Source organism: Methylotetracoccus oryzae (assembly GCF_006175985.1).
Lineage (GTDB): Bacteria > Pseudomonadota > Gammaproteobacteria > Methylococcales > Methylococcaceae > Methylotetracoccus > Methylotetracoccus oryzae.
Genome location: NZ_SRSH01000013.1, coordinates 1 through 56,988, shown reverse-complemented (window position 1 = coordinate 56,988; position 56,988 = coordinate 1). Strand labels below are relative to the sequence as shown.

Annotated in this window: 49 protein-coding genes and 1 pseudogene; 22 read left to right on the top strand and 28 right to left on the bottom strand. The window is 63.4% G+C overall.

What is annotated here, in order from left to right; genetic code table 11:
- Positions 1-224: 224 nt before the first annotated feature.
- Positions 225-1,499, top strand: coding sequence for an HlyD family secretion protein (locus tag BWR02_RS13860; RefSeq protein WP_139558513.1), 1,275 nt, complete (start codon positions 225-227; stop codon positions 1,497-1,499).
- A complete protein-coding gene (locus BWR02_RS13855) occupies positions 1,496-3,661 on the top strand; it encodes a peptidase domain-containing ABC transporter (protein ID WP_139558511.1) in 2,166 nt (721 codons plus the stop codon). Before BWR02_RS13860 ends, BWR02_RS13855 begins: the two co-directional genes overlap by 4 nt.
- A 241-nt stretch (positions 3,662-3,902) precedes the next feature.
- Here BWR02_RS13855 and BWR02_RS13850 read toward each other — a convergent pair whose 3' ends face one another.
- Entirely contained in the window at positions 3,903-4,397 is a 495-nt protein-coding gene (locus BWR02_RS13850) for a hypothetical protein (RefSeq protein ID WP_139558509.1), read from the bottom strand.
- Between the two features lie 759 nt (positions 4,398-5,156).
- Between BWR02_RS13850 and BWR02_RS13845 the strand changes: the two genes are divergently transcribed.
- A complete protein-coding gene (locus BWR02_RS13845; protein WP_162560161.1) occupies positions 5,157-5,642 on the top strand; it encodes a cyclic nucleotide-binding domain-containing protein in 486 nt (161 codons plus the stop codon).
- On the opposite strand, the gene BWR02_RS13840 is transcribed toward BWR02_RS13845, so the two are convergent.
- A complete protein-coding gene (locus tag BWR02_RS13840; protein WP_139558505.1) occupies positions 5,635-6,408 on the bottom strand; it encodes a metallophosphoesterase family protein in 774 nt (257 codons plus the stop codon). The genes BWR02_RS13845 and BWR02_RS13840 overlap by 8 nt on opposite strands.
- A gap of 414 nt (positions 6,409-6,822) precedes the next feature.
- Between BWR02_RS13840 and BWR02_RS13835 the strand changes: the two genes are divergently transcribed.
- The 3 genes from BWR02_RS13835 to BWR02_RS21540 all read left to right on the top strand — a co-directional run bounded on the left by BWR02_RS13835 (position 6,823) and on the right by BWR02_RS21540 (position 10,666).
- A complete protein-coding gene (locus tag BWR02_RS13835) occupies positions 6,823-8,379 on the top strand; it encodes an arylsulfatase (protein WP_139558503.1) in 1,557 nt (518 codons plus the stop codon).
- 64 nt (positions 8,380-8,443) lie between these two features.
- Complete coding sequence (locus BWR02_RS13830) at positions 8,444-8,848, top strand: hypothetical protein (RefSeq protein ID WP_139558501.1); 405 nt, start codon at positions 8,444-8,446, stop codon at positions 8,846-8,848.
- Positions 8,849-9,100: 252 nt separating this feature from the next.
- Positions 9,101-10,666: a patatin-like phospholipase family protein gene (locus BWR02_RS21540; RefSeq protein ID WP_139558499.1), complete on the top strand. Its 1,566-nt coding sequence runs from the start codon at positions 9,101-9,103 to the stop codon at positions 10,664-10,666.
- 64 nt (positions 10,667-10,730) lie between these two features.
- Here BWR02_RS21540 and BWR02_RS13820 read toward each other — a convergent pair whose 3' ends face one another.
- Positions 10,731-11,378, bottom strand: coding sequence for a hypothetical protein (locus tag BWR02_RS13820; RefSeq protein ID WP_139558497.1), 648 nt, complete (start codon positions 11,376-11,378; stop codon positions 10,731-10,733).
- Between the two features lie 401 nt (positions 11,379-11,779).
- On the opposite strand from BWR02_RS13820, the gene BWR02_RS13815 reads away from it, so the two are divergent.
- On the top strand, positions 11,780-13,027 hold the full coding sequence (locus BWR02_RS13815; protein ID WP_139558496.1) for a hypothetical protein: 1,248 nt from the start codon (positions 11,780-11,782) through the stop codon (positions 13,025-13,027).
- Positions 13,028-13,122: 95 nt separating this feature from the next.
- Here the strand turns inward: BWR02_RS13815 and BWR02_RS20930 are convergent, their stop codons facing one another.
- The 3 genes from BWR02_RS20930 to coaBC form a co-directional block, all read right to left on the bottom strand.
- Positions 13,123-13,266, bottom strand: a complete 144-nt coding sequence (locus BWR02_RS20930; RefSeq protein ID WP_162560160.1) for a hypothetical protein — start codon at positions 13,264-13,266, stop codon at positions 13,123-13,125.
- A gap of 139 nt (positions 13,267-13,405) precedes the next feature.
- Entirely contained in the window at positions 13,406-13,861 is a 456-nt protein-coding gene (gene dut / locus BWR02_RS13810) for a dUTP diphosphatase (RefSeq protein WP_139558494.1), read from the bottom strand.
- Positions 13,848-15,050 (bottom strand): bifunctional phosphopantothenoylcysteine decarboxylase/phosphopantothenate--cysteine ligase CoaBC, encoded by a 1,203-nt coding sequence (gene coaBC, locus BWR02_RS13805; RefSeq protein ID WP_139558492.1) that lies wholly within the window; start codon positions 15,048-15,050, stop codon positions 13,848-13,850. Before coaBC ends, dut begins: the two co-directional genes overlap by 14 nt.
- Positions 15,051-15,155: 105 nt before the next feature.
- Here coaBC and radC point away from each other — a divergent pair, with 105 nt between their 5' ends.
- Positions 15,156-15,830 (top strand): RadC family protein, encoded by a 675-nt coding sequence (gene radC / locus BWR02_RS13800; protein ID WP_139558490.1) that lies wholly within the window; start codon positions 15,156-15,158, stop codon positions 15,828-15,830.
- Between the two features lie 288 nt (positions 15,831-16,118).
- Here the strand turns inward: radC and BWR02_RS13795 are convergent, their stop codons facing one another.
- A complete protein-coding gene (locus tag BWR02_RS13795; RefSeq protein ID WP_139558488.1) occupies positions 16,119-17,516 on the bottom strand; it encodes an FG-GAP repeat domain-containing protein in 1,398 nt (465 codons plus the stop codon).
- A gap of 1,287 nt (positions 17,517-18,803) precedes the next feature.
- Between BWR02_RS13795 and BWR02_RS13790 the strand changes: the two genes are divergently transcribed.
- The 3 genes from BWR02_RS13790 to BWR02_RS13780 all read left to right on the top strand — a co-directional run bounded on the left by BWR02_RS13790 (position 18,804) and on the right by BWR02_RS13780 (position 21,017).
- Positions 18,804-19,442, top strand: coding sequence for a sulfotransferase domain-containing protein (locus tag BWR02_RS13790; RefSeq protein ID WP_162560159.1), 639 nt, complete (start codon positions 18,804-18,806; stop codon positions 19,440-19,442).
- 758 nt (positions 19,443-20,200) lie between these two features.
- Positions 20,201-20,671, top strand: a complete 471-nt coding sequence (locus tag BWR02_RS13785; protein ID WP_139558485.1) for an RrF2 family transcriptional regulator — start codon at positions 20,201-20,203, stop codon at positions 20,669-20,671.
- 151 nt (positions 20,672-20,822) lie between these two features.
- Positions 20,823-21,017: a hypothetical protein gene (locus BWR02_RS13780; RefSeq protein ID WP_139558483.1), complete on the top strand. Its 195-nt coding sequence runs from the start codon at positions 20,823-20,825 to the stop codon at positions 21,015-21,017.
- 601 nt (positions 21,018-21,618) lie between these two features.
- Here BWR02_RS13780 and BWR02_RS13775 read toward each other — a convergent pair.
- On the bottom strand, positions 21,619-22,881 hold the full coding sequence (locus tag BWR02_RS13775) for an ATP-binding protein (protein WP_162560158.1): 1,263 nt from the start codon (positions 22,879-22,881) through the stop codon (positions 21,619-21,621).
- A 94-nt stretch (positions 22,882-22,975) separates the two neighbouring features.
- On the bottom strand, positions 22,976-23,167 hold the full coding sequence (locus tag BWR02_RS20925; RefSeq protein ID WP_162560157.1) for a hypothetical protein: 192 nt from the start codon (positions 23,165-23,167) through the stop codon (positions 22,976-22,978).
- Positions 23,168-23,229: 62 nt separating this feature from the next.
- On the opposite strand from BWR02_RS20925, the gene BWR02_RS13770 reads away from it, so the two are divergent.
- Complete coding sequence (locus BWR02_RS13770) at positions 23,230-23,895, top strand: MlaD family protein (protein ID WP_139558479.1); 666 nt, start codon at positions 23,230-23,232, stop codon at positions 23,893-23,895.
- Between the two features lie 85 nt (positions 23,896-23,980).
- On the opposite strand, the gene rbp is transcribed toward BWR02_RS13770, so the two are convergent.
- From rbp to BWR02_RS13755, 3 genes are all read right to left on the bottom strand, one after another.
- Positions 23,981-24,274, bottom strand: coding sequence for an RNA-binding regulator (gene rbp, locus BWR02_RS13765; protein ID WP_139558477.1), 294 nt, complete (start codon positions 24,272-24,274; stop codon positions 23,981-23,983).
- A 393-nt stretch (positions 24,275-24,667) separates the two neighbouring features.
- Positions 24,668-25,990, bottom strand: a complete 1,323-nt coding sequence (locus BWR02_RS13760; RefSeq protein WP_139558476.1) for a YhjD/YihY/BrkB family envelope integrity protein — start codon at positions 25,988-25,990, stop codon at positions 24,668-24,670.
- A gap of 198 nt (positions 25,991-26,188) precedes the next feature.
- Complete coding sequence (locus BWR02_RS13755) at positions 26,189-26,542, bottom strand: RCC1 domain-containing protein (protein ID WP_139558474.1); 354 nt, start codon at positions 26,540-26,542, stop codon at positions 26,189-26,191.
- 365 nt (positions 26,543-26,907) lie between these two features.
- Between BWR02_RS13755 and BWR02_RS13750 the strand changes: the two genes are divergently transcribed.
- Positions 26,908-27,744, top strand: a complete 837-nt coding sequence (locus BWR02_RS13750; RefSeq protein ID WP_162560156.1) for a PIG-L deacetylase family protein — start codon at positions 26,908-26,910, stop codon at positions 27,742-27,744.
- Positions 27,745-27,871: 127 nt separating this feature from the next.
- Here BWR02_RS13750 and BWR02_RS13745 read toward each other — a convergent pair whose 3' ends face one another.
- Positions 27,872-28,477 carry a hypothetical protein gene (locus BWR02_RS13745; protein WP_139558470.1) on the bottom strand — a complete coding sequence of 202 codons (606 nt, stop codon included), beginning with the start codon at positions 28,475-28,477 and terminating at the stop codon, positions 27,872-27,874.
- Between the two features lie 332 nt (positions 28,478-28,809).
- Entirely contained in the window at positions 28,810-29,745 is a 936-nt protein-coding gene (locus tag BWR02_RS13740) for a glycosyltransferase family 2 protein (protein ID WP_162560155.1), read from the bottom strand.
- A 394-nt stretch (positions 29,746-30,139) separates the two neighbouring features.
- On the opposite strand from BWR02_RS13740, the gene BWR02_RS13735 reads away from it, so the two are divergent.
- Entirely contained in the window at positions 30,140-34,615 is a 4,476-nt protein-coding gene (locus BWR02_RS13735) for a DEAD/DEAH box helicase (RefSeq protein WP_139558466.1), read from the top strand.
- A 93-nt stretch (positions 34,616-34,708) separates the two neighbouring features.
- Entirely contained in the window at positions 34,709-35,035 is a 327-nt protein-coding gene (locus BWR02_RS13730) for a hypothetical protein (protein ID WP_162560154.1), read from the top strand.
- Positions 35,036-35,115: 80 nt separating this feature from the next.
- Here BWR02_RS13730 and BWR02_RS13725 read toward each other — a convergent pair whose 3' ends face one another.
- The 4 genes from BWR02_RS13725 to BWR02_RS13710 all read right to left on the bottom strand — a co-directional run bounded on the left by BWR02_RS13725 (position 35,116) and on the right by BWR02_RS13710 (position 39,212).
- Positions 35,116-35,580 (bottom strand): PepSY domain-containing protein, encoded by a 465-nt coding sequence (locus BWR02_RS13725; RefSeq protein ID WP_162560153.1) that lies wholly within the window; start codon positions 35,578-35,580, stop codon positions 35,116-35,118.
- 59 nt (positions 35,581-35,639) lie between these two features.
- Complete coding sequence (locus tag BWR02_RS13720) at positions 35,640-37,100, bottom strand: DegQ family serine endoprotease (protein WP_139558460.1); 1,461 nt, start codon at positions 37,098-37,100, stop codon at positions 35,640-35,642.
- 109 nt (positions 37,101-37,209) lie between these two features.
- Entirely contained in the window at positions 37,210-38,553 is a 1,344-nt protein-coding gene (locus BWR02_RS13715) for an ATP-binding protein (protein WP_139558458.1), read from the bottom strand.
- Complete coding sequence (locus tag BWR02_RS13710; RefSeq protein ID WP_139558457.1) at positions 38,550-39,212, bottom strand: response regulator; 663 nt, start codon at positions 39,210-39,212, stop codon at positions 38,550-38,552. Before BWR02_RS13710 ends, BWR02_RS13715 begins: the two co-directional genes overlap by 4 nt.
- 527 nt (positions 39,213-39,739) lie before the next feature.
- Between BWR02_RS13710 and BWR02_RS13705 the strand changes: the two genes are divergently transcribed.
- Positions 39,740-41,317, top strand: coding sequence for an MATE family efflux transporter (locus BWR02_RS13705; protein ID WP_139558455.1), 1,578 nt, complete (start codon positions 39,740-39,742; stop codon positions 41,315-41,317).
- 69 nt (positions 41,318-41,386) lie between these two features.
- Here BWR02_RS13705 and BWR02_RS13700 read toward each other — a convergent pair whose 3' ends face one another.
- The gene (locus tag BWR02_RS13700; protein ID WP_139558454.1) at positions 41,387-41,650 is read right to left on the bottom strand and encodes a hypothetical protein; all 264 of its coding nucleotides are present in this window, start codon (positions 41,648-41,650) and stop codon (positions 41,387-41,389) included.
- 427 nt (positions 41,651-42,077) lie between these two features.
- On the opposite strand from BWR02_RS13700, the gene BWR02_RS13695 reads away from it, so the two are divergent.
- Positions 42,078-43,280, top strand: a complete 1,203-nt coding sequence (locus tag BWR02_RS13695) for a PepSY-associated TM helix domain-containing protein (RefSeq protein WP_162560152.1) — start codon at positions 42,078-42,080, stop codon at positions 43,278-43,280.
- 42 nt (positions 43,281-43,322) lie between these two features.
- Here the strand turns inward: BWR02_RS13695 and BWR02_RS13690 are convergent, their stop codons facing one another.
- The 8 genes from BWR02_RS13690 to BWR02_RS13655 all read right to left on the bottom strand — a co-directional run bounded on the left by BWR02_RS13690 (position 43,323) and on the right by BWR02_RS13655 (position 50,858).
- Positions 43,323-44,060, bottom strand: coding sequence for an ion channel (locus BWR02_RS13690; RefSeq protein ID WP_139558450.1), 738 nt, complete (start codon positions 44,058-44,060; stop codon positions 43,323-43,325).
- A complete protein-coding gene (locus BWR02_RS13685; RefSeq protein WP_236102238.1) occupies positions 44,057-44,677 on the bottom strand; it encodes a PqiC family protein in 621 nt (206 codons plus the stop codon). Before BWR02_RS13685 ends, BWR02_RS13690 begins: the two co-directional genes overlap by 4 nt.
- A 14-nt stretch (positions 44,678-44,691) precedes the next feature.
- The gene (locus BWR02_RS13680; RefSeq protein ID WP_139558446.1) at positions 44,692-46,422 is read right to left on the bottom strand and encodes a PqiB family protein; all 1,731 of its coding nucleotides are present in this window, start codon (positions 46,420-46,422) and stop codon (positions 44,692-44,694) included.
- Entirely contained in the window at positions 46,415-47,053 is a 639-nt protein-coding gene (locus BWR02_RS13675; protein ID WP_236102236.1) for a paraquat-inducible protein A, read from the bottom strand. The genes BWR02_RS13680 and BWR02_RS13675 overlap by 8 nt, the downstream gene beginning before the upstream one ends.
- Positions 47,050-47,715, bottom strand: coding sequence for a paraquat-inducible protein A (locus tag BWR02_RS13670; RefSeq protein ID WP_139558442.1), 666 nt, complete (start codon positions 47,713-47,715; stop codon positions 47,050-47,052). The genes BWR02_RS13675 and BWR02_RS13670 overlap by 4 nt, the downstream gene beginning before the upstream one ends.
- A 6-nt stretch (positions 47,716-47,721) precedes the next feature.
- Positions 47,722-48,960, bottom strand: a complete 1,239-nt coding sequence (locus BWR02_RS13665) for a metal-dependent hydrolase family protein (RefSeq protein ID WP_139558441.1) — start codon at positions 48,958-48,960, stop codon at positions 47,722-47,724.
- Between the two features lie 77 nt (positions 48,961-49,037).
- Positions 49,038-49,826 (bottom strand): VOC family protein, encoded by a 789-nt coding sequence (locus tag BWR02_RS13660; protein WP_139558439.1) that lies wholly within the window; start codon positions 49,824-49,826, stop codon positions 49,038-49,040.
- A gap of 225 nt (positions 49,827-50,051) precedes the next feature.
- On the bottom strand, positions 50,052-50,858 hold the full coding sequence (locus BWR02_RS13655; protein ID WP_139558437.1) for a cyclase family protein: 807 nt from the start codon (positions 50,856-50,858) through the stop codon (positions 50,052-50,054).
- 172 nt (positions 50,859-51,030) lie between these two features.
- Here BWR02_RS13655 and glgC point away from each other — a divergent pair.
- From glgC to BWR02_RS13630, 5 genes and pseudogenes are all read left to right on the top strand, one after another.
- Positions 51,031-52,254: pseudogene (gene glgC, locus BWR02_RS13650) on the top strand (glucose-1-phosphate adenylyltransferase); the annotation flags it as partial.
- 73 nt (positions 52,255-52,327) lie between these two features.
- On the top strand, positions 52,328-53,008 hold the full coding sequence (locus tag BWR02_RS13645; RefSeq protein ID WP_139558433.1) for an inorganic pyrophosphatase: 681 nt from the start codon (positions 52,328-52,330) through the stop codon (positions 53,006-53,008).
- Between the two features lie 47 nt (positions 53,009-53,055).
- Complete coding sequence (locus BWR02_RS13640; protein WP_139558431.1) at positions 53,056-54,156, top strand: PdaC/RsiV family protein; 1,101 nt, start codon at positions 53,056-53,058, stop codon at positions 54,154-54,156.
- A gap of 67 nt (positions 54,157-54,223) precedes the next feature.
- Positions 54,224-55,153 (top strand): LysR family transcriptional regulator, encoded by a 930-nt coding sequence (locus BWR02_RS13635; RefSeq protein WP_129882784.1) that lies wholly within the window; start codon positions 54,224-54,226, stop codon positions 55,151-55,153.
- Between the two features lie 101 nt (positions 55,154-55,254).
- A complete protein-coding gene (locus BWR02_RS13630) occupies positions 55,255-55,473 on the top strand; it encodes a HigA family addiction module antitoxin (protein WP_139558609.1) in 219 nt (72 codons plus the stop codon).
- 464 nt (positions 55,474-55,937) lie between these two features.
- Here BWR02_RS13630 and BWR02_RS13625 read toward each other — a convergent pair whose 3' ends face one another.
- On the bottom strand, positions 55,938-56,228 hold the full coding sequence (locus tag BWR02_RS13625) for a DUF1640 domain-containing protein (RefSeq protein ID WP_139558429.1): 291 nt from the start codon (positions 56,226-56,228) through the stop codon (positions 55,938-55,940).
- Positions 56,229-56,988 lie beyond the last annotated feature (760 nt).

Below are 56,988 nucleotides of genomic sequence, written 5' to 3'. Positions count from 1 at the left end.
GGTGTATGTCGGCCGGGGTCGACACCGGATTAACCGGATGGAGACGTCGCAGAGCCCCGCCGAGGCGCCCGCTTCCAACGGCTCTGGCTAGGAACACTCGGCTGCCCGGGCAGACGGCCGTGCGGACTGGGTAGTGGTCGTAATGGTTGTCTTCCTGAGCCGGCTGAGCCGGGCCCTGGCTTTTGGTCGTGCTGCCCGATAGTCCCTTTTTCGGATGCGCTGCCATGAACCAATCGCTTTTTCGCCCTGAAGTGCTCGCGGAGAGTCAGGCGCAGTGGCTGGGAACGGTGCTGCTAGCCCCCCGGTTGTCCCATCGACTGTTTTTCGTCTTCGCCATCCTGGCGGGCGGAGCTGTGCTGAGTTTGCTGCTCTTTGGCCAGTACACCCGTAAGGCTCAGATCAATGGATGGCTCGTGCCGCAGCAGGGTATGGTCCGGGTTTTCGCGCCGCAGGCGGGTGTCGTGTCCGAGTTGCGGGTGCGTGAGGGCAGCCGGGTGCGGAAAGGGGCGCCTTTAGCCGTGGTCTCCACCGAATTGCTGAGTGTCACGCGTGGGGCTACCCAGCAGGAGGTTGCCCGCCAGTTGCTCGCGCGTCGGGACAGCCTGAAAGCGGAGTTGGAAGTCCAGAAAAAACTCCATGCCCAGCGCGCTTCCGCATTGTCGGAGCGCATCGCGGCGCTGGAACGTGAGCGCGAGCACCTGGAACGCGAGATCGAACTGCAGCAGGAACGGCTGGCTCTTGCGGAGCAGTCGTCGGCCCGGTTCCGGCAGTTGATCGAGCGAGGCTTCGTATCGGTGCAGCAACTGCAGGAGAGAGAGGAGGGACGGCTCGACCAGGCACTCAAGCTGCGAGACCTCGAGCGGAGCCTGACCAACACGAAACGGGATTTGGTCACGTTGCGGAGCGAACTGCAGCAGTTGCCGCTCAATGGCCACACGCAGCTCGCGCAGATCGATCGGAACATCGCCGAATTGGAGCAAAGCCTTGCCGAAGCCGAATCGCGCCGCCAGTTGGTGATTCAGGCGCCGCAGGACGGAACCGTGACGGCCATCCAGGCCGAGTTGGGGGGCGGCGCGAACGTAACCGCGCCACTGCTGAGCATTCTGCCTGAGGACTCGACCCTGGAAGCCCATCTGTTCAGTCCCAGCCGCTCCGTCGGTTTTCTGAGGGCCGGGCAGCGCGTGCTGCTGCGCTATCAGGCGTACCCGTACCAGAAGTTCGGTCAATACGAGGGGCATGTAGAGCACGTGTCCCGCTCGGCGCTGAGTCCGGGTGAACTGCCGCCGCAGTTGTCCGGCCTTGCCAGCGTCCTCGAAGCCAAGGAACCTGTGTATCGGGTGACGGTCAGGCTCGCGCGCCAGACGGTCAGTGCCTACGGCAAGCCAGTACCGCTGCAGCCGGGCATGCAGGTTGAAGCCAGCGTCGTGATCGAGCAGCGGCGACTGTTTGAATGGATGCTCGATCCGCTGTACACGTTGACGGGAAATCTGCACGGATGAAGGCCCTGGATGCGCTTGCCCTGGGGTGGCATAACGCCCGCGTCCCGATGGTGCTGCAGACCGAAGCGGCTGAGTGCGGGCTCGCCTGCCTCGTCATGCTGCTGCACCATCACGGCCATCGCACGGACCTGGCAGACTTGCGGCGCCGCTTCGGCGTATCGCTGAAGGGCTCGACGCTGCAGGATCTGATCCGGATCGCCGCCCAGATCGGCTTGGCGGCCCGGCCCGTCCGGGTGGAACTCGACGAGCTCTCGCTGCTGACTGCGCCATGCATCCTGCACTGGGACCTGAACCATTTCGTCCTGCTGACGGAGGTCGGCCGTGACGGCGTGGTGATACATGATCCTGCGATGGGGGTTCGCCGGCTCAAAATGCCGCAGGTTTCAAAGAGCTTCACCGGGGTGGCACTGGAGCTGGCTCCCACGGGCGGTTTCGCGCCATGTGAGGCCCCGGCGCGTGTCCGGGTTCGCGCGTTGCTCGGACGCGTGGTCGGCTTGAAGCGCTCGCTGGCCCAACTGCTGGGACTCGCACTGGCCATCGAAGTTTTTGCGATCGCCGGCCCGCTCTTCATGCAGTGGGTCGTCGATCATGCGCTGGTCACTGCCGATCGCGATCTGCTGATCACGCTGGCCCTGGGTTTTGCGATGCTGCTCGTGTTGCAGACGGCGGTCGGCGCCATGCGTGGCTGGATGGTGATGGTGCTGAGCGCATCGCTGAAGGTGCAGGGTCGCGCGAATCTCTTCTCCCATCTCGTCAACCTGCCGGCAGCGTACTTCCAGACCCGATACCTGGGGGACGTCATGTCGCGCTTCGGTTCACAGGAAGTCATTCTGGAGGCGATCACAACGGAACTGGTGGAAGCCGTGCTGGATGGTGTCATGGCCAGTCTGACCCTGGCCATCATGTTCGTCTTTTCGCCGCCACTGGCGGCCGTTGTGTTGCTGGGGGCCGTTCTCTATGGCCTCTTGCGGTGGGTATCGTTTCTGCCGCTGCGCGAAGCGTCGGCCGAAGCGATCGTCTGGGCCGCACGGCGCGACAGCCACTTTCTTGAGACCTTGCGCGGGATTACCGCGATCAAGTTGTTCAACGCTCAGGAGCTTCGCCAAACGCGCTGGCTCAATCTTCTGGTGGAGACGGTCAACCGCGAACTGACGATGCAGAAGCTTCAGTTTGTGTTTCGCACGGCCCATCAACTGTTGCTGGGCGGGCTGACGATTCTGGTGGTCTGGCTCGGGGCGGAACGCATTCTAGAGAACGCGCTCTCCGTGGGCATGTTGCTCGCGTTTATCGCGTACAAGGAGCAGTTTCTGAGCCGAGTCAGCGAACTGATCAACAAGGCGGTCGACCTGCGGATGCTCGGGTTGCACGCCGAGCGTCTCGCCGATATTGCCTTGACGCCCCCAGAGACACGGGGTTTGACGCCGGTCCGGCGTGACGATCAGGCGCCCGCGGCCGTCGAGGTGCGCGGCGTGCGGTTCAGGTACAGCGAGAATGACCGCTGGGTGTTGGACGGGGTGGACTTTCGCGTCGATCCGGGCGAATTCGTGGCGGTTGTCGGGGCGTCCGGATGCGGCAAGACGACCTTGCTGAAGATACTCGCGAGCCTGGTGCGGGCCGAGCGCGGTGAGGTCCTGATCAATGGCGAGACCCTGACCCGCCTTGGGGTCGAGAACTACCGCTCCATGATTGGTGTCGTGATGCAGGAAGATCAGCTGTTCGCCGGTTCCATCGCCGATAACATCAGCTTTTTCGCAGGCAACGCCGATTCCGATCGCATTGAGGAGTGCGCGAAGCTCGCGGCGATTTTCGAGGACATCCAGGCGATGCCCATGAAGTTCAACACCTTGATCGGCGACATGGGTACGGTTTTGTCGGGTGGGCAGAAGCAGCGGGTGCTGATCGCGCGCGCCTTATACCATCGGCCCGGCATCTTGCTGCTGGATGAAGCCACCAGCCATCTTGACCTGGGTTGCGAGCGGGCGGTCAATGCCGCCATCCGCGCGACGGATGTGACCCGCATCATCGTCGCGCACCGCCCGGAAACCATCCGTTCGGCGGATCGGCTCATCGTTCTCGAACAGGGTCGAGTGGTAAAGAACTTTCAGGTTCTGGTCGACGACAAGGAATTCAATCCAGGGCTTGGCGGTATCCTGCCGGGTTAGGGGCGCTGCCGGCGCCCCCTGCCCAACGCTCAAGTGTGGCACCGCCGCCTGGCGCTGTGTCGCAGAGGCCTGCTCGTCCCGGCGGGATGCCGCTCGCCTGTCTTCGGTCCCGTTGTAGGACCCTGTCTGGAGCCATCGGGTGTAGACGGCCGTTCCGCTCATCGGAAGGAAGCCTGTGTTCACGGTCCGGCCGAATGCCGCGGCCCTTTGCGGCCCGCGGCGCTCGCTGGGAACCGGCAGTTTAGATACGGGTGTCGAAGAACTGCACGACCAGTGTCGGATTGAACGCGGTAGCGCCGGTTTCCGTGTTCTGCAGGTAGCCCATGAAATAAACGTCCATGGTCTGTCCGGCGGTACAGGGAGCAATGCGTTGCGTTGCACCCGATTCAGACATTCCGTCGGTCCAGGCAGCCACGTAGTGGGCCGAGTTGCTATGCATCGCGGTCGGCGATGCGTCGTTGATTGCGATGCTGAACCCTATTCCGACGTAGGTCCAGCCGCCCACGGCGGGCCAGAACCCGAACTGAGAGGTCGCGTTCGCAACGATGTTCCCAGCCTTCGGACAGACAACGGTCACCCTGCGCAACTGGGTTGCGGCGTGGAAATCGTTGCTGGTAATGGCGACCGATGGCGTCGAACTCGAATCGAACCAGCTGATCGCGTGCGCCGAGTGAGCGGTTAGCAGACCGGCCATCGCGGCCGCAAACATAAGGGCCGGACGTATGCGTGGCGTCATGGAAATCACCTTCAGGTTGGGTTGTCGGAAGTCAAGGCGCTGTTTCGGCCTGGGCATGATAGCGAGCGATGACAACCCGGAAATACGTAAATATTTGCCGTAAAAGCAGTGATTTAGATACAGTCTTGTCCGGATTCGTCACGCTTGACGACGTGCTCCTGTCCGGCGCGACCTGCCGCATCTCTCGAACTGGGCGCGCGTAGGTGGACGGGGAGGAGGGGAGTGGGATTCCGCCGCCTTGCAGCTGGCTGCGTGGTCGGAAGACGGTGCCCTTGGCTCGGGCCGGGGCGGATCAAGGCAGTGCGAGCCGACCCGGGTCGGAGGTGTCGTCCGCCATGGCCCCGTCACGCTGCGGATGAAGCGTGGGCGTGCCATGGCGGGTCTTGATCAGTCGGCCCAGACTCCCGATGGACCGTTTGACAGTAGGCGATGCCGGACCTACGCTCTGATTCACAGCAGTGATTGGCTTGCGATGGTGGCAAGGCCAGCCGCGCAGCCGGCGCACCCCGCGTCGCGCGAACTCGCTACGGCTAGCGATGCCGTCGCCCGGGTGGGCGAAGCGCGACCCTGGGCCCGTCTGCTTGCGATTCAGCACAAACCTGGCACCTGCGTGCGCACCGCCGATTCTGTGCCCGGTCCGCTGCATTCGCGCCGCGGCTTTCGAGTGTGCTCGCCGCAAGTCTGGGCCGCCTGGGTGACGCAAACGGCGGCCAATGGGCGACACACCAAAGACAATTGATGGGGTTCGAGGTCGACGCGATGCAGTCTTTGCTGAAGTTTTGCGGTGGTCTGCCGGAACGGCGATTTGCTGCAGGGGAGATTTTGTTGGTGGAAGGAGGCGCCGACAAGGTCTTGTACGTGCTGATCGATGGCGAAATCGAGGTCCTGAAAGGCCCGACCCAGGTCAATACCCAGTCGGAGCCCGGTGCGATGTTCGGCGAGTTGGCCGTGTTGCTGGATGTCCCGCACACCGCTACGGTCCGGGCCACGGTGCCCACCCGGACGTATGTCGTCGAGAACGCCGAGGCTTTCCTGCAGGGTAATCCCGACCTGAGTTTTCAATTGGCCAAGCTGCTGGCGCGGAAACTGAACAGCATCACGACTTACCTGGTTGACCTGAAGAACCAGTTCGAGGACCGCGAGGATCACCTGGGCATGGTCAACGAGGTGCTCGAGAGCCTGCTGCATGAATCCGTCGAGGACGCCTCGCCCGGCTCCGATCGCTACCCCGACGCGACTATCTGAGCCAGTCGGGGAGTTCGGTCAGTTCCGGTATGGGACGCGTCAGTGGCCGGCTGAGTGGCACGATCTCGGCTCCGGCCAGAGAAAACCAAAGCGCCGTCTTTGCCTCGGTATCGATGACGATATGGGTAGGGCATGGGCCGATCTGCCGGCCGGGATTGAACACCCAGGTCAGTCCCAGACGGTCCACCCACGATCCGCCCTGGCGGAATGGTGACTGGTGGATATGGCCCGTGATGACCATGTCCGGTTGGTGACGCGCGATCCATTCGACGAGTTGTCGGTCGCCGAAATGTTTCTGTCCTCCCCAACTGGTCGGTGACTCATCGGGAGGGGCGTGGTAAACCCAGATCCAGCGGTCTTTCGGCTTTTCGGCATCGCGCTCGAGCTGTACCTCGACGCGGGCCCGGCTTTCGGGGCCGTCCCACCAGGGGCAGATGGTAAACAGCGCATCCTGCACGATCACACAGTCGTTGTCCGTCGGCACACCGCTGTGCCGCGCTCTCTGTATCCATTTGGCAAACTTTTCCCCATCGCCGTTGCGTGCGTCGAGGTCGTGATTTCCCGAGCATACGATCACCCGAGTCTTGGACTGCAGCCGCTTGAGGTAGGTCAGAATCACGGTGACCTGGGCGGGAAGCGCGACGGTGGACGAGATATCCAGATGGTCGCCGGCGATGACTACCAGGTCGAATTTCTCGGCCGCCTGCAACACCCAGTCGAACTGCTTCAGCGTGTAGTGCAGATCGGAAACGACCAGACACTTCATCAGCAGGAACGCCGTGCGTGCACCGACGCGGTATCGTCGAAACAGCCGAATCGCAGGGGTTTCATGCGGCAGGTAAGGGTTATGTCTCGGGCCGACATTCTACGCCGGCACAGCCGTCACTCACAGCGCGACGGCCCCATATGCCACAGATCGGTTCTCCGGTCGCTGGCGAAGCAGGGGTCAGGGACGGCTTGCCGATGAGGGGTGCGCGGTTCGCGACGGCCGCGCGGTTCTTGCAGTACATGGGCTTCCTGGTCACGCCGGACAACGTGAAGCGGAAGCTTGCACTCAGCGGTGTTCGTCTGTGTATGATGGGGCCCGGTGACTGCTTGGCGATGATCATCAGGACCCTGTGGGGTTCCTTGAGCGGCCTGGGATGTCTGGTTTCCTCCGGAAAGAATTGAGGGAGTTCGTATGGTTCCACGTTTCCTGTCCGTGGTGGCGATGTTCGCTACCGGTTCGTTGTTGGCTGCCTCGAGCTTCGCGGCGACGGATAAACCCAACATCGTGATCATCTGGGGTGATGACGTTGGGCAGTCGAACATCAGCACCTACACCAAGGGCATGATGGGTTATCGCACGCCCAACATCGACCGCATCGCCAACGAAGGCATCACCTTCACGGACTATTATGCGGAACAGAGCTGCACCGCCGGCCGCTCCGCTTTCATCACCGGTCAGAGCGTCTTTCGCACCGGTCTCAGCAAGGTCGGTATGCCAGGAGCTGACACCGGCCTGCGCAAGGAGGACGCCACCATTGCCGAACTGCTGAAGGCGCAGGGCTACGCAACGGGCCAGTTCGGCAAAAACCATCTCGGCGACAAGGACGAATTTCTGCCCACCAATCACGGTTTCGATGAGTTCTACGGCAACCTTTACCACCTGAATGCCGAGGAGGAGCCGGAACTGGCGGATTACCCGAAGGAATCGGATTTTCCCGATTTCCGCAAGCGATTCGGCCCGCGCGGCGTGATCCACAGCTTCGCCGACGGCAGGATCGAGGACACCGGGCCCCTGACCAGGAAGCGTATGGAGACCATCGACGACGACGTGGCCGCCCGGGCCGCCGAATTCATCGACAAGCAGGCCAAGGCCGGAAAACCGATGTTCGTCTGGGTCAACTTCACGCACATGCACTTTCGCACGCACGTGAAACCGGAGAGCCGCGGGCAATCCGGCCGCTGGCAGAGCGAATACCACGACGTCATGATCGATCATGACAAGAACGTCGGTACCGTGCTCTCGAAGATCGACGAATTGGGCTTGGGCGACAACACGATCGTCATGTACAGCACCGATAATGGGCCGCACGCCAACACCTGGCCGGACGGGGCGACCACTCCGTTCCGCAGCGAGAAGAACACCAACTGGGAAGGCGCGTACCGCGTGCCGGCGATGGTGCGCTGGCCGGGCAAGATCAAGCCGGGGACCGTTTCCAACGACGTCGTCTCGCATCTGGACTGGGCTCCGACGCTGCTGGCCGCTGCCGGAGTGCCTGACATCAAGGAAAAGCTGCTGAAGGGCTATAAGGCTGGCGCCAAGACCTATAAAGTGCACCTCGACGGTTACAACCTCGTGCCCTACCTGACCGGGCAGGTCCCAAAGAGTCCGCGGCAGGAGTTCTTCTATTTCTCCGACGACGGCGATCTGACGGGTCTTCGCTACGACAACTGGAAGGTTGTATTTGCCCAGCAGCGCGGTGCCGGCACACTCGCGGTTTGGGGCGAACCGTTCGTGAAGACACGTATTCCGTGGTTGTACAACCTGCGGACGGACCCCTACGAGCGAGCCACGGTTACGTCGAACACCTATTGGGACTGGTATCTGGACCACGCCTACCTGCTGCTGCCGGCCGCCGATTACGTGGGCCGGTTCCTGCAGACCTTCAAGGAGTACCCGCCCCGCCAGAAGGCGGCCAGCTTTACCATCGACCAGGTGCTGGAGCAGCTGAAGGCGCCGCCCGGCCAGTAACGCGCGGCGGGACCGGGCGGTCGGTAGCCGGGTCCCGCCTTTTGTTCGCATCCGGAGTTCGTCCATGCCTTTCCGTATGTCGCAATTCGTCTTCTGGTCCGGCGTCTACAACGCCGGCCTCGCCGGTATCCTGCTGTGCCCACCGGTCTATCGTGCGCTGGGCCTGAACATCTGCTCACCCGTTTGGGGCTGGTTGATTGCCGGCTTTCTGGCGTTCACCAGCGCGGTTCTGATCCTGAGCGCCCGCGACCTGCCGGCCCGTGCGTCGTTTGTCTACTGGGAGGCGCCGTTGCGTTATGTGGCGGCGCTCGTATTGATCCCGGCGGGCCTGTTGGGCGACATCGGGGTCCTTGCAGCGCTGCTCGGTCTCGGCGACCTGCTGATCGGCCTGGTGTACACGTTCGGCTTGTCCAATGAACTTGGGCGGTCACATGCCGACCTGGCTTTCGATCGGGGTCCCAAGTCGTAGGACGGGCGAAACTATACCCGTTGCCCGCCCACCGCCATAGGCCCCTTGCGTCACGCGCAAGCGGCAATCCGGAGAGCCTGCCGCATGCGCCGTGAGTGCGGTGGCTCGCAATGCGCGACCCGATGCCCCCCATCGACATGTTCGTGCAGCATTCGGGCGCTAGAGTGATCGCGCCCGCATGGCACTTGCGTCCGGCGGTTCAACCCCGCAGCACCCGGTAATTTCCCTCTCCAATTCGATCGGATTGACCCCATGACACCGACAAAGACACCGCGTCGGCTTGCGGTGCGCGTGCTGACTCTGGCGGCGCTGGTAGCGACGTTCGGCGGGTGCGGTGCACTGCGTCCGCGGCATGCGCCGCCGGCTGCAGTGGAACCCCAGGTGCAGGTGCCGGGCATGCCCGACGTTCGTGTTTGGGGCGATGCCTTCAGCTCCGTGTTCCAGGCCGATATCGTCGAATCGGTCCGACAGGAGCAGCGGAGCGGTTTGTTCAGGGAGGGCGATACCGTCAGCATTCTCGCCATTTCCGGCGGCGGAGGGGACGGGGCTTTCGGCGCCGGGCTGCTCTATGGCTGGACTCAGGCCGGCAACCGGCCGAGCTTCAAGATGGTGACCGGCGTCAGTACCGGTGCGCTGACGGCGCCCTTCGCGTTCCTGGGGCCAGCCTACGACGAGCAACTCAAGAAGGTCTACACGACGATATCGTCGCAGGACATCCTGAAATTAAAATCCTTCTTCAGCTGGCTGCGCGGTGATTCGATCAGCCTGAACGATCCGCTGGCGAAGCTGACCGCAGAGTACGTCAACGACGCGATGCTTAAAGATATCGCCGCCGAACATCGGAAGGGCCGTCGCCTCTACATCGGCACCACGGCGCTGGACGCGCAGCGGCCGGTGGTCTGGAACATGGGCGCGATTGCCGCATCGGGCCATCCGGATGCGGCGGCCTTGTTTCGCAAGATCATGATCGCCTCGGCGGCGGTTCCGGTGGCCTTTCCGCCGGCCTACATCGAGGCCGAAGCCAATGGCCGTCGCTACGACGAGATGCATGTCGACGGTGGCGTCGCCAATCAGGTATTTCTGTACGGTCCGATGCTGGACATGGCATCGGCCAGAAAGGAACTGGGCGTGTCACGACCGCGGCGGAGCTTTCGCGTCTTCGTGCTGCGCAACTCGCGTCTGAAGCCGAGTTGGGACGAGATCACACCGCTGATACGCGATATTGCGCCGCGTTCGGTGTCGTCACTGATCAAGGCGCAGGGTCTCGGGGACCTTTACCGGATCTATGCGACGGCGCTGACCGATGGTCTCGATTTCAATCTGGCCTTTATCCCGGACTCGCTGGACACGAATCGCTCCGACGAGTTCGACACTCGGGTCATGAACGTGCTGTTCGACACCGGTCACGATCTCGCCAGAATGGTTATCGTTGGTTCAAGATGCCGCCGGGGCTCAACGGCGCGGGTAACGGCGGTGGCGATCCGCCCCGTCAGCGGGTCGAGGGCGGGGCAAAGTACTAGCCTTTTGCCTCGATCTCCTGCCGAAGGCGCCACGCCGCATGGGTCGAGAAACGAAAAAGCCGCTCGGTCTCGAACTTCTCCACCGCCTGCTTCAGCCCGGGATTACCTTCTGATGGGCGTATGGGTCGGGCGGTGTACCCGAAGTATCGTTGCTCACACCGGAAACGACCACACGAGGTGCTGTTTGGTCCGAGTGTTGCCGTCGCCAAGACAGGTGTCAGCCGCGCCTGTTCGGCCGAGCGCGGCGGAGGTGGCAGCGAGGCTCCTCGCCGGGTCTGGGGAGCGGGGCCAGCGGTGAACGGCCGACCGCTAAGCCGAAGCGGTTCAGCGCCGGCCCCGCACGCGGTTCTGACGTGGTAAGCCTAGGGCTTGAAGGGAAGCTTCTGGAACTTGAGCGTGAAAGGTTTAGGTGACGGGCTGCCGCAGTTTGCTGCGTTGCAGCTGCCGCCTGCTGCTATCAGATATTGCCCTGCAGCCAGGGTAACGGCAAGGCGTGAAGCATTGCCATTGCGGCTGGAAATTCCCGAACTACCCCTCCCCACATGCGCACCGTCGCCATTGGTGAAATTGGTGCCCGCGTTGGCGTAGCCGATGAACGCGGTCGCCCCGTCTGTATTGGGCGGTGTCGGCTTCAGCCATTTGCTCGACTTGCTCAGCGAGACCTGATTATAGGCGTGGTTCAAATGGTTGTTGCCGTTGAAATTTCCGTTTGTCTGCCAGACGCTGAATGCGGGGTACATGTTGGCGTCCGCGGACGACATCGTGATCTGGACAGTGGTCCGCCCTTCCAGTGTGAAGGTGTACCACTGCGAGTTGTGGGCCCAGCCCAGATTCGCCGTGAGACCGTTCCAGCCGTCCCAGGCGTATTGTGGTACGGTCGCAGAGGTGGATATCTCACCCGACATCGTTCCTAGATCTGTGACGCTGATCGCGCTGGCGCTGGTCGCCGCCAGCGTCGCGGCAGAGCCGGTCAGCAGTACGGCCAAAGTGCGGCGAAGGGGGAAGTTCATACGGTGTCTCCTTGATGAATTTGGTACTCCAGGTAAATCCGAGGGCGCGATCGTGGCCGATGTGAGCCCTCGTATGCGCTAATGCAAATGTTGGGCCAGTCACGGACAGGCAGGGCCGGCGGCACGTTGAGGCGTCTGGTATCGGCGCGGCATGTGTACTATGCCGCAGCTTTCGCGGCAAAAGCCGCTCCCGTGTGCACTGCAAAGCGGTAGGTAGGGAACAGGGTGTCAAGCCATGTCGCGATTTCCCGTGCGCCCCCTCGATGATCCGCGCACACTCACGCGCGAGCGTCTGCGAGAAATTGGATATCATGGGCCGGCAAGGTGGCCGACAAGCGATCTTGGAAAATCTTGGCCGCTGCGCCTGCGGGGCTGACGGGACTGTATTGAGGAGAAGAAGAATGGGACATCGTTGGGGCAGCCGCCGGAGCATCGCGCTGGTCAGCATCATCTTGTCTGTCGGTGCGTCGGGGGTTTTTGCGGAGACTTACGAACTTCCGCCGACTTTCGATGCTGCGCGCATTCTTCCGGCTAACCTGGTCAAAGGGCCCTATCATCATCTGGCTGCCAAGGTCAGGAATGACGGCACCATGAATCACTACACGGTCGAATCGAAGTTCGGTCGGGTAACCGCCGATTCGACCGCGGAGCTCCGGATCCGCATCGACGAGATGAGGGCGCTTGCCGCCATGCAGAAGGTCGACACGACGGAACAGTTGGCGCGGCAGGCCAAGCAGGGAGGGAAGGATGCGCTGCAGGGAGCGAAAGGGCTGGTCACGAATCCGGTCGGAACCCTGAAGGGTGCCTTCACCGGTCTCGGCAAAGTCGCCGAGCGTGCGGGCGACGCGCTGATGGGCGACCCGCCAAGCGATGCCGAGGACAGCCGCTTCGAGAATGCGATCGGGTTTTCGTCGACCAAGCGCGCGTATGCGGCAGAGTTCCGGGTCGATCCTTATTCGACGAATCCGCTGTTGCAGAAGCGCCTCGAAGAGATCGCCTGGTGGGGCTACAGTGGCAAACTTGCTGCAAGTGCGGTTTCAGCCGCGATCCCCGGTGGTGTTGGCGCTTTCGTATCCGCCTCGAAGACCAGCAACTGGCTGGAAGGGATTCCGGTGCAGACCCCGCCGTCTGACCTCCGCAAGGCCAATCGCCAAAAGCTCCTCGAACTGGGCGTGTCCGCGGACGCGACCGATCTGTTCCTGGGCAATACCGTGTATTCGCCGGTCCAGCAGACAAAGCTGGTAGCGGCATTGGCCCGGATGGACGGCACCGCCGATCGTGGCCACTTCGTCAAGTTCGCAGTGCTTGCGCGGAGTGCCCAGGTGGCATTCTTTCGGGCTCGTCAAGCGGAGATGTACGCAAACTTCCACGCCAAGCAGGGACGCATTGAACGCTTCGTGCCGGTGGGTACGAACGCCGCGGCGCGTCTTGCGAATGGGGCGATTCTGTTTTGTTTCCCGACGGACTATTTGGTGTGGACGGATGCGAACGCGGCGCTCGCGTCCGCGCTCGACAGGCACATCGCCAGCCTCAGCGATATACGCGGCAAGGAAGTCCAACTGGCCGGCGGAGTAAGTCCGCGCGCGCGTGAGGCGCTGCAAGCGCTCGGATGGAAAGTGAGTGATGGCCAGGAAGCGTTGGCTGACTGATCCCTTGCGGGGGCCAGGCCCGCGGTCAGGAAGGGTCGCGGGTCATGAACGCGATGCGGCGTTGCCGAACGTTACTGGCCACTGGTCGGGCGCTGCTACCATTCGGACCGTCCGATCGTACGGTTGAAGGGTTTGGAGAACCGCAGTCCGCCTCGCGGATACGCGAACCAAACGATACCCGCCAGGGAAGCGACGATCAGGGCCGCGGTGACGATCAGCATAACGATCACGATGTTCATCGGAATGGACCCGGGGTAATGGGGTGACGTAAGTTTCGTCGACGATTGGCAGCGCCGTGCACGGCCGAGAGTGTCCGGCTACTCTGCGCTGCAAGTCACAGACAGCGGTGGGTCGCCAGAAGTTCCGCTGCGGGGGGGCTCAACGGCGACCGGTATGCCCGAAACCACCGTGAGCGCGCTCGGTCGGCTCGAAGTCTTCGACCTGTTCGAATGCAACCTGAGTGATTGGCACGAAGACCATCTGGGCGATGCGCTCGCCGATGCCGATCTCGAAGGCGTCGTTGCCGCGGTTCCAGCACGAAACGAAGATCTGCCCCTGGTAATCCGAGTCAATCAGCCCGACCAGATTGCCCAGCACAATGCCGTGACGGTGTCCCAGCCCCGATCGAGGCAGGATGACGGCGGCCAGATGTGAGTCGTCGATATGGATTGCAAAGCCGGTTGGGATTAGCTCTGCGGCGCCGGGTTCGATTATCAGCGGAGCATCGAGGCAGGCCCGAAGATCGAGTCCGGCGGACCCATCCGTGGCGTAGTGCGGCAGCGGTATCTCGCGGCCCAGACGTTGATCGAGCACTTTAATCTCAATTTTTTTCATCGTAGCGGTCGGCAATCAGGTCGATCAGTTGTTCGGCGATGCGTTGCTTCGGTGCCATGGGCAGATGATGCTCGCCGTCCGCCCAGAAGACATGGAGCGCGTTCTCGTCACGGTCGAAGCCGCCAGCGGTTCCGCCGACCCAATTCGCTGCAATCATGTCGAGGTGTTTGGCGGCAAGTTTGCTGCGCGCGTGCTCTTCGAGCCGATCGGTTTCAGCTGCGAAGCCGACCAGGAAGGGTCGGGAGCCGCTGCCCCCCAGGGTCGCGAGAACGTCCTGCGTGCGCGTCAGTTGCAAGCTCATCGCCTCCTGATCTTTCTTGATCTTTCCCGACTCGGTCACGACGGGGCGATAGTCGGCGATCGCCGCGGCGCCGATATAAATGTCATGGCTTGGTGCGCGTTCGAGAATTGCTGAGGCCATCTGCGCGGCGGTCTCGACCGGCACGTACTCGGCTACTGCCGGAACCGGCAGTACGGTCGGTCCGCTGACCAAGGTCACCGCAGCGCCCGCCCGCCCCGCTGCCTCAGCCAGGGCGTAGCCCATCTTGCCGGAACTGCGGTTGCTGATGAAGCGCACCGGATCGATGGGCTCCCGCGTCGGGCCCGCACTGATCAGGACCCGCCGGGCCGCGAGTCGGCCGCGAGCCAGCAGGCAGGATACCCCGGCAGTGATCTCGGCCGGTTCCAGCATGCGTCCCGGGCCGGTTTCGCCGCAGGCCTGGGCTCCGGACCCCGGGCCCAGCAAGACGACGCCCCGTGCCGCGAGCACCGACACATTATCGCGGGTCGCGGGATGATCCCACATCGCGCGGTTCATTGCGGGTGCCACCGCGATACGGCCCTCCGCCGCAAGGCACAGCGTCGTCAGCAGATCGTCCGCGAGCCCGATGCGCATCTTCGCGATGAAATCGGCGGTGGCCGGTGCGATCAGTATCAATTCGGGCCAGCGCGCCAGTTCGATATGGCCCATCGCCGATTCCGTTGCCGGATCTAGCAATTCGACGTGCACCGGATTGCCCGATAGCGCTTGAAACGTCAACGGCGCCACGAAGTCTGTCGCTGCGCTGGTCATCACGACGCGCACGGTCGCGCCCTGCTGCAACAACAAACGCGTCAATTCCGCCGCCTTGTAGGCGGCGATACCACCGGTCACGCCGAGGAGGATGCGTCGATTCTTGAGAGTGGTCACAATGGACGGTTTGCTTGGGACATCGGAGGTTGGGAGTCGTGGCAGGGTGCGTGGGCCCCGCCTATGCTTTTGGTTCCAATTCCCTGTGAGTGAGTCGAGGCGGTCATGCGCATCACTGAATGGCCTTCCGAGGAGCGGCCTCGTGAAAAGTTGCTGGCCAAGGGGCCGGGCGCCTTGTCCGATGCCGAGCTGCTGGCAATTTTCCTGCGCACCGGCGTGAAAGGAAAGACCGCCGTCGATCTCGCGCGCGATCTCCTCAGCGAGTACGGCTCGCTACGTGCCCTGATGGCGGCCGACTTGCCACGCTTCGCTTGCAGCCCGGGACTCGGGGCGGCGAAGTACGCGCAATTGCAGGCCGTGCTGGAAATGGGGCGCCGCCACCTGGAAGAGGTTCTGCGTCGCGAGGATGTCATGACCAGTCCGCAGGCGACCCGGCAGTATCTCGCGTCCCGATTGCGGGAATACGGCCATGAGGTGTTCGCGTGCCTGTTCCTGGACAATCAGCACCGCGTTCTGCTCTACGAAGAACTGTTTACCGGGACCATCGACGGCGCGAGTGTCTATCCGCGGGAAGTCGTCAAGCGAGCCCTGAACGTGAATTGCGCGGCAGTGATCTTCGCTCACAATCATCCGTCCGGTGTCGCCGAACCCAGCGAGGCCGACCGGCACATCACGCAGCGATTGAAACAGGCGCTTGGCCTTATCGACGTCCGGGTATTGGACCACTTCATCATCGGCGAGGGACAGGCCTATTCGTTTGCCGAAAATGGGCTGATCTGAGCGGCGAAACCGGGTTGTCGCTGCCTGCCTGCGGAAAGGCGCAACAGGTCGCGGCCGAGCCAAGCGCCGAAACCGAAGTCCGATGCGGTGAGAACAAAATCTCGACGGCGCGAGTCTGCCAACGAGTTCCCATTGATGGACGGCCAGCCCTTCTGCTGAAGCGCACTTTCCTGGATCTGGGAGAGCCCGTGGGCGACGCGATCAGCTCGACCAAAGGTCGCGGATCAGGGCCGCATGACCCGCGACCCGGACGGACCGACCGCATGTGAAGTGTGCTGGCGCTTCGCCTCAGGGAGCGGAGGGGCAGGTCACTGCCGAGCCCAGCGTGTTAAGCCCAATCGAGATATTGGCATTCCAGTAGTTTGCCGCCAGTAGATCGGGCGCATCGTCACAGTTCAGGTCTGCGGCGATGACCGACCAGGGAGACTGGCCCACGGGATAATCGTCCTTGGGTCTCAGCGTCCCGTTTCCTATGCCGTGGAAGACGCTGACGGCGTTGCCCGCACCGAGGTTGACCAACTCCGGATAGTTGTCGTTACCGTTCCCCACCAGGACATCCAGGTTACCGTCCATGTCGACATCGGACAGGAAAATGGACACGGGCAAAACACCCGCCGGGTAGATCACCGCTTTTGCGTAAGTACCCGGGGATTTAGCAAGCAGCACGCTGATGGTGTCTTTGGCGTGGTTGGCAGTTACGAGGTCGAGCAGTCCGTCGTGGTTGAGGTCTCCAGCCCGGACGGAATGAACGGGGCCACCTGCAGCATATTGGACTTGCGGTCGAAAGCCGCCCGCACGGTTGTTGAGCAGCACACTGACGCTGGAACTCCCTTTGTTGCCGGTGATGATGTCCTTGTACCCGTCGTTATCCAGATCGGCGATGGTGACAGAGCGCAAGGTATTGCCGGTCGCGTAGGTTCTTTCCGTGGCCGCGAAGGTCCCGTTTCCCAGGCCCCGCCGGACACCGACATAGGAAGAGTTGCCGACGATCACCAGATCGAGCTTGCCATCCCGGTTAACGTCGCCGACCGCGCCTTCATGGGGTTTCAGCACGGCTGTCGCGTAGCTGGCGGTCGTTCCGAACGTGCCATCCCCGTTGCCGAGCCGTACGCTCAAGTTTTGCGAGTTCTGGTTGGCGGTAATGAGATCGAGGGCGCCGTCGCCGTTCACGTCGCCCAGCTCCGCGGTCTTGGGACACTGGCCAACGCTGAAATCCCGCTTCGGTCGGACGCTACCATTCCCATTCCCGAGCAATACGCTGACGTTGTTGCCGCGGCAGTTCGCGACGACGATGTCCATATTGCCGTCGCCATTGACATCACCGGCGCGAACGGAGTGTGGCCGGGTGCCGGTGCCGGCAGTCGACATCGTGCCGAAGACGTCGGCTGCGGCGGCGCCATCCGCGATGGCAGTCAGGGACAGGCCGAGAAATATCAATGACAGCGCTTTGAAAACCAAAGACTTGGCAGATTTTGAATACACACGGTTCTCCTTATCTCTTGCGAGGTAAACACCTACCCGGCGACGATGCATTGGCATTGCATCAAGGGTCATGAGCCGGAACGAACGCCACCCCGCTGCGGATCGGCCTTGGCAGGCCCACCCTTGCACACGAGACTCGAGCGTCTCCCATTCTAACGGGTTATGTCGAACTGCCAATAAGCTGTAGCCGAAGCACAGCTTCATGCGCAGTCCGTCTGAGTGTCGAAGCAAAACACATACCAATTATTGCGGTCGAAGGCGGAGCCCCTAATTCACCGCGGCCTCTATATCTTGCCTGGATGGCCAAGCTCAAAGAATGGACTTTCTTAAGTCATGCGCTTGTTCCTGTGTACCGGGAGTTAGGACGGTTCCGTCGTGGCGATTGCCGCGCTCGGAAGCGGAGAGCGGCTGTGTGTCGCGCCGCCAAATGATGGAGAGCCGCTGGGGATGCACAGGCCGATTCGGCGTTCCGGGCCTTGGCCGGTTGAGTCTCGGTAGGACCCGTCGGCGGGGCCCGGTGGTTTCGCCGCTGCGAGATGGGGGCTGCCGTGCTTTACGATGGTGCGTCGGATCACCTCTATGGGCCGCAGTTTGCGGGACTCCTGTCAGGTTGGCGCTCGCAGGTTCGATTACGCTGGCCGATACTGGCGGAACCCGGCTGTTCTGCATACGTCTGCGACTCGCAGCGCAAGCAACACCAGCGGAAAACTGCGCTTGTGCTAGCATTCCCGGCTGCACCCGATTCAGCTCCGAGAGTCGCGTCTGGTGCGTGCTTCCTGCATTCCAGGCCAACCTGCACCGTGTCGCACGGATGCTGTTCGTGTCGGATGAGCCTATCGCACCCACTGGTCGTCGATCACAAGGGATTCCGGACCGCTGGTGAGGGTATGCGCCTTAGCACATCCATCTCGTTCCGAGACTTTCGGCGATGCGCCCTTTTCGGCAGAGCCTCGAGTGCTTGGCGCGGCGACGGATTCCGGAATTGCCATCGCCGATCGCCCGGCATTCGTGGCTGGCGGGTAATGGGATGCGCGCGGGTCATGGAAATAGTGTGCATCGCTACGCTGATCGCGTGGCGGAAAGTCCGGGTGTGCGCTCTGTATGTCTGGAAAGCGCTGCACGATATGTGGTACTGTCGATGTGGTTTTCGCCCACCTACTTGAAACGCGATCTGAATGTGTCGTTCGCGAATCTAAAATCTTCTGAAGCACCCGCTGATGCCGTCTTTCTTTCAGAGCGATCGGCGAAAAAAGACAATACCTGTCCCCACCAAGCATAAAGACAAACCAAGAGGCTTGTATGGCTCATGATGTAATCAAACTCCCATCCGCTGACCGCATAACTAGCTGGAAAAGCTTCAATAGACATGTCCGCCCGCTTGGCTGCGCGTTTCTGAAGAGGCTGCCAGAGTTTCCTGAATCGGTTCTCATCTCGGGGTGCCAACGCTCGGGTACGACGGCTCTGGCGAATGTACTGACTCAGAGCGATGGGATGGTTAACTACTATGTCAGCAAGCATGGGGAGTTGGACGCAGCATTGATACTGGCGGGTATTGTGCCTCATGAGCCCAATGGTCGTTATTGTTTTCAGACGACTTATGTCAATGAATGCTACCATGAGTACTTCGGTCCGGATCTGCGATTCAAGATGATTTGGGTTATTCGCAATCCTCTTTCCGTCATTTATTCGATGACGCACAATTGGAAGGATTTCGCATTAAATGACCTGTTTCTGGCAAGCGGTCGGAAGTGCATGGAGGATGGGATAAAAAAGACGCTGTCCGCTTGGATTCCCGGAGTGGTTTCCCGGATCGATCGGGCATGCTATGCCTATATCGGAAAGACCATGCATGTATTTGAGCTGATGGAGAAACTGGGGCCGGAGACACTCGCAGTCGTCGATTATGATCACCTCGTGCTGGACAAATCCCGGATACTTCCACGTCTTTACCAGTTCATCAATCTCCCTTACAACGAGAAGTATGCCGACTTACTGAACCCGGGCAGCGTCAGCAAGGCCCAACAGTTCTCGGCGGACGAGAAGGGCCGGATCGAAGCGCTTTGCCAGCCGATTTACCAGAAGGCTCTGGAGCTTGTGCCGGCCCATCTCAGGGCAACCGGCGCTGTGTGATCCGGGGCATCGCAACACCAGGCGCGCCCTCGGCTCTGGATACTCCGTGTCGCTGGGCGGTCGTCGATGTGACGCGGCGCGGCGCTTTCCCTTCCCCCGGTGTTTTCTCGCGAAGCCAAGACAGCCGGTTTACGCGCATTCAGGCATTACCTCGCCACTTCTGGATCGCGATGTCGAAGACCGAGCCTTCTGATCGTCGCATAGGCGCCGAAGAAGGCGAGGGGGGCGCGGCAAGCGTGCGATGGCATCCCGGGGGCGTAAAGCCCGAACTGCGACAGGGTGTGCATGAGGCGCCAGATGCCCGTGCCGAGGGATTTGCCTGAAGATGTCGACGGCTGCCTCACCGTCCGGCTGTTCGTGCAGGGACCGATGTGACTCGTTCCACCAGTCGCTCGGCGTATTCGCTGTCATGTTGGCCGGCGCACAGTTAAAATCGATCCGGCATACAAGTTCCGACACCGCTGTGCCCTTAGGGACCAATCACCACCCATCACGCTGGGTAGTGGGGGCGGGCCGGGAGGGCGAGACCGTCTGCGGGAGGGAACCCGCAGGCTAGCCTCCAGGGACGGATTCACGGCGTGTCTCGGCTTCCCCGCCCGCTCCCACGAGGGGGGCGTGAACCGTTACGCGCCTTTATCTGCGTCGGCGTTTTCGTATCAAACAGTCATGTGAGATGTAACTTAAAAGCCGCGCTGCGACTTTTCAATGGTTGTCTGTCCGATCGCTTGACTCACGGGGAGATTTAAGGAGTACGCAGGATGCAGCTTACGCAATTCACGGATTACTCGCTGCGAGTGCTGATCTACCTGACCCGCCTGCCGGGCCCCGGAATGGCGACTGTTCCGGAGATTGCCGATCACCACGGCATCTCGCGCCATCATCTGGTCAAGGTCGTGCACAATCTCGCCCAGCAGGGGTTGATCATCACGACTCGCGGCAAGGGAGGCGGCATCCAGCTGGCCCGGCCACCCCACACCATTGGTCTCGGTGATGTGGTGCGACTGACCGAGCCGCACATGGATCTGGTGGAATGTTTCGATCTGAAGACAAATCAATGCCGGATAGTCCGGGGCTGTTTCCTGAAGGCGGCTTTGCATGAGGCGCGCCGGTCGTTCATGGCTGTGCTGGACAAGTACACGCTGGCTGACGCTACCCGGGCGGGATTTGGTAAGCCGGGCGAACTGTCGGTCACGGAGCCTCATTCCGGCGCTGTCGACCGCGAGCCTTAGCGTGGCTCTGAGCTATTCAGGATTTCCTGCGACGGGGGGATGGAATCGGGTTTGATCAAAGCCAGGAGCGCCATTTGTTGAGCGTTCGATTGGGCGAGGATTGCAGGAGCGCAAGCGGCGCCGAGTGCGCGCGACTCAGGGCGAGGGTCCTGTGGCGGAACGGCTGTCTGCTGCCATCCGTGTTGCGACGCTGAAGTTGGCCATCGGCGGGGTTGTATCGAGCGCGACCCTGGCCCTGGCAGCCGAATGGTCCGATTCCGGGCAGGCAAACAAGGTGCCCAGTCCATTAAGGGTCACTTGGCACGAGGCCGAGGTCTGCCGCGTGTCGTTCAATCCCGCTGCATGAAAAGCCAAAACGGACATCCCCAACAATATGGTCGCCCACGAAAGAAAGGAGTAACGGTCGATGTCTCCGCCCTTGCAACTCGCATTTGCGGGGCGCGGTCCATCACGCAACCAGGTCTGGATGGGAGGAGACTGTTTCACGTTGATTCCTGAGTCCTTGCCGGTATCGATGGTGTATGTACCATGCCCTCCGGCGGATGTTGTTCGTGGCGACGGTCCATCCTGGAGTAAGCCAGTGGTCCGGCTCGCCGCGATGAGTCCGCCGTATCGACGGGCCACTTTTTTTGGGAAGGTACCGGATCACCGCAAACTGCCTTCGGCCCCCTAGCCCCAAGTGTAGGATTCAAGCCCCGGAGACTTCCGGCGTCAATTCGTAGCTTTTCCTATTGACAAATTGCCTGTTCTGCCGCGCAGGCATCTTCGGGCGAATGGCGCCGCCATCCTGTCTTCTGTGCCGGCTTTCGTGCGCCGGGAGCGGATACACGTCAGGTCAAGCGTAAGCAAGTATGACGCGACGCCGAGCCGGCGGGGTCGTGCCTGCAGCGAGGGCGCATGGCGAACGGCGAAAAGAGTTTCGTGCCGTTGCTTGGGCCTCGGCGCGATCAGGTCGCGTCGTCTGCATGCAGCGGTAAGGAGATCAGAAACCGGCATCCAACGCCGCCAGGGCCGTCCTCGACCCAGATGCGGCCGTTGTGGGCCTCGACGGCGAGTCGGCAGAATGTCAAGCCGAGTCCGAATCCGCCCACCCGGGGCGTCCCGGGATTCGACCCGCGGGCGAACCGCTCGAACATCTGCTCGCGTTGCGCCGGCGGGATGCCAATACCGTTATCTTCTATCGTCAGCCTGACCGAATCGGCGTCGAACGTTCCTGAAACCAGGATGCGTCCCCGGCGCGGGCTGAATTTGACGGCATTGTCGAGCAAGTTCGTGATGACCCGGTCCAGGAGGCTGACATCCACGAACAGGGCGGGCCCCGCGGCGGGCAATTGCACTTCACACGTCATTTCGTTGGCCTCGAATGACGGGCGAGCGCGCTCGGTGGCATTGGTCAAGATCTGGGCCAGATCTGTTTGTTCCGGCATCAGCTGAAGCTGTCCGCTCTCCATGCGGGAAATATCGATCAGGGAGTCGACCAAGTGTTGCAGGCGGGTGCAATGCGCATTGATGTAGGTAAAGAGCTTGATGCTCCGGGCAACTTCCGCTTCGGGCAATGTGGCGCGCAGCAGGTCGGCGGCCGCCGTGATGCCTTGCAGAGGATTCCGGAGATCATGGATGACCAGATCCATCGTCTGCTGCCGCAAGCGCTGGAGTTCGAGCAGTTCCTGGTTCTCGGTCGCCAACTCGGAAACGCGGCCCGATAACTGCGTTTCCGATGAACTGAGGTGGGTCAGGACCGTGTCCGCGCTGCGCAGACGGTGGCTGAATTTCCGCAGCATGTCGACGTCGGCCGCCGGGCTCTGCAACATCAGCTGTTGAAAGTCCTCCCGGGGCAGCCGCAAAAGAGTGAGCGCGTCCATGGCGACCACGGAGGCGGAACGGGGCAGGTCATCGAGCAAGGCCATCTCGCCGATGATCTCCCCGGCGCCACGCCGCGCCAGGAGCAGTGGAGCTTCGGCCGGCCCCTTGAAGACGGCTGCCGTACCCGAGTGAATCAGATAGAGCGCATCCCCAGGGTCGCCCTCCCGGCAGATGATCTGCCCCGGAGTGCAGTGCAGCGTGTAGGTGTCGGCCGACGCATGTTTGCTGATCAACTCTGCCAGACGTGCGAGGTCGCTATCGGGGCCCCCGGCCGCTTCGTCGGTCTTCAGCGCGCGGGAAGTCCGCAGCAGACCCAACTGCTCGGCGGTGACATGGGTGGCCGTCATTATCAGAGGAACCCGTCGATCGGCGATTGCGCAACAAAAAATACAGAAAAAACGCTGAATTATCGCTGCGAAGCCTCGCTGACGGTATCGTCCTTTAATGCGAGGAGTCCCGCCGTTCGCTGCTGTTGAGACGGTCGGTGAGATCCTCGTCCTCGCAGCCGATTCCACGGCCCAAACGGTCGTATACTTGGCAATCGTCGGCGGAGACGGGTTGCCGCTTTTCGCTGACATAGGTTGCCAGGCACAGGAACACGGCAAGCCATGCTGCGGCATTGAAATATTTCATGGGGTTGGGTCTGCTGTTTGATGCAGGTTCAACGTTGACACAAATGGCGTGGGGTCGCAATCATGTCGGGAATACGTACGGTGGCGGTACTCGGGCTGCTGTTTCTGGGAGGCTGCGGCGACCAGAATCTGCACCTGAAAGTGCATTATCGGGACGCTGCCGGCTTGGTGCCCGGCTCGCCTGTCATTAAAACCGCTGCGGTGATCGGTACGGTTGAGTCGATCGAAGCCGACCCTCGAGGCGGCGATCTGGTTGGAATCGAGATCAAGCGCTCGTTCGCGCCGGCCGCCACGGCGGCTTCACGGTTCTACCTGGTTGAGCAGCCCGGAAATCCCGGAAAAAAGCAGATCGAAGTCGAGCAGGGCGAACCCGGCGGGCCGGTTCTGGCCGAGGGGAGTACGGTCGAAGGTTCGGAGCGTTTCTCGGGTCTACCGCCTTTTGGCGAATTGTTTCGGCGTTTCGGTGACGGACTCAAGGGTTTGCGCGGGCAACTGGAGCAGTTCCAGGACGAATTACGCAAGGCGCCCGATTCAGAGGAAGCCAAACGGCTGCAGGAGGAGTGGCGGCGGCTGACCGATGAACTGCAAAAGGCGCAGTCTCAGGCGGAGGAGTCCTTCAAAAAGGATCTGCTGCCAAAGCTGGAGCAGGAAATGAACCGGCTCCGGGAGCGGTTGAAGGAATACGAGAAAAATCCGGCGCCCGAAAAGAAGGAGCCGCGCACGATTTAGGTTGCCTTGGAACGCGCCGCCGCACTGGCAGGCATCGGTGGCGGGGAGTCAGCTTGCCCGCCACCACGGCACCAATGGGCGGAACTCAGTAATCGCGACGTCCGCCACCGCCGAAATTGCGGCGGCCAGCCGACTCCTCGCGCGGGCGCGCCTCATTGACGGTGATCGAGCGTCCGCCGATCTCGCTCTGGTGCAGCTGGTCGATAGCGGCTTGTCCGCCTTTCGCATCCATCATGACGAAGCCGAAACCCTTCGACTGTCCGGAAAAGCGATCGGCAATCACGCTGACCGACTGGACTTCACCGAACTGCGCGAACAATCTGCGCAGGTCTTCATCGGTGGTGCTGTACGGCAAGTTTCCAACATACAGGTTCTTCATTCAGATAACTCCGCTTCCGAGCGATCCCGGAAAATGCAACTGCAAAATTCGGCTGATAGTCCAAGCCGCATCCTAGCCTAGGGAATTAGTTCACGGGGATGAGACCGGTCTCCCGAGAACACATCGAGGACGCTTGATTCGGAAAGGGATTGCCCAGATTCCGTGGAATTAACATCCGCAGGCGCCGGCACGGTAGCATGCGGTGTGTGGTTTGTCGAACCTGGTGCGGCTAACGGTTATGGCCTTCGTGCCACCCCGGATGATGACGGCACGCGGGCCATGACCGCTTGCCCTCACCCATACTCTCCCCGAGGGAGAGGCGCGCCGGTGTCGCTGCGCGACTCTGTCACGTGAGTGCGTATTGGCTAGTAACGACCGGGGTTTGGCTCCGGATCATGCCGCCGGCAGACGGCTGCTCTCATCGCCCGCTTCCGTCGAGGTGTCGATGAGAACCGCGCGCAGGGTCAGACCGGTATCCGCCTGACCAGCCAGCCAGCCCGGTGCATCCCGCAGTCCGTCGAGCGCGGTCGTCGAATCCGGCCCGGTGATCACGGGCAGGGTATCGACATCGCCCGACGACCGAATCGCCGACAGGATATCCTGCAGCCGGATCGCGTCCGTGTCGCGCGCTAGTTGGTAGGTCCCGTTCTCGCCGTCGGTGACGACCAGCAGGTTTCTGCGCTGCAGCACCGACAGCACGCCACCGACCGATTCCCAGGGCAGGTTGACCATATCGGCAAGGGTATGCAGCGGTATAGCGGACTCGCCGCGGTAGTGGCGGAGGCCGATCAGGTACATCAGTTCCAGGGCCAGTTGCTCGATGCAGCGGATGCTGAGCTTCGGGTGCCGGCTGCCATAGTGCAGATAGCGCGGGTATTGGATATGGAAGGCAATTGCGCCGCCGAGCAACAGGATCAACCAGCTGATATACAGCCACAGCATGAACAAGATGATGGCCGCGAAGCTGGAGTAGATCGCACTGTAACTCGCCGAGTTCGATACGAACGCTGCGAACAGCGATCCGACGAGCTTCCAGGTCACGCCGGCGACCAGACCGCCCCCGACCGCCGCCGACCATTGCACGCGGGTGTTGGGAATGAACACATAGACGAAGCTGAATGCCACCGAGATGAATGCATAGGGCAACAGTATCTTCGTCAGCAAATAGTAGAGGGTGCCGAAAGGCTCGATCGCGAGGATGTGTTGCACCCACTCGTGCTGTGCCGTCGAGGCCATCAAGCCGATGGCCGAAAACACCAGCACCGGGCCGACCAGGATGACGCTCAGATAATCACTGAAGCGGCGCGCGAAACTGCGCGCCGTTGCAACCCGCCAGATGTGGTTGAAGGTCGACTCGATTTTCTCGAGTAGCGAGATCACGGTGTAGAACAAGGTGGCGACGCCGAGCATGCCGAGTACGCCGACGCCGATACTCTCGACGAAACCGATGATGGTTCGGGTGATTTCGGCGGATTTGTCGCCCAGCGGCTCCAGCAGTTCGAGCAACAGGGGCTCGAGCTGGTTGTGAACGCCGAAGGCCTTCAACACCGAAAAACTGACGGCCAACAAGGGCGCCAGCGAGAGCAGGCTGGTGTAGACCAGACTGGTCGCGCGTAGCGCCAGACCACCCTCGTCGTATTCGCGGCGCAGCGCCGCGATCCAGCGCTTCGCCCAGTTCAGCCAGTCATGTGTCGGGTGGGATGGATTCGGGGGCATGGCAAGCAAGACTTCGCGGTGCGGACGGTTGGGACGTGCGGCGACTCCATGAGCCAGTCCCGAAGTCTATCCCATTGGCCCGGCGAGGCGATATGGCGAGAGGAAAGGTTGCGAGCGTCGTCGGCTGGAGTGCGTGCGGGCAACTGGGCCGGTGCGCCGTCTGCAAGGTTTTGGTGATCGGCAGGGCCGACCTTGCGGCTAGGCCGAAATCGACGATGGCGGGGTCAAGTTCGAGGCCACGTGCTCGGTGGCGATCTGGGCTGGGGTTAGCCGGTCGGTACGGCTGCCGCTGGTGCCGAGACCGAGTTGGCCGAACTTGTTGTCGCCCCTGGACCAGACAGAGCCATCCGCCTGCCACGCGAGGCTATGGCCGTAGCCCCTGCTGGCGGCGATGCCGTTCAGACCCGTAACCGGCGTTGGCGTCAACCGTTCCATACCCGAACCGCTGTCGCCGAGCCCCAGCTGACCATACCAGTTGTAACCCCTTGTTGTCCGGTTGTAGCGGCTGCTTAGCAGCGCACTGCTGCCGTGGCCCGCCACCAGCCGTGGCATCAACGGTCGTCAGCGGAACGGCGCCGGTCGTGGTGGCGGCTAGTGGCGCCAGGCCGAGGTCGATCTGCGTGAGTGGCTTGTTCATGACAGCGACTCCTGGAATCCTTCGGAAAGACGGGGTCTTGGATCTCCGTTGGTCTGCCGGAAAAGGTCGTAAAGGAATTGACGAAAACGTCACGGTTGCTCAGTGTTCCGGGAATATGCAGCGAAGCAGGTCGGAGTTCGTTCTCTTGGTTTATCCTCGGCCGTTCGCGGTGACAAGCGCGCGCCGCGGAACGATAATCTCCCGACGCAACGCGGCTGCCGCGAGATCAATCGTCGCTCCGGCCGCCGTTCTCACGCTTGAAACCGGTTCCGTCAACGCGATGCAAACGAGTCCTGAAGAAGACCGGAAAACGCTGGCTGGCCGCATCCGCCGCAATCTGGGTTGGCGCTGGCGCCGGCTGCGCAAGGCGGTCCTGCGGCGGCTCGCGTTCCGGCGCCTGCGTCGGGAGGCGGAACCGGTCGCGGTGACGGATCGCTCGGCCGTGGTGTTCGCGCCGCACCAGGACGACGAGACATTGGGTTGCGGTGGGCTGATCGCGACGAAATGCCGCCTGGGTGCGCCGATCACAGTGGTGTTTCTGACCGATGGCGGGGCCTGTTCGCTCGATGAGACCACGCCGGAACAGCGTGCCGAGATCAGCGCGATGCGCCGTCAGGAGGCGCTGCGGGCGCTGGATGCGCTCGGCATGCAAGCGGACGATGTGGTATTTCTCGATCTGCCGGACGGCGAACTCACTGGCTTTGGTGACGCTGAGCGCCAGGCTGCGGTCGGAAAGATCGAGGCGGTGTTGCAGCGCGTCGCGCCCCAGGAAGTTTTTCTGCCGTTCCGCAACGATTTCCACCCCGACCATCAGGCGACGCACCGGCTGGTCAAAGCGGCCACGGCCGGTTCGGCGCGGCCCTTCGAGCTGTGGAACTACTTTGTTTGGTCGCTGTGGGAATCCAGTTGTCTGGATGTCCTTTCGGCACGGGAAAGGTCACGGCTGGTGCGGATCGAACTGCCATCCGCTGAGCGCGGCAAGAAGCAGGCGGCCCTCGCCGCCTATCGCTCGCAGTACGAACCGGATCCTACGCGGCGCCTGATCCTGCTGCCGGACGGGTTCCTGCGTTTTTTTTCGTCGCCGCTGGAGTACTTTCTCAGGGAGTCGGGGGCGTAGGCCTTCTCTCGATGGTGGGTGCCGGAACCCATGCGCCACCGCGGCGCTCGCGCCGCCGAACGATCGTGCTCCTTCCCTTCGGCGCGGGCCCCGCGATGGGGCGCCCGCGCTCGACCAGGCCTTTGCGTCAGGCCTGACCCTGATCGTCCGAGCCGACGAGCTTTTCGCTCACCTCGGCCAGCTTCGCCTTGGCCGATTCCTTCAATTCGGAGGCCTTATCGGCCAGTCGCTCCGCGGTATCCTCGGCCGCATCCTCGGCCCTGTCGGCGAGGTCCTCGACTTTTTCGGCTACGTCGGCCGCGCGCTCCTTGGTCGCGGCGATCAACTGTTCAGCCGAATCCTCAAGGTCCTCAACCGTTTCGGCGATCTTTTCCTTGGCGCCCTGCAGGAAGTCGCCTGCGGCTTCGGTGACCTGCTCATAGCGCTCACTGACCGCATCCCCAGCCTCCGCGACCCGCTCCTTCACTTCGTGGACGACAATATCGGCCCTTTCCTTGAGGTCTTCCACCGCAACACCGATCCGCCCCTTCGCTTCCTGCGCCAGCTCTGCCGCGTTTTCCGTCAGCCGTTCCGCCGTGCCGGTCACGTTGTCGGCCACCTTTCCAGCCATCTCCGTCGTGTCTTTCTTGATTTCCTCGACGACCGGGGCCGCCTTGCCCATCGCCTTGTCGAGCAATCCTTTGACGGTGGCGATCAACGATCCGACCAAACCTTCACCCTCGTTTGCTGCCATGGTATCTCCCGCCCTCTTGAGTATGCTTATGGTTGTAAGTAATTGGAACAGTTGCCCCCCGCCGCTTCAGGGCCCGCCCCGCGGCGTAAGCTTCTGCCGGAGTCAACCGCCGCGGTAGGGTACCACACGGGCACAACAGAGGCGGTGTGAGCGAGGGGCATCAGGGTGCCTGCTGTCCTGGGCCGGGAGATACTCGGTTCAGGTCGGACAGAGACGAGGCGGCCATCAGGATGGCCATGGGGCGGCGCCGGGAAGGCACTTCCGGCCTCGTGAACACCGGGCGCTTTGCGCAGTTGCGAGTAAAGCCGTGAGGGCCTTGGTTTCGCGGTTTCCTAACTCCCGGAAATCCGCCGCAGCGCGCGTTCCATCAGGCGGCGGGTGAGGTACCACGGCACCGGCCAGGGCTGGGCGAAGCTCGCCAGAGCGGCGCCCAGCCTGCGTTGCTTGAGTGCGTCGATGAGCAGACGCCATTGCAGGCGGCAGTCCACATTGATCGCGTGTTGTCGCAGTGCCGCGCGATTGCTGTCGGTCAGCCCCTTCAGTTGCTCTAGGTCCCGGTCGCAATCGCGGAGATGCAGCAGGTCTTCGACGCGATGACGTTCGCTCAGCGAATCGCTGCGGACCACGGCAACGTAGCCCAACCCGGGTACCAGCAGGAAACGTGCGCCACAGCCGATGGCTCGCGTGTACAACTCGTAGTCCTCGCCCAGGCGCATGTGCTCCTGATAGCGCAGAGCGTGACGTTCCATAAAGCTGCGCCGCATGATGGGCTGGACATAGCCCAGTTCCTTGCGGCCGCGGCTCGGCACGTTCGAGAGGACGAATTCATCGAATCCGACCAGTCGTGGTTCGCTCAATGCCTCGCCGATCAGGCTGCGGGGGGGCTGTTCCAGCGAAGCCTCATCGGCCTGCCCGACATCGTCCGCGATGAACTCTGCGCGATCCGCGTAGGCCAGCAGCGCTGCGGTTCGTCCCGACAGAAAGAAGTCGTCCGAATCGAGCACGGCGATCCATTCAGCCCGGCTTTCGTCCATGCCCCGGTTGCGTGCGGCCGATTGGCCGCGATTCTCGGCTTGGACGATTACCTTGAGACGGCCTGTGCCGTCGTCGGCAGCGCGTGCGTTCTCGACCGTCGCGTCGCGGGAGCGGTCATCCACGACGACGACCTCGACGACCTCCGGCTCGGCCAGGGCCGAACGGATGGCGCGAGCGATCGTACCGGCGGCATTGTAGGCGGCGATGATGACCGCAACGTTTTGTGCATCCAAGAGCGATCTCCTGATCCGGTATTCGCGCAGAGCTCGAGGTTGGCCTTCCCGCCCCCTTCCGAGAGCCGCCCGGCGGGACTGCGCAGGCGAGGCGGAGGATGCGGAGGCCGCGAGAGCTTGTCAACTCTTGAGGCCTGCGATCGCCGCTGACGCCCCGGGTGTCCGATTGCGAACGTCGGGAGGAATTGCGACACTCGCCGTTGGCGCTCGGTCCCGGCGCGAGCCGCTGCAGGCCCCGTCGTCCCGGCATGCGCTCACTCTGTCAGGGAGGCGCTGACTCGATTACTACGCATAGCTTAGTCAACGAGCCTGACTGTTAGCTCCCATCCTGCCGCCATGGCTGCCCTGTGGATTTTCCCCCTGGCCGGATAACGCGTGTCCATCGTCCTCCCTTATGTTCAGTGCCGCGGCCAAAGCCTGGTTCGACAGTAACTTTCCGGCGCCGACCGAAGTGCAACGCCGCGGCTGGCCGATTCTTGAGGCCGGTCGTCACGCCTTGTTGCTCGCGCCGACCGGCAGCGGAAAGACACTCGCGGCTTTCCTGGCGGCAATCGACAACCTGATCTCGGCGTCGGCTTACGAGCCCGGCATCAAGGTGCTGTACATCTCACCCTTGAAGGCGCTCGTCCACGATATCGAGCGGAATTTGCGTGCGCCGCTGGTCGGTATCTGTCGCACGGCCGAGCGGCTCGGTTTGCCGGCGCGGTCCATCACGGTCGACGTCCGGACCGGCGATACGCCGCAGCGCGAGCGGTTGCGACAGGCCAGGGAGCCCGCCGATATCCTCGTCACGACGCCCGAATCGTTGTACCTGCTGCTCGGCGCAAAGGCCCGCGACAATCTTCGGGGCGTGCGTACGGTGATCGTCGACGAAGTGCATGCGCTGGCCCCGGTCAAGCGCGGCGTGCATCTGGCGTTGTCGCTGGAGCGTCTCTCGGCGCTGTGCGAAGACGATCCGCAGCGCGTCGGCCTGTCGGCAACGGTTCATCCGGCGGCCGAGGTTGCGGCCTTCCTCGGTGGCGACCGGCCGGTCGAGATCGTCGATGCCTCGGCGCCGCCGCAGCTCGACCTGCGCATCGTCATGCCGACGCCCGAAAGTGATCAGGTTGCGTCGGCGATGCCGGAGGAGCCGGTGCGCAGTGGCTCCATTCTGGGTGAGCTCTACAGCCGCGAACTGGGCCGGCCCAGGACGGAACGCGGGATCTGGCCCGCCATCTATCCGCGCCTGCTGGACGACATCCGCGCGAACCGCTCCACACTGATCTTCGTGAACAGCCGGGGCCTGTGCGAGCGGCTGGCGCAGCGCCTCAACGATGAAGCCGGCGAGGACCTGTTACGGGCGCACCATGGCAGCGTGTCGCCGGCCCAGCGTGCCGAGATCGAAGACCAGCTGAAACGGGGCGGGATTCGGGGCATCGTCGCGACCTCGTCACTGGAACTGGGCATCGACATGGGGGCCGTCGATCTGGTCGTGCTGGTCGAGTCGCCTGGCTCCGTCGCGCGCGGGCTGCAGCGGGTCGGGCGGGCCGGGCATCAGGTCGGTCAGACCAGTGTGGGGCGCATCTACCCCAAGTTTCGCGGCGATCTGCTCGAATGCGCGGTGATCGGCCAGCGCATGCTGCGCGGCGAGATCGAGCCCATTCAGGTGCCGCAAAACGTGCTCGACGTGCTGGCGCAGCAGGTCGTCGCCCAGTGCGTGGAGCGACCTTCCACCGTCGAGGAGTTGCTGCAGTGCTGCCGCCGCGCCTATCCGTATCGGACCTTGTCCCGGCCGCTGCTGGAGGCCGTGCTCGACATGCTGGCGGGGCGCTACACGGAGAACGAATTCGCCGATCTGCGCCCGCTGCTGGCCTGGGACCGGGCGGCCGACCGCTTGTCGCCCCGGCGCGGGGCGGCAATGCGATCACGCCTGAATGCCGGAACGATACCCGACCGCGGCAACTACGGCGTCTACCTGGTACCCAATGGACCGCGGGTCGGCGAACTCGATGAAGAGATGGTGTTCGAGACCCGGACCGGGGACTGCGTGCTGCTCGGCGCGACTACCTGGCGGGTGGAGGAAATCACCCGCGACCGTGTCCTGGTTTCGCCGGCACCCGGAGAACCGGGGCGGCTGCCGTTCTGGCGGGGCGAAGGTCCGGGTCGTCCTTTGGTCGTGGGTCGCGCGCTGGGTGAGCTGCTCCGTGAACTGTCGGGGAAGGGTCCGGCTCAGCGCCGGCGATGGCTGCTGGAAGAGACGCCGCTGGACGAACTCGCGGCGCAGAATCTCGCCGCATACCTCGACGAACAGCAGCAGGCCACCGGCACGCTACCCAGCGACCGTTGCATCGTCGTCGAGCGATTCCGGGACGAACTGGGCGATTGGCGGGTTTGCATCCTGTCGCCCTTCGGGGCCCGCATCCACGGACCCTGGGCCATGGCGATCCAGCACCAGCTGAGCCTGCGCAGCGGCTTCGAGGTGCAGGTCATGTATACCGACGACGGCATCGTGCTTCGTCTGGCAGACGTCGACGAGCTGCCTCCGCTGGACGGGTTGCTGCCCGATCCGGACGAGGCCAGGGAGGCGGTCACGGCCGAGCTGGCCAACACGGCGCTGTTCGCCGGCCTGTTCCGGGAGAATGCGGTCCGCTCGATGGTGCTGCCCCGGCGGCGGCCCGGTTCGCGCAACCCCTTGTGGGTCCAGCGGCTGAAGGCCCAGGGTTTGCTGGCCGCGGTCAAGCGCTACCCGGCTTTTCCGCTGCTCCTCGAGACTTATCGCCAGGCGCTGTGCGATCAGTTCGATCTGGCCGGATTCGAGGATCTGATGGCGGCGATCCGCAGCCGGACGGTGCAGGTGATCGAGACCGAAACGCGCACGGCATCGCCTTTCGCGCGTTCGCTGGTCTTTGCCTACGTCGCGGCCTATCTCTATGAACAGGATGCGCCGCTGGCAGAGCGCAAGGCTCAGGCGCTGACGGTCGACAGCCAACTCCTGGGTGAATTGCTGGGGCAGGCGCAGCTGCGCGAACTGCTCGACGAGCACGTGATTGATGAGATCGAACAGGATCTCCAGCATCTGGCTGACGGACGGCGGGCCCGGGATGCCGACGAACTCCACGATGTGCTCAGGCGCCTCGGTGATCTCGGTCTCGACGAGATTCGCGCCCGCTGCGATGAGGATCCCGCGGAATGGCTGCTGTCGCTCGCTGCCGAGCGTCGGGCCTGCAAGCTCAACGTGGCTGGCGAACAGCGCTGGATCGCAGCCGAGGACGCAGGTCTGTTTCGGGATGCGCTGGGAACCGTGCCCCCCTCGGGCTTGCCGGAATCCTTCCTCGCGTCCGGAGAGCGTCCCTTGCTGCGGCTGTGCACGCGCTTTGCCCGCACGCACGGGCCTTTCGTGACCGCCCGCCTGGCCGCACGCTACGGCCTTCGCCCCGCACAGGTCGACCCTGTCCTGAGCCTGCTCGTGGCCGAGGGCACGCAGGTGCGCGGCGAGATCCGCCCGGCCGGATCCGAGGCGGAGTGGTGCGATGCGGAAGTGCTGCGACGGATCAAGCGCGGCACGGTCGCCCGGCTCAGGAACGAGGCCGCGGCGCTGGATGCGTCGGTGCTGGGCATCTTCCTGCCGCAATGGCATGGTATCGGTGACGAGCGTGGGGGACCGCAGCGCCTGCTGGAGGTCATCGGGCAACTGGAGGGCCTGGCTTTGCCATGGAGTCTGCTCGATCGAGTTGTATTGCCGCGGCGTGTGCCGGGCTATTCGCCGGACCAGCTCGATCAACTCGCGGCGACGGGAGCGATCGTATGGGTTGGACGCAGTGCACTCGGCCCCTCGGACGGACGCATTGCGCTGTACCGCCGCGATCACGCGCGGGCTCTGATCGACCCGAAATGCGGCGAACCGCCCGATACGGCATTACACCGCGCGATCATCGACTATCTGCGCCAACGGGGCGCCTCGTTCCTGTTTGAGCTGGAATCGGCGGCGCGGGATCTCGAGGGCAAGCCCACGCTGCGCGAGTTCACCGCGGCGCTGTGGGATCTGGTCTGGGCGGGCTGGCTGACCAACGACACCTTCGCGCCATTGCGCGCTCTCGGCCGACGGGCGGGTTCGGCGAGCAAGCCGGGTCGACGGGGCGGTCAGGCATTGGCCGGGGGGCGCTGGTCGCTGGTGTCGCAGTTGTCCGACCCGAACACGACCGTGACGGCGCAGGCGCTCGCCCTGGCGCAGGTCTTGTTGGAACGCTACGGGCTCGTCAGTCGCGAGATCGTTCAGACCGAGGATTTCCCCGGCGGGTATGCGCCCATCCATACGGTTCTCAGGTCGATGGAAGAGAGCGGGAAGCTGCGGCGCGGTTACTTCGTCGAGGGATTGGCGGGCAGCCAGTTCGCCTACCGGGGAGCCATCGACCGCCTGCGCGCCTGTAATCCGGCCGACGAACCGGATGAAGAGTCCGTGATGCCGCACCAACTGACCGTGCTTGCGGCCCTCGATCCTGCCAATCCCTATGGTGGCTTCATCCCCTGGCCGGAACGCGAGGAGTGCAGCGATGCGGTGCTGCGCCGTGTCCCCGGTGCCTGGGTGGTGCTGTATCGCGGCCGGCTGGCGGCGTATGCGGCACAGAATGGGCGTCAGATCGCGCTGTTCGATCACGCTTCCTTTCCCGACCTGATCTGGGAAGCGGTGTTCGCGGCGCTGAACACCATCGCGATGCCGGCGCGCCGGGGCTTTCTGGTCATCGAGAAGCTGAATGGCCGGCCTGTTCACGAATCGCCGCTGTATGCACGGCTGCGCCGCGCCGGATTCGAAAGCGACCATCGTGGGCTGGTCGCGAGCCCATCACTGGGCGTGCCGACGGGCGGATCGACGCGCTCGCCTTTCGGCCGCTGACTGTGCCCGGGCGTGATGGCCATGACGTATTGGCGGCGTCAAATGGCTTGAGTCGGGTACGACTCGGGGCGATCATGCGCCATGCCGTACCGAATGATCGCTACCAAAGAAATACGCGTCCCTTGCCTCTTCGAAGCGCCGGGAGCCATCCCGCTGAACGGAAACACCCGGGACCTGTCGGGCCAGCGGGCGACGATGCAGAGCCCGCAGTTGGCCATCGCCGCAACGCGCAAACCCCGGCTGGGTGATACGGGAGTCCTGACGTTGACCTTTCGTGCGCCCGGCGCACCGCGCGAAACCCTGAAGGTTCAGGCCCGCGTGGCGCACCTGTCGGGCATTTTTCTCGGCTTGCAACTCAATTTGAATCTGCTCACCGAGCCCCAGAAAGAGGCTTTCCTGAGGTTGTTGAACAGCCGTTGAGACCCTGTCGCGTTGCCGCGGATTCGCGGCAACGCCATCCTTGCGGGGGCTCGCGACCGGCAGCGAGGCTCGCCGATCGGTCAGTCGTCCTCGGTCTCGGACACGGTCGAAAGGATCGTGCCGTCGCCGGCGATTTCGACCGTGGTTTCGACCTTTCCCTCCTTCAGTTCGATTTCGTAGCCGAACACGCTGCCGTCGGGTTTCATCAGCATCTCGGCTTCCTTGAGTTTCGCCTTCGGGTGTGCCGTTGCCAGCGCTTTCTGGACCGGCTCCGGCAGCGTGTCGACCGCCACTTCCATTTCGGTGCGGACCAGCGTCCCGTCCGCGGTGTAAAGCGCCTCCATGTCCTTTCCCTGATGTTTGAACTCGACTTCGTAGACGGTTTTACCGTCCTTCGTTTCGGTCTCGTAATCCACATCGACGGCTTGTGGGTAGGCTTTCGCGAAGGCGTCCTTGACGGCGGCGGGTGTCGTACCCTCTTCGGCCTGTGCGGCCAGCGCAGAAACCAGAACGGCCAAGGCGAGGGTGGCGGGAGCAGATTTCATGATGGCACTCCTGAGGTCATTGTGAGACGGCGATACGATACTACGGTGCCGCGGCGAGCTCATCCCAGTTCCAGCGGCACGAACAGCCGCGCGTCGCCGCGCTGGACGAGCAGGGCAAGGTACTTGCCGGCCTGCTCGGCCAGTTCGCGGAGTTGCTCGGCATTCCTGATCGGCTGCCCGTTCGCGCCCAGGACGACGTCGCCGCGTCTAACGCCGGCCTTGGCGGCAGGTCCTGCCACCCGTTCGACGACCAGTCCGCCGGACACCTCGGCCTGCTGGCTTTCCTCGGGCGTCAGCGGCCGCACCGCGAGGCCCAGCCGACCCTTGGGCTCGGTCATGGGGGCCTCTTCGGCAACGGCGACGTCTTCGAGTGCGCCGACCTGCACCTTCAGCTCGCGGCTGGTGCCGTTGCGCCAGACCGTCAGACGACCCTCCGTTCCCGGTTTGAGGTCGGCCACCCGCGGTGGCAGTTCGCCGGACGAGCCGATCGGGCGTCCGTCCAGCTCCGTGATGACATCGCCCGGCTCGATGCCGGCCTTGGCGCCGGGGCCGTCCGCCTGCACCGAGACCACCAGTGCGCCGGCGGGCTTTGCCATGCCGAACGAATCGGCGAGCGCCTGATTGACGTCCTGGATGGCAATGCCAAGCTTGCCGCGGCTGACCTTGCCGTGTTCGACGAGTTGTTGCTCGACCTTCAGCGCGACGTCGATCGGGATCGCGAACGACAGGCCCTGATAGCCGCCGGTGCGGCTGTAGATCTGCGAGTTGATGCCAATCACTTCGCCTTTGAGGTTGAACAAGGGGCCACCGGAATTGCCCGGATTCACTGCCACGTCCGTCTGCAGGAACGGCACATAGCCCTCCTCGGGCAGGGAGCGCGACTTCGCCGAGATGATCCCGGCGGTGACGGTGTTCTCGAAACCGAAGGGTGCGCCGATCGCGACCACCCAGTCGCCAACGCCGCTATCGTCCGGGTTCCCGAGCTTGACGGCCGGCAGTCCCTGGGCCTCGATCTTCAACAAGGCGAGGTCGGTCGGTTTGTCGATCCCGATGACCTTGGCCGGAAACTCGCGCTTGTCGGTCAGCTTGACGGTCACCTCGGATGCTCCGTCGACGACATGCGCATTCGTCATGATCAGGCCGTCAGGACGGATCACGAAACCGGAGCCCATGCCCCTGGCCTGGGGCGCTTCTTCCTGCGGCATCGGGGGCTGGAAGTGCCGGAAGAACTCGGACAGCGGCGGTTCGCCGCCGAACGGGGTCTGACCGCGTGTGCTGACTTTCGTGGTTCCGCTGACACTGATGTTGACGACGGCCGGACCGCTCTCGACCGCGATGGCCGCGAAATTGGGTAGGGTGGCCATGGCCGGGCGGGACGGCGCGGATTGTTGGGTCGGTGCGGCAAGCTGCCTGACGGCGGTCTGCGGCGCATCATCTCGGCTGAAGTAGACCAGGCCACCCGAAACGGTTGCGGCGACGGCAGCGGCAATCAGGGTTTGTTGTAGAACGGGGTTTGCCATGGGTGTCTCCCGAAGCAGGTTGTTGCGACGGGGTACACGATAGCGGCGCCTGGCTTAAAGCCAGCTTAAGGCGGTGTCGCGTGGCGTGAATGTGCGGTAAGCGTGCCGATCACGGCGTTCGGCCTTCGCGGCGTGGCCTTTCCGTATGCGGGAACAGCGGAAAGCGCACGCGTACGCTCAGGCCACCGGCGGACGAACTACCCAGTTCCACGCGCGCACCGTGCCGGTCGGCGATCGACTTGACGATGCTGAGACCGAGACCGGTGCCCGTCTCGCCGGTACCGGTGCCGCGGTAGAAGCGGTCGAACACGCGCTGGCGGTCCTCGGGCGGGATACCGGGTCCATTGTCCGCGACATCGAGCACCGCATCGGGCCCGGAGACCGCCACCGCGACGTCGACGGCGCCGCCGGCCGGGGTGTAGCGCAAGGCATTGTCGACCAGATTCCGCAGCAGGATGTGCAGGCTGTCTGCGTTCCCCTCGATGACGGCCGCGTCGTCCACGTGTGTCACGCCAAGATCGATCCGTCGCTCCTCCGCCGCAACCGCATGCTCGGCGACCGTCGAGCGGGCCAGCGCTCCAAGGTTCACCGGAGCCTTGGAGCGGTCGGTGAGATCCGGATCCTGCCGTGCCAGCGTCAACAACTGATTCACCAGATGGGTTCCCCGGCGGACACCCGCCTGCAGGTCGTCGAGTGCGCCCCGGCGCTCGTCGTCGTTGGTTGCACGTTCCAGCATCTGGACCTGCAGTTGGAGCGCGGCGATCGGCGTGCGCAGTTCGTGAGCGGCGTCGGCCACGAATGCCTTCTGCGCGGCCAAGGCTTCGTCGAGACGGTGCAGCAGGTCGTTCAGCGACTGGACCAGCGGCATGACTTCCTCGGGCGTGTCCGTGACCGGAAGCGGTGCCAGCCCGCTGGGGCTGCGCAATGCGACGGCCCGGGCGAGGCGCCGAAGCGGCGCGAGTCCTCGGCCGACGATGACCCAGATCAGCAGGCTGAGCACCGGCAGCAACAACAGCATGGGCGTCAGCACGCGGGTCACGGCGGCCAGTGCCATGGTGTTCCGCACCGTCATCGGCTGGGCCACCTGTATCAATTGCAGCGGCGTCCGCGTCACGTAGACGCGCCAGGCGCCCTCACGCGTCTCGATCGTCGAGAACCCGAGTTCGGAGCCGACCGGCAGGATCTGGTGCGGGCGCGAAAAGTAGAGGCTGACGCCGTTGGGGCCCCATACCTGGATCACGAAGTCTGTTTCCCCTCCATCGTGGCCGTGAGGCACGAACCCCGGGCCCCACACCTGGTCACCGACCGAGAGCGCGAGCTGGCGGAGCTGGTAATCGAGGAGTTCATCCACTTCCTCACGCGCTTCATGGTGGATCGCGGCGCCACCCAGCAGAACGGCCAGCGCGATCGTCCCGAGCAGGGCGACGGTCAGCCTGCGACGGATCGACGTCACGGCTGTTTCGGGATCAGGTAGCCGACACCGCGCACGTTCCTGATCCAGCCTGCGCCGAGTTTGCGGCGCAGCGAATGCACGTAGACCTCGACCGTATTGCTCTCGACCTCTTCGCCCCAGCCGTAGATGCGGTCCTCGAGTTGCGCTCGGGACATCGGAACGCCGGGGTTCTCGAGCAGCGCCGTCAATAAAGAAAACTCCCGTGCAGACAGGGTGACCGGAACCCCGTCGAGTTGTACGGCGTGGGATGCCGGGTCGACGTGGAGGCCCCCATGCTCGATGAACGGGGTGGGGCGTCCGCTGCGCCGGCGGGCCAGAGCCCGGATCCGGGCGTTCAGTTCGTTCAGGTCGAAGGGCTTGACCAGATAGTCGTCGGCGCCGGCGTCCAGCCCGGCGACGCGGTCGGGAATTGCGTCACGCGCGGTCAGGATCAACACCGGCGTCTGATCGTGCCGGGCGCGCAGGGCTTGGAGTATCGCGAGTCCGCTCTTGCGCGGCAGGCCCAGATCGAGCAGCAGCAGGTCGTAGACGCCGTTCCGCAATGCCAGTTCCGCCGCGAGACCGTCCTGCACCCAATCGACGGCATAGCCTTCCTGGCGGAGCGCGCCCTGAACGCTCTTCCCGATCATCGGGTCATCCTCGGCAATCAGTATGCGCACGGAGGCAATGTCCTATTTCGTGTTGTGCATGCGTGTCTCCCGTCCGGGCCACGCGCCAGGCCCGGCCGCTGCGCGGGTTGTCGGAGATTATTCTCGCGTTCCCTGAGCGGATTCCCGTGTGGGACAGCGGAAAGGCATATCAGATATACTGCTTGAACCTTCATGACCGATTTTGCCATCGTTTACCGCTTGGGGGCGGGTACTGATCAGCGTCCATCGGCACCAGCCGCAGACCGCACGCCACTCAATACCGTTGCCGAAATCCGTTGTGCGACGCTTCCGGCGCTCCTGTCCCAGTCACGGTGCCCGTCATGTGGTTGGGTTTACCTTAATCCTGACCTTGGCATTTTCAGTCAATGCGTGCAGGCCCGCCCAGCCCTTTGGGGTTTCTCTTCGCCGGCGCCGTCCATTGGCTTCGCACGGGGTGGCGAACTGCGTTTTCGATCGACGCGGTCGGTATCCATCGACTGAGCTGCCGCGGCCAGCCTCATTATACAAGATGCTTTTCCGAATAGAGGAACGACATAGTGCTTAACGTCAAGAGAGTGGCTCTGAACACCGGTGTAATGTATGTGTATTTGATCATAAATACACTGGTGGTTCTCTATACCTCACGAGTCACACTGCAGGCGCTGGGATTCGTCGATTTCGGTATTTTCAGCGTCGTCGGTGGCGTGGTCCTGCTCCTCAAGTTTCTGCAGACGACCATGACGGGTTCGGTGCAAAGGTACCTCAACGTCGAAATGGCTCAGAACAGGCCAGAAGGCGTCAGGAATGTATTCAATGTTGCCTTCTCGATCCATCTGGCTATTTCTTTTTTGGTCTTCGTGATAGGTGAAACGGCTGGCTTCTGGTTTCTTAGGACTTACCTCGTCATTCCTCCCGAGCGACTGGTGGCCGCGGAGTGGGTCTTGCATTTCACTATCTTGACGTTTATCTGCACCGTGATGACCGTTCCATGTTCCGGTATTTTCAGTGCCCGGGAAAACATGATCGGAACAGCGCTCATCAATCTCGTAGCGACCTTCGGCAAGCTTGCCGCAGCGATTGCACTGCTGTCAACGCAGCACGACAAACTGCAACTCTATGCTGTCCTGGTCTTCGCAATCTCGGCAGCGACACTCCTGGTCAACTATATCGTCTGCTGGATTTTCTACAAAGAGAGCCGCTTTCGCATCGTCAGGCAGAAAAAGCTCTATCGCGAACTGGCCGGGTTTGCCAGCTGGAACGTGATAGAAAATCTGGCCACCATCGCTAAGACTCAGGGTACGAGCATTCTGTTCAACACCTTTTTTGGACCCGCCGTGAATGCGGCAAACGGAATTGCGACCCAGATCAATGGCCAGGTTCGGACGTTTTCGAGCATGATCAATACGGCTTCGAACCCGCAGATCGTCAAGACCTACGCGAGCAACGACAGGGTCTCGATGTACAAGCTGGTATTTCAGGCTACGAAGATCAGCTTCTTCCTGATGTTCACGATGTGTCTCCCACTGTTGTTCGAGATGGACTTGATTCTGCGCCTATGGCTTACGCGGGTTCCGCAGTACACATCAGAGTTCTCCCGTCTGATACTTATCGATGCGCTGTTCGTCGTGCTGTCGTCGACCTTGTTGACCGTCGCGAGAGCGACCGGAAAGATCGCGAAGATACAGGTGATTGTCGGGGGTATGCTGCTCCTTAATATTCCCATCGCGTATCTGCTGTTGAAGCAGGGAATGCCGCCTTACTCCGTCTTTTTTGTCAGTATCGGATTGTCGTTGATGGGCTTGATTGCTCGCATGGTGCTGCTCAGAAAACGCGCCGGATTCAGTGTCCGGGCATTCTCCGGACGTGTTCTGGTCAGGCTCGCGTTTCTCGTCATGATGACGGTGGTCCCGGTGATCGCTTTCAACCTTTACGTCCCGGATCGGCAGGCCCAGCTTATCGCCAACCTGGCCGGGGCGCCGCTGTGGTCGGTGCTGGTGATGTGGTTCCTCGTTTTTCAGCCGGGCGAGCGCCGCTATGTGATCGCCGGGATCGGGAAGGTGCTGGCCAAAGTGACCGGGAAAGGGCGCCGGCGCGCGAAGAAGACGCCGAGTGACGAATCGGAACCGGAAGGCTGAGGGTGTGCGTCGGGCCTGTCCGATCGCACTGAGCCCCTGATCGGGGCCGGCTGGGCTGTCCGGTCGGTACTACTTGATGACCACGGGCGTCCATTTACGGGGAGGATCCTGGAAATAGGCCTGGTAGGCGTCCTTGAACCGACTGAAATAGCGGGTGGTCGGCTTGCCTTGTTCGGTTTCTGCATCGACCCGGTAAAGGGTCCGTCCTTCGATGGGGTTGACGACGATGGCCAGAGCTTTGCCGTCCCTGACGTCCAGCAGGTGGAAGAATTCCTGGTCGAAGTCTTCGAGTCGGACCAGTGCCTTGCTCTTGATGTAGTCGTCGAGTTTCATAGGTACCTGCCCCATCAGTGGCTTATGGTCGGTTATATCACAGCGGACGGTCGTCCGGACTTCAGGGTCTCCTACCGATAATGTGACTTGGGCGGGCGTCGAGTCGTCGCGATGTGCCGAAAGCCGCTCCCGGCAGGCGGTGAGGGGCTCCCCTATGGCCGCGATTTACGCTGTGCCGACGCCCGGGTGCCGGGCGAGCATCGCGCAGGCCTCGCAGCAAAGCGATTTCCAGCCAGGTGTTGGCAAAGCAGGTCATGGCGATCGAACGTGCTCCCGACAGGTTGGTCCAGCGTTACGGACGACGATCCTCGGCGAAGGCGCCAGTGCCTCGTGCCTCTAAGGTATCATCCCCGGCCGTGCGGGACCTAGCCCACAGGCGGGTGCGCACGGTTAACGGATCAAACAATCGCGACGGACAAGATATTCGGTGACGAACCGGGAATATTGGGTACATCAGGCGCAGCAAGCCGTCCGCTGGGCGCGTGACCTCCTCGCGCGTGTGCCATTCTCCCGCTTGCGGCCGTTCTGGCTGGCGCTGCATCGGGGGCTGGCATTGAGCGTGGGCGTCCTGTTCGTCGTGATGGGCTTGACCGGCAGTCTGAACGTCTTTCACAACGAGTTCGACCGCTGGCTGAACCCGCGACTGACGGTCAGCGAATCTGGCGCACGGTATCGTTCGGCGGATGAACTGCTGGCGGCGGTCCAGGCGGCTCACCCGCGACGCTTCGGCAGTTGGACCCTGGTCATGCCGGAACGGCCGGACGGCGTGGTCACCGTCTGGTTCGAAAAGCCGGCGGAGACCTATGACGAGTTCTATGCGCCCCTGATGGTTTCGGTCAACCCGTACACGGCCGAGGTTGTTGCCAGCCGGTTCTGGGGAGACACGGTGATGACCTGGATCCTGAAACTGCACGAGGAACTGTTCATGGGGCGCTTCGGCCGCACCGTCGTCGGCTGTGTAGCCGCGCTGTTGCTGGTCTCCCTCGCCACCGGCCTGACATTGTGGTGGCCGGGCCGTGGACGCGTGCGACAATCCCTCAGGATCACGTTGCCGCCCGCCCATTCCAGCCGCCTGCTGTTCGAGATCCATCGCGCGGCCGGTGTTTACGGGGCGTTGATCCTCTTCATGGTGGCCCTGTCGGGGCTGCATCTGGTCTTTCCGGAATGGCTGGAGTCGGCTTTCAGATCGTCCAGTGCGATGGGGGACATCCACGATCGACTCGACGTCAAGAGCGAGGCGATACCCAACAGCGATCCGGTTTCCCTCGGTGCGGCGTTGCTGATCGCTCGCGGGCTCTTCCCGAAAAGCCCGGTGCAGCGGTTGATCACGCCAGACACCTCCACCGGTTCGCACCAGATCTGGTTCGGAACGCCCGGCCAGGCTTCGGCAGCAGGCACGGCGGCCATCGTCTGCGTTGACCAGTTCAGCGGCCATATCCTGCACGTGGAGCGCGTCACCCCGCGACCGGCAGGTGACGCTTTTCTGAACTTCATTCGCGCGCTGCACACCGGGCAGGTGCTGGGCACGCCGGGACGCCTGCTGTGGAGTCTTGCCGGCTGGGTGCCCCTGGTGTTGTATGTCACCGGGATCCGGCGCCGGCGCCTGAGGCGAGCCTCGCAGCGACTCTAGCGTCGCGAAGGAGACTGGTCGGGGCACGAGGGCGGCCCGCGATCAATCGTTGAGGCTATGCGCAATCTGCATGCCCACGAGCCGCGCGACGAGGATGGCCACGTACATCTGACCCACGATCGCCTCGACGTAAGACAGCGTGCCGGCCACATGACTGTTCGGCAGAATCTCGCCGTAACCGACGGTCGACAGTGTGATGAAGCTGAAATATACGTAGGCGGCGATCCGCGGGACGCCGTCGCATTGCGGGGAGCCGCAATGATAGGAGTCGGGTGCGACCTGTTCGATCAGGAAGTGGACCGCGGCAAACGCAGTGCCAATCAACATGTAAACGCTGACGGCACCGTACAACAGGTTTGCCGTGACGCGATTCCGTTTCGAAAAAACGTCGCGTGCCAGCAGCCAGGTCACCAGCGACAGGAACCCGGTGATCGACGACAGAAACGTGATCAGCAGCCATCCGGCTGCATCGTGGCGCATCTCCGTCGCAATGCCGGATGAAACCATGATGACGAGCATCGCGGCGGTCAACAGGATTTGCGACCGCCGTTTGTAGGTCGCCAGCGTGCCGGTGATCAACACGGCGGCCATAATCGCCTTTTCGATCATGCGACCGGCCGGCCACACGGTGATGATCGGATAGGCCAGCGTCAACAAGATCAGCGCCAGCAACAGATAGGGGTAATAGGCCTCCCCGCTGGGAATCGGCGGCAGGCGGCGTCGCGGCCTCACCGGACCCGGTGCGGTGTTTTCCGTTCGTTCGGGCGGCGCGGTGCTCATCGCCCCGTTCCGGAGGGTGGCGCGGCGGGGCGTTCGCGGCTGTCCTGCTCGCGGATCGCCGTCGCCACGTCGCGGCTGAATTTCAGCAGGGTGCGGTTCATGGCGGCGACGGTCGTCGGATAGGCGTCGTCGACCGGCCACTCCGCATAGCTAACATCGCGGCTGAGCAGTTCTGTCTGCCCGTCCGCCGTCAGCAGGCTCCAGCGCACGACGAATTCGGTCTCGCCGCCGAGCGTCCGGTCGAAGCGCTTGATGTCGGCAACGATCTGATAGGCGATCGGCGTGGCCCGCTTCCAGGGAAAAATCACGACTTTGCGACCCCCCAGGTTTTGGGAGACGGTATCCGCGATCACCTGTACCGCGTTGTCCTTCAGCGGCTCGGCCCAGCGCTCGAACTCTGCCAGATCGAGTTCGTTCTGCCCTGAGCGTGTGACGATCTGCGGCCGGTCGAGATAGCCAGGGAACTGCACCGGCCCGAGCCCGATGCCAGCAGCCCCCGCCGGCGCAGCCTGCGCTGGCTTGCCCGATCGCACTGGCCCCGCCAGGACGTAGAAGCGCGGTTCTGGACTGGTGCACCCGCCCGTGACGAGCGCCACGGCGACGAGCGCGAGTGCCAAACGATGCCGTGTCTTCATTTCTTTGCTCCGTGTCCGCCCTTGCCGTACAGCAGGGATTCCGGGTGGCGTTCCAGATAATCCGTCAAGGTCCGGATCGAGCGGGCCGCCACCGCCAGTTCTTCCAGCGCGTTGCCGATATCGACGGCCATGGGGGCATTCGGTTCGATCTGCTCCAGCACCTTGACCGCGCTGCCCAGACTCTTCTCGACGCTGCCGGTCAGACTGGCGATTTTCGCATCGGCCGTTTTCATCAACTGCCGCGAATCCTTGAGTGCCGCGTCCAGTGAGCGGATGGTTTCGCGCCACTCCGGTGCATTCGTCAGGCGATTCGTTCCTTGCACGGTTCCGAGCAATTCCTGCCCGATCTTGTCCAGCGGCAGCTTTTTGAGGTTCGCGACGATCTCGGTGACGCTCTTTTCAAGCTCCGCCGCGACCGACGGCAAGGTCGGAATCTCAGGATACTTCCCGCCGTACTTCAACTGGGCGGGCGCCTGATCGGGATAGAAGTCTACGTCGACGTAGAGCTGCCCGGTCAGCAGATTGCCGGTCTTCAGCCGGGCCCGGAGGCCGTGGTCTATCAGCGCCTCCATGGCGGGACGCCGGCCGTGGGCGATATCGGCGGCATGGTCGGCGATGAACTTCTTGACCTCGGCTTCCGCACCGTAGGGCACGAGCCGCTCCGGATCGAACTCGACGATGACCGGGATGCGGACCCTGTGTGCGTCGAGGTCGAGATCGAACTTGATGTCCGTGACAGTGCCGATCCGAATGCCGCGTATTTCCACGGGTGCTCCCACGCTCAGGCCGCGCACCGAGTCGTCGAAATACAGCAGGTAAGGGTGGCGCATCGTATAGGAACCTTCGGCGATGCTCGAAAAGTCCTTGTGCAGCCAGAAGTGAGCGCCGGCCGCGCTGGGTTCACTGGCCGGATCGTTCAAGTTCCCGGTTTCGAAGGTGATCCCGCCGCCGAGCAGGGTCGTCAGCGACCCCACCTTCAGGCTGACACCCTGCGCGCCCAGCGACAGGTCGATCGCATTGAGCCGCCAGAAATGCGTATGTTCGCGGACCAGTTGATCGTAGGGCGCATCGATGAAGATTTCGGCTTGCACGCGTTGGTGGTCTTCCGACAGGCGGACATCGACGACCTGTCCGACCTGGATGTCCCGGAAGTAGATCGGCGTGCCGTACTTGAGGGCACCTGCGGTATCGCTGTCCAGGGTGAAGCTCTTGCCGGGGGTTTCGGCGCTGATTCGCGGCGGCTGTTCGAGCCCGGTGAAGCTGCGTCGCGATTTGCCCTCGGCGAACTCGACGCCGATGTAGTTTCCGGCCATCAATGTGTCGAGTCCCGAGACGCCGCTCAGCCCCAACTGCGGCTTCACGATCCAGAAGGCCGTGCGCTCGCCGAGATGGTTTGCGACGTGCTTTTCCATCTTGGCGGTGACAATCACCTGGCTCAGATCCTGGCTGAGCACGATGGTCTCGATCAGTCCGACCTGGATGTCCTTGTACTTGATCTTGCTCTTTCCCGCTTCCAGCCCCGGCGCCTCCTTGAAGGCAATGCGGATCGTCGGTCCCTGTTCGCTCAGCGTCCGATAGGCCAGCCATCCACCGAGCACCAGGGCCACGAGCGGGATCAGCCAGACCAGAGAAAGACCCCGGGTCGTCTCTACCGGGGCTTCCGGAAAGTCGTCTTCCGGCAGATCGCCTTCCGCCGTGCTCCGGGTCCGTTGCGATTCGTCACTCATTCGATTCTTCCTGGCAGTCCCAGATCAAGCGTGGATCGAAGCTCATCGCCGCGAGCATGGTCGTCACGACCACGCCGCCGAAGGCGACCGCACCTGGGCCGGCTTCTATCGTCGCCAACGCGCCGAGCTGGACCAGCGTGACGAGGATGGCGATCACGAAAATGTCGATCATCGACCAACGGCCCACGGCCTCGGTCAGGCGATACAGAACGGTGCGCTCGCGCGGCCGCCACTGCGAGCGCCGCTGCACGGAGATCAACAGATACACCAGCACCAACAGCTTGAGTACCGGAACCGTGATGCTGGCAAAGAACACCAGCAGGGCGAGCGGCCACATGCCGCCGATCAGGAGTTCCTTCACGCCGCTGAGGATCGTGTCGGGCTCGCCGCGGCCGGACATCACGACCGTCATGATCGGGAGCAGGTTGGCCGGAATGTAGAGAATGGCGGCCGTCAGCGTCAGCGCCCAGGTGCGCGCCAGACTGTCGGGTTTGCGGGCGTGCAGCGGCGTCCCGCAACGCGGGCAGCGCTCCGCGTGGCCGAGGGCACCCGGAGCCGGCCGGGAGACCTTGCGGCAGCTGTGGCACACGAGCAGGCCCTGGCTGCGGGCGGTGAGAAGACCCGGTGTCACGCGTGGTGTTCCAGCTTTTCCCATACGGCCTGGTCATCGAGGGAGGCATCGGTCGCGGCCATCGTCACGATCATCGCGGCGAACGCAAACAGTGCCGGACCGGCTTGTATGGTGGCCAGATCGGCGAGTTTCACGATGGCCACCAGAATGCCCAGCATGAACACCTCGGCCATGGCCCAGGGGTGCGTGATTTCGACCAGGCGAAAGACGAAGACTGCACCCGGCACCCTGCGGCTCATCCGGAGAGGACCGAGCACGCACAGGACCGAGAGGATTCTGAACAAGGGCGCCGCGATGGTCACGACGAATACCAGCGCGGCCACTTCCCAGTAGCCCTGTTCGTACAATTGATGCACGCTCGACAGGATTTCGCCGGACTGCGCGCGCCCCGCGATGTTGAGGCGGAGCAGCGGGTAGACGTTGGCCAGCACGAACAACACCGTGCTGGTCAGGGCGAGGGCCAGCGGGTACTCGAGTCCGTGTCGCTTCCGCTCGGCCAGCAGCGCCCCGCAGCGTGCGCAGCTGGCCCGTTCGCCTGGGGCGAGGCGCGGCGCCCGGTAGACCGCGTCGCAGTCCAGACACGCCACGACGGACAGCTCGGCCAGCGTCGTGGCGGGGGTTCGGTGCTGCGCGTGGGAAGGGGCTGGAACAGGGTTTGGCACGGCGCCTCAGTTCAACCGGTTCTTGACGAGGCGTCCGCCCTGGATGATCGCGGAGAGATGCCGGCCCTGATGCCGCAGCAGATCGATGTCGAGCAGGGGATTGCCGTCGACGACCAGCAGGTCGGCAAGTGCTCCGGTGCGGATCACGCCCAGTTCGCCCTCCATCTGCAGGACTGCAGCCCCGTTCACCGTTGCCTGGCAGATCACCTCGAAGTTCGAGAGGACCCGCGAGCGCAGCGCGAACTCGTCGCTCTGCCGCACATGCAGCGGTCCCAGCAGGTCGGAGCCATAGGCCATCGTGACGCCGGCCGCCTTGAACCGTTCCAGCGAGGCGAGTCCGGCGCTGCGGACGGTTTCGATCTTCGCGACGCTGTCGGGCGGGAAGCCGAGTGCTGCGCCCTGTTCGGCCAGTGCGTCGTAGGTGACCAGCGTCGGCACCACGAAGCTTCCGTGCTCCGCCATCAGTGCGGCCGTCTCGGCGTCCACCAGATTGCCGTGCTCGATGGTGCGGATGCCGGCTTCGACGGCGCGGCGAATCGACGCGGCGGTGTAGGCATGTGCGCAGACGTAGGTGCCGGCGGCCGCAGCCTCCTCGACGATGGCGCGCAGTTCCGGCATCGAGAAACCGAGGAAATGAATCGGGTCGGTCGGCGAGGCGATGCCGCCGGAAGCCATGATTTTGATCTGGCGCGCACCGGCCTTGATCTCCTGACGAACGGCCCGCCGGCAGTCGTCGACCCCGTCGACGACCCGTCCCAATACGCCGAGGCGCCGGCAGCAGGCGCAGCCTTCCGCCTCCCGTTCATCCCAGCGTCCGCGGAAATCGGCATGTCCGCCGGTTTGCGACAAGGCCCGCCCGGCGATGAACAGCCGCGGTCCGGGGATCAGCCCGGTTTCGATCGCAACGGCCAGTCCATGGTCGGCGCCGCCGACGTCGCGGACGGTCGTGAAGCCGCGTTCCAGCATGCCGGACAGAATCGGCATGGCCTGATAGGCGAGCAGCGTGTGCGACAGACGCGCATTGGCTCCGAGATCAAGCAGGGTTGCCGTAACGTGGACATGGCAATCGATCAGGCCCGGCATCAGCGTCCTGCCGCCGAGGTCGAGGACGGTTGCGCCGGCGGCCTTGAGCGGGCCCGGCGCGACCTCGCGGATGCGGTCGCCTTCCACCACCACGTCGCAGCCTTCACGCCGCTCGGGAAGGGTGGCATCCAGTACCGCGGCGTTGCGCAGGATCAGATACATCGGAAAATGTCCCGATGCCGCAGTGGCATGAGCCCCGTCCGCTGGCGTGGTTGCTGCGTCCCCCCGACTCGCATGCGTCAATCCGGATGCAGCAGGCTGATCACGGCGAAGGCCGCGCCCTGGCGGTCCTGCAGCACACAGAATCGTCCGACACCGGGAATGTCGCGCGGCTCGACGCAGACGGACCCGCCGAGTTCCGCGGCCAGGCCGGCGGTCTCGTCGCAATCGGCCACTGCGAAATAGGCCAGCCAGTGCGGCGGGATCAGTCCCCATTCGGGCTGCAACTGCAACATCCCGCCAGCGGCGTGGTCGCCGTTCACGAACTCGGTGTAGGGCACGTCACCTGCGTCGCTGTGGCTTGCCTGCCAGCCGAACAGGCGCGTGTAGAAGGCTTCGGCGCCTGCGGCGTCGTGGGTCTGCAATTCGTGCCAGCACGGCGCGCCGGGCTCGTTGACCAGCGTGGCCCCGACGTGTTTGCCGGGTTGCCACAGGCCGACGATGCCGCCCGTCGGATCACGGATCACCGCCAGACGTCCGGCATCCCCCACGTCGTGAGGGGGACTCAGCAAGGTCGCGCCGAGCTCGACCGCTAGCGTGGCCGTCCCATCCGCATCGGACACCGAGATGTGTGAGGCCCAATGCGGCGGGATGTGCTTGCCCAGTGCGTCCGGTCCCAGTTCGTGCAGTGCGCAGAGTTCGAAGTCTCCGTGCCGGCACACAGTGTAGGTCATGCCGGGCGTCACCGGCCGCTCATCGAATTCCCATCCGAATAACTCGGCATAGAACGCCCGGGCGTCGATGAGATCCGAAGTGGCCAGGTCGACCCAGCAGAAGGTGCCTGGCGGGTAGGATGTCATGACAGTCATCGGGATCTCCGGAACGCGGTTCGTTGGCTTGGCGCAGCGCTTGGGTGTTTGCCGCTTCGCCTGATTCTATCAGGCCCGCCGCGACATCCGCCCACGCCGCATCGAAAAGCGTCGTTCGCGAACAGGCGACCCTCGCGGGCCGGGGGTGCCGCTATCGCTGATCGGACGGCGTAAAGCCTACCCAGGGGGAAGGAAAATCCGTGCCGCACCGAATTGCGATCGCCGTCAGGGTACCCGCGCGATCAAGCGCAAAGGCGCGCCGCTGCCGCCGGCGATCTTCATCGGCAGCCCGACGACCCAGGCTCCGGTGGCCGGCATACCGTCCAGTCCGGCGACGTTTTCGAAGATGGGGATGCCGGCCCGGGCGAGAACCTGATGGCTCTCGAACAAGGTCGACTGTCCGTAGTCGATGCTCGCGGTGTCGAGGCCCACCGCCTTGATATGGCGCTGCTCGCTAAGCCAGCGCGCGCCGTCGGGACCGAGGCCGGGAAAGTGCAGCTTGGCGACGGCTGACGGGCCCTTTTCGGCAGTGCCGAGGTATTGCACGGCGTTCGGCCAAAACCGTCCGAAACCGGTGCGCAGCAGCACGATCGTATCCGGCGGGATCGGTCCGTGTTGCCTTTCGAAAGCGGTGAAGTCGTCGATTCCCACCTGATAGTCGCGATTGCCGGCGGCTTTGGCCGTCACGTCGACAACGACGGCTGGGCCGATGAAATGGTCGAGTGAAACGTGGTCGATGGTCGGGGCCCCGTCCGCGAAATGAATCGGCGCGTCGACGTGCGTTCCGCCGTGCTCGGCGGCACAGAACTGGTTGGCGCTGTAGTGGTAGCCCTTCTCGGTCGTGCCGTCGAACACCGTTTCGAGCTTGAAGCCCTCGGCCGTGGGCCAGTAAATCGTGTCCTTGCCGAAGGCGTGCGTGAGGTCGATCCAGTGCCCGCCTGACCCGGCCGGCCAGGGCGGTTGCGGTTGCGAGGCACACCCTCCCAGTACCAATGCCAGCCATAAGGGTCGGGCAATATGGTTAATACGCATGGCGGCTCCTCCTGATTTTCGCGCATGGTAATGCATTGCCCGGCGCTGCGACATGGTGCGGCTGGCCGGTTCACAAGCGCCGCGGACTTCGGCAAGATGGCGGGGTAAGTTCCCATATCGCCCGCTTCGGCCCGACGGGTGACACCAGTGCCCGACGGACAAGAAGAACAGATCGATGCCGGAACAGACCCTTGCGATTATCCTGGCCGGCGGCATGGGTCGGCGCTTGCACCCCCTGACCGCGGAACGCGCGAAGCCGGCGGTGCCTTTCGGCGGCAAGTACCGCATCATCGACTTCACGCTGTCGAACTGCCTGCACTCCGGGTTGCGCAAGTTGCTGGTCCTGACCCAGTACAAGTCGCATTCGCTGCAGAAGCATCTGCGCGACGGCTGGAGCATCTTCAATGCCGAGATCGGCGAGTTCATCACGCTGGTGCCGCCGCAGATGCGCACCGGGCAGTCCTGGTATTCCGGCACGGCGGATGCGATACGCCAGAACCTCTATCTGCTGGAGCGTTCCAACGCGGCCTGCGTCCTGATACTGGCCGGCGATCACATTTACCGGATGGATTATGCCGCGATGGTGCGTTTTCATCGGGAGCAGGGCGCCGACCTGACGATCGCGTGCATGCAGGTTCCGCTCCCAGAAGCCAGCGCATTCGGGATCATGTCCGTCGATGATCGGCACCGGGTGTGCTCGTTCGACGAAAAGCCCCAACACCCCGCGCCGTTGCCGGATGATCCGTCGCAGGCGCTTGCGTCCATGGGGATCTATGTATTCTCGACCGAGGTGCTGTGCCGCGAACTACGCGCCGACGATGGCCCGTCCGATGCGCGCCATGACTTCGGCAGCGATCTGATTCCGGACCTGATCCGGACGCATCGTGTCTGCGCCTACCGGTTCGGCGGCGCATTGGGCCGCGTGATCCCCGACCGTTACTGGCGCGACGTCGGAACCATCGAGTCGTACTATGCCGCCAACATGGACCTGCTCGCGCCACTCCCGCCCATGAATCTGTACCAGCCGGACTGGCCGATCCGGACCTACCACGGCCAGCATCCGCCGGCCCGCATCAGTCAGGGCGCGTCGGGTCGGGAGGGGCGATTGGTGAACTCGTTGCTGAGCAGCGGCACGGTGATCTGTGGCGGTTCCGTGGTGCGGTCGATCCTGTTTTCCCGCATTCAGGTCGACGAGGACGCCGTGATCGAGGACTCGATCCTGTTCGACGGCGTGCAGGTTGGCGCCGGCGCGCGACTGCGCCGCTGTATCGTGGACAAACACGTGCAGATTCCGCCGGGTGAGCGCATCGGTCACGATCCGGCGGCCGATGCGGCACGCTTCACCGTCTCGGAATCGGGCATCGTCGTGGTGCCGAGGGACTACCGGTTCGATTGAGCCAGCGGTGCGGATGGTCGACCGACCCGCTAGTCTTTGGGGCGAAGCGGATCACTGAGTGGATGAGGACGCCATGACGAAGAAGCGCGAACCCCTGTGGCAACTGATGGGCCTGCTGTTCCGTGCCCATCCCTGGCACGGCGTGCCGATCGGCGAGGACGCACCGCGCGTGCTGACGGCTTACATCGAGATCGTGCCCAGCGACACCGTGAAGTACGAACTCGACAAGGCCAGCGGTCTGCTGAAGATCGACCGCCCGCAGCAGTTCTCCAACGTTTGCCCCTCGCATTACGGGCTGGTGCCCCAGACCTACTGCGGTGAGCACGTCGCCGAGCGCCTGCGCCTGCGCACCGGCAGGACCGGGTTCGTCGGCGATGGCGACCCCCTCGACATTTGCGTGCTGACCGAGAAGGTGATCCCGCACGGCGATATCCTGCTGCGCGCGATTCCGATCGGCGGGCTCAGCATGATCGACGGCGACGAAGCGGACGACAAGATTCTCGCGGTGATGGAAGGTGACGCCTCGTACGGTGCCTGGCGGGATGTCGAGGATTGTCCGGCGGCCTTGATCGAGCGGCTGCGGCATTACTTCCTGACCTACAAGAACGTGCCGCACGAGCAGCCGGCCAAGGTCGAGATCACCGAGGTCTATGGCCGCGACGAGGCCCTCGCCGTCATCGAGGCGAGCCACCAGGATTATCTGGCCCGGTTCTCCGACATCGAAGGCTTGCTGACCGCCGCGCTGCGCGGCTGAGCCCTGCCGTTTTCCTCAGGGGAGCGGAGCGGGCGTCCGGCGCGATCATGACCGAATTCCAAATCCCGATCTTCCTGCCAACGACACACCTCGCCGAGCGGACACCGATGCCGAATCGTCCTTTTGAAGTTTTGTTGCTGACGTCCGCGTTGGCGATCGGCTCGACGAGCCGCGCCGAGACCGCCTTCTATCGGGGGACGATAGGCGAAGGCATCGGCCTCACGGTCACAGCGGGCACAGCCGCCGAAGATTCTGGCGCCGTTCGCTACGACGCCAGCGGCTCGCACGACTTGTCCTTGCAGATCATCCCCAAGCCGCCAGCCGGCTTCGAATGGAAGGAAACGCTGTACGCGCGCGACGGCGACGCCAAACACACCGGGACGTTTAGCGGGAGCCTGTCCGCAGACGGCAAGCAGGCCCGGGGCAACTGGCGGACGCCGGATGGGAAGAAGAACCTGCCGTTCGTGCTGGAACGCGTCGCCACGCTGCCGGAAATCCGTAGTCCCGACGTCGATGTCTCGGTGCGCTACCCGCAGTTCGACGCTCCGCATTTCGGCAAGCTGAACGCGCGCCTGGCCGGGGAGGCTCGCCAGCATCTGCGCGCCGATACCGAGTGGGTGCTGGGTGTGCGCAAGGAAGTGCAGGCGGTGCGGACACCGCCGGCCACCGCCGAGGATCTGGCGCGGATCAGCCGCGGCCGGTCTTGCGACATCGAGTTCGCGCGTCCGGAACTCGTCAGCCTGCTGTGCAGTGAATACGAATACGCGGGCGGCGCGCATCCCAATACCGAGTTTTCGACGCAGAACTATGCTATTGCTCCGGATGGCGCTGCCCGGCCCATCGCGCTTTGGGATATCCTGCAGCAGAAACCGGGCGCGGTCGATCAGGTGTCGAAGGGTCTGATCGACGATCTGAGGCGTCAGCGGGCCTCGTTCGTCCGGGACGGCAGCATCAAGGATTTCCGCAAGGAACTGACGCAGGGGCAATTCCCCTTCGTCGTCGTGCCCGCCGGGCTGGCTTTCGAGTTTGCGCCCTACGCGGTCGGGCCTTACTCGGACGGGGCCTTTCGGGTCGTGCTTCCGAACCGGCAGCTCACCCCGTTGTTTCGCCGCGACGGTCCGCTGGCCGAGCGCGCCGCGAGTCGCTGAGCGCACCGGCGCCGGTCGTCGCGGTGCCGGCCGATAGCCCCGAATTGATCCGAACCGATACCCACTGATGTTCTTCCGACAACTCGAATACCTGGTCACGCTGGCGCGGGAAAAGCACTTCGCGCGTGCGGCGGCGGCCTGCCATGTTTCCCAGCCAGCCTTGTCCACGGCGATCCGCCATCTGGAGGAAGAACTCGGCGTCACCATCGTCAAGCGTGGCCGCCGATTCCTGGGCTTCACGCCGGAGGGTGAGCGCCTGCTGGCCTGGGCGCGCCATAGCCTGGCGGCGTTATCCGGGCTGCGCCAGGAGGCCTCGGCGGCGCTGCACCACCTGACCGGCCTGCTGCGGGCGGGCACCGTGCCGACCGCCGCGGCCGTGATGTCCCTGCTGACGCGGGCCTGCCGCGAGGCCCATCCGGATCTCACGCACAGCATCCAGTCGCTGTCGAGTCTGGAGATCCTGCGCCGGCTGGAGGAATACGAACTCGACGTCGGCCTGATGTACCTGGACGACATCGATACCGAGGGCTTTCGCGTGCTGCCGCTGTATCACGAGCGCTACATGCTGCTGGCGCCCGAGGATGCCCGCAAGGCCTACTGTGCCGAGGTCAACTGGAAGGACATCGCGGGGTTGCCGCTGTGCCTGCTGACCCCGAACATGCAGAACCGGCAGATCGTCAACAGCGCCTTCCGGCGGGCGGCGGTCCAGCCCTACGTCGTCGTCGAAACCGACTCGATGACGGCGCTGCTGGCTCAGGTGCGCCATGCGGGCTTACACAGCATCGTGCCGCACAGCCTGCTGGGCCTGGCCGTACCGCCGCAGGGGCTGGCCATGGTGCCGCTGGCCCCCGAGTTCACACGGCGCATTGGCCTGATCACGACCCAGCAGGAGCCGCCGGCCCCGCTGCCGGCCGCGATCTGGGCCATTGCCGAGGGCCTGGACCTGCAAAGCCGCTTCGAGCCGGCTGCCCCCGAGGAGGTTTGGGCGACGCCTTGATCCCCATCTGCTTGGCGACCGATGCCGCTGGGCTTACGCTTGCCGTGTGACGCGATGCGAGCCCGGTCGACATCGTCGATTCCCACTGAGAGCCCACGATGATGAGTAACGGCATGCGCCCGGTCCATCCGGGTGAAATTCTGCGCGAGGACTTCCTTGTAGCACTGGGCCTGACCGAGCACGCGCTGGCAATGGCCTTACGGTTGCCGGCGACGCGCATCCACGCTATCGTCAAGGAACATCGTGCGATTACGCCGGATACCGCGCTGCGCCTGGCGCGATACTTTGGTGGCGATGCCCGCTCGTGGATGGCATTGTAGGCCGAATTCGACCTGCGCAAGACGGAGATGGAATCCACCATCGAGCAGGACGTGACGCCGAGCGAGGCGGCGTGACCGGCTAACGACCGGGTAGGCGCAGCTGGCTTGATCCTGGGCGGGCCAGCCCATCCAACCAAGCGACTGGACACGCTGGCACGTTTTCTCACTACCCGTTGGCAATCATTCCGCCCCCGCTGTTGCAGGAGCGAACCGGGGAACCGAGACACGCCGTGAATACCTCCCTGTAGGCTCGGCTGCGGGGTCCCTCCCGCAGACGGTCTCGTTCCCCGGTTCCGCTCCCTGCTCAGCTGAGCCGGTCCAGCGGGCTGGCAATGGCCAGTCGCGCAAGTGCTTCGGTAGCTCGGACGCGTTACCGAGGCCCTCCTGTTGACCGCTTTTTCGCAGGACGCCAGCCAGACGACCGGGGGTGTTTCTTCGGCCCCCGGGCAAGGAATGCCAATGTGTCAGAGAACCTTGACCAGCGCGGCGACCACTCCGATTGCGACCACCATCAGCGACCCCAGCTTGATTGTCATCCGTTGTTCCAACTGGACCAGCTTCGCGTCCAATCGATCCTCGAGCACCTTCAGATCGTTTCGTAGATGTTGCAGGTCGTCTCGGGTTGCCAGTTCTGCCGAGTGCGTCTCGAACACTTCCGCCAGTGCCGAGGCTTCCGCTTCCGCATGTTCGTTCGGCACGCCGGCCGCCTTCAACCGGTTGGCGAACTTCAGGGTATCGAATGTCAGCGTGGCCATGTCTCATTCACTGGGTTGGAAGCGTTCGGGCAGTCTACCACGGCCGATCAGAGCCATTCTCGGCCGCAGGCGCTGAACCGGCGCGCCTTGATCGCTTACACCGCACGCAGTGCAGGAGCGGACCGGGGAACCGAGACACGCCGTGAATACATCCCTGTAGGCTCGGCTGCGGGGTCCCTCCCGCAGACGGTCTTGTTCCCCGGTTCCGCTCCCGTCGCTGTGAACAGTCATGCCTGCAGTACTCGGAGCAGGCTTATAAGCGACGCGGTTCTTGACCCCGCATTGCCCATGAGCGCGTATCTCGGTGCCGTGGCGCCCGTCGGTAAGCTTCGGTTGACGAGGAAAGACGAGGAATTCTGGTAGCGGGGGCTGACAGCTCAATCCGACAGGTCGTTTGTGGTACGTTAAAGACGATCACTTCATGACGGGAGGCGGCGCCTTCCGCGCTTGGCAACAAGCCGCTCCCCGCCAACGGCCGGATGACAATCTATCTGAAGGTTATGCCAACCATCTGCATTTTCTACGGCATCGCAATTCAGATGTTCTGGAATGAGCATGCTCCGCCCCAACTCATGCACTCTACGGTGAATACGAGGCACTCATCGATATCCAGAAGCTGGAAGTCATGCGGGGTGCTCGGTAGCGTCCGTCAAGGTGGTGTAATTTTCGGGGGCGAACTCCGGCTCAGATGAGTTCTTCAGTCTGCAGTCAGTCCGGGTAATGGGTCCATCCCGACGCTGTGCTCTGTCATGGTGTGTTG

Excerpts from the sequence above, each read along its gene's own strand:
- BWR02_RS13860 (WP_139558513.1), top strand. The coding sequence starts at position 225 with ATGAACCAATCGCTTTTTCGCCCTGAAGTGCTCGCGGAGAGTCAGGCG.
- BWR02_RS13855 (WP_139558511.1), top strand. The coding sequence starts at position 1,496 with ATGAAGGCCCTGGATGCGCTTGCCCTGGGGTGGCATAACGCCCGCGTC.
- BWR02_RS13850 (WP_139558509.1), bottom strand. The coding sequence starts at position 4,397 with ATGACGCCACGCATACGTCCGGCCCTTATGTTTGCGGCCGCGATGGCC.
- BWR02_RS13845 (WP_162560161.1), top strand. The coding sequence starts at position 5,157 with ATGCAGTCTTTGCTGAAGTTTTGCGGTGGTCTGCCGGAACGGCGATTT.
- BWR02_RS13840 (WP_139558505.1), bottom strand. The coding sequence starts at position 6,408 with ATGAAGTGTCTGGTCGTTTCCGATCTGCACTACACGCTGAAGCAGTTC.
- BWR02_RS13835 (WP_139558503.1), top strand. The coding sequence starts at position 6,823 with ATGGTTCCACGTTTCCTGTCCGTGGTGGCGATGTTCGCTACCGGTTCG.
- BWR02_RS13830 (WP_139558501.1), top strand. The coding sequence starts at position 8,444 with ATGCCTTTCCGTATGTCGCAATTCGTCTTCTGGTCCGGCGTCTACAAC.
- BWR02_RS21540 (WP_139558499.1), top strand. The coding sequence starts at position 9,101 with ATGACACCGACAAAGACACCGCGTCGGCTTGCGGTGCGCGTGCTGACT.
- BWR02_RS13820 (WP_139558497.1), bottom strand. The coding sequence starts at position 11,378 with ATGAACTTCCCCCTTCGCCGCACTTTGGCCGTACTGCTGACCGGCTCT.
- BWR02_RS13815 (WP_139558496.1), top strand. The coding sequence starts at position 11,780 with ATGGGACATCGTTGGGGCAGCCGCCGGAGCATCGCGCTGGTCAGCATC.
- BWR02_RS20930 (WP_162560160.1), bottom strand. The coding sequence starts at position 13,266 with ATGAACATCGTGATCGTTATGCTGATCGTCACCGCGGCCCTGATCGTC.
- dut (WP_139558494.1), bottom strand. The coding sequence starts at position 13,861 with ATGAAAAAAATTGAGATTAAAGTGCTCGATCAACGTCTGGGCCGCGAG.
- radC (WP_139558490.1), top strand. The coding sequence starts at position 15,156 with ATGCGCATCACTGAATGGCCTTCCGAGGAGCGGCCTCGTGAAAAGTTG.
- BWR02_RS13795 (WP_139558488.1), bottom strand. The coding sequence starts at position 17,516 with ATGAAGCTGTGCTTCGGCTACAGCTTATTGGCAGTTCGACATAACCCG.
- BWR02_RS13790 (WP_162560159.1), top strand. The coding sequence starts at position 18,804 with ATGGTTAACTACTATGTCAGCAAGCATGGGGAGTTGGACGCAGCATTG.
- BWR02_RS13785 (WP_139558485.1), top strand. The coding sequence starts at position 20,201 with ATGCAGCTTACGCAATTCACGGATTACTCGCTGCGAGTGCTGATCTAC.
- BWR02_RS13775 (WP_162560158.1), bottom strand. The coding sequence starts at position 22,881 with ATGACGGCCACCCATGTCACCGCCGAGCAGTTGGGTCTGCTGCGGACT.
- BWR02_RS20925 (WP_162560157.1), bottom strand. The coding sequence starts at position 23,167 with ATGAAATATTTCAATGCCGCAGCATGGCTTGCCGTGTTCCTGTGCCTG.
- BWR02_RS13770 (WP_139558479.1), top strand. The coding sequence starts at position 23,230 with ATGTCGGGAATACGTACGGTGGCGGTACTCGGGCTGCTGTTTCTGGGA.
- rbp (WP_139558477.1), bottom strand. The coding sequence starts at position 24,274 with ATGAAGAACCTGTATGTTGGAAACTTGCCGTACAGCACCACCGATGAA.
- BWR02_RS13760 (WP_139558476.1), bottom strand. The coding sequence starts at position 25,990 with ATGCCCCCGAATCCATCCCACCCGACACATGACTGGCTGAACTGGGCG.
- BWR02_RS13755 (WP_139558474.1), bottom strand. The coding sequence starts at position 26,542 with ATGCCACGGCTGGTGGCGGGCCACGGCAGCAGTGCGCTGCTAAGCAGC.
- BWR02_RS13750 (WP_162560156.1), top strand. The coding sequence starts at position 26,908 with ATGCAAACGAGTCCTGAAGAAGACCGGAAAACGCTGGCTGGCCGCATC.
- BWR02_RS13745 (WP_139558470.1), bottom strand. The coding sequence starts at position 28,477 with ATGGCAGCAAACGAGGGTGAAGGTTTGGTCGGATCGTTGATCGCCACC.
- BWR02_RS13735 (WP_139558466.1), top strand. The coding sequence starts at position 30,140 with ATGTTCAGTGCCGCGGCCAAAGCCTGGTTCGACAGTAACTTTCCGGCG.
- BWR02_RS13730 (WP_162560154.1), top strand. The coding sequence starts at position 34,709 with ATGATCGCTACCAAAGAAATACGCGTCCCTTGCCTCTTCGAAGCGCCG.
- BWR02_RS13725 (WP_162560153.1), bottom strand. The coding sequence starts at position 35,580 with ATGAAATCTGCTCCCGCCACCCTCGCCTTGGCCGTTCTGGTTTCTGCG.
- BWR02_RS13720 (WP_139558460.1), bottom strand. The coding sequence starts at position 37,100 with ATGGCAAACCCCGTTCTACAACAAACCCTGATTGCCGCTGCCGTCGCC.
- BWR02_RS13700 (WP_139558454.1), bottom strand. The coding sequence starts at position 41,650 with ATGAAACTCGACGACTACATCAAGAGCAAGGCACTGGTCCGACTCGAA.
- BWR02_RS13690 (WP_139558450.1), bottom strand. The coding sequence starts at position 44,060 with ATGAGCACCGCGCCGCCCGAACGAACGGAAAACACCGCACCGGGTCCG.
- BWR02_RS13680 (WP_139558446.1), bottom strand. The coding sequence starts at position 46,422 with ATGAGTGACGAATCGCAACGGACCCGGAGCACGGCGGAAGGCGATCTG.
- BWR02_RS13665 (WP_139558441.1), bottom strand. The coding sequence starts at position 48,960 with ATGTATCTGATCCTGCGCAACGCCGCGGTACTGGATGCCACCCTTCCC.
- BWR02_RS13660 (WP_139558439.1), bottom strand. The coding sequence starts at position 49,826 with ATGACTGTCATGACATCCTACCCGCCAGGCACCTTCTGCTGGGTCGAC.
- BWR02_RS13655 (WP_139558437.1), bottom strand. The coding sequence starts at position 50,858 with ATGCGTATTAACCATATTGCCCGACCCTTATGGCTGGCATTGGTACTG.
- BWR02_RS13645 (WP_139558433.1), top strand. The coding sequence starts at position 52,328 with ATGACGAAGAAGCGCGAACCCCTGTGGCAACTGATGGGCCTGCTGTTC.
- BWR02_RS13640 (WP_139558431.1), top strand. The coding sequence starts at position 53,056 with ATGACCGAATTCCAAATCCCGATCTTCCTGCCAACGACACACCTCGCC.
- BWR02_RS13635 (WP_129882784.1), top strand. The coding sequence starts at position 54,224 with ATGTTCTTCCGACAACTCGAATACCTGGTCACGCTGGCGCGGGAAAAG.
- BWR02_RS13630 (WP_139558609.1), top strand. The coding sequence starts at position 55,255 with ATGAGTAACGGCATGCGCCCGGTCCATCCGGGTGAAATTCTGCGCGAG.
- BWR02_RS13625 (WP_139558429.1), bottom strand. The coding sequence starts at position 56,228 with ATGGCCACGCTGACATTCGATACCCTGAAGTTCGCCAACCGGTTGAAG.